Here is a 57,671-nt window from a genome sequence, read left to right on the forward strand (position 1 = left end):
ATTCAAAACCACCGGCAATGTTTACATCATAAGCTAAACCAAAGTCGACACCCTTTGATAAATCAAAGTTAAAGTTTTTCTCTAGCTGTTCATATTTACCCGGACTGAAGTCACGTGGCGTGTCTGCACCTAAAGAAGCATTAACCGTGTCATAGATGAAGTAACGTGATTCATTTAAACCCACAGTACCGCTTAAGTCATAGTAAGTATCTTTTAAGAAACCACCAGTGAATCGCCCTTTAGTACCGATAGTTAAAGAAGTATCAGTAATGTTGCCGCCAAAGTTAGGTGTAAAACCACCAGGAAGCGACTCGTTAAAGGCAAAACAATCTGGGTTGTTCGCTACACCATTTATATAAGCAGGATCATCTAATACGTTGCCATCTGTTATTGCAATAGTAGGGCAGTTAGCGCTCATATCAGGTGTTAAATCTGCAACAAGTAGTGTTTCGCCACCATCATTTGAGTAAACGCCAGAACGTGTTTGCGGGTTACGGTAGTAAAAGCCACCACGTACATCACGTTCAGAGTAATTACCAAACATGTAAAATTCAGAATCGTTTGTTAGCTCTAAACCTACGTTACCAAAAATTGTAATATCGTCGTTTACTTCTGGTGCGCCCCATACTTGTGCAAGAGAAGATACATCAGGAACACCGGCAGCTGAAAGTGCTGCGGCATCGGCACGTTGAACTGAGCGGCTTGTTGCATCAGCTGTTTTATATTGAAAGCTTAAATTAGCAAAGCCATTGTCGGTAAACGGTAAACCCACGTTACCCGACACTTGTGTTGTATCGCCGTCACCTTCATAAAATTGACCATGGCGGATTTCTAATTTGCCACCTTCAGAAGCGTCTTTTAGTTGGAAGTTCATTACACCGGCTATTGCATCAGAACCATATTGTGCAGCTGCGCCATCACGAAGTACTTCTACTTGTTTAATAGCAATGCTTGGAATAACTGAAATATCTGCGCCTTGCGCGCCATCGTTAATACCACCGCCTAAAAATGCAATTACAGAAGCACGATGACGACGTTTGCCGTTTAAAAGAACCAATGTGCTGTCTGATGGTAAACCACGTAAGTTAGCTGGGCGAACAAGAGAGGCCGCATCACTAATAGGATTTTGATGTACGTTAAAAGATGGCACGGCACCTTTTAAAAGCTCAAGCATGTCGGTATTGCCTGATCTTTCTAATTCTTCGCCGCCAATAATATCGATTGGAACTGGTGAGTCACCGATTGAACGTGGAGCTGAGCGCGTACCTACTACGGCAATTTTCTCTACGTTTTTATTTACTTTAGTTTGCTGTTGCTCGTCTGCTGCAATAGCAGAACCCGAAAAAAACAACCCTGCAGTGGTTGTAGCTAAAGCAAATTTGATTGCTTGGTTTAGCGCATTATTTTTTAATTTCATTCTAATTTTCCCCAGTTAGAATAATTCTTATTTTTGATGCTAATTTCACATCATTTATTTTTAACTTAATTTTTTGTTTCACATAGGTTTGAGGGTTTAGCTCAAAAGCCTAATCAATTAAGCTTACTTTTTGTGAAGTCCTATTTACAGACTATAGGTAAAAAACGGGAAGGGCAATTACTAATTAACCATTTGATAACAAAAAGATTCAATTTAAGAAAAAATGCAACAATGGTGCAAAGTAAAGCTAAAATGAACTAAATAAGTGCAAATAGGGTTGTTGAGAGGAAAATTAATGCGTTATCAGTATTTAAATGTTATTTATTTGTTTCTTTTTGGTGGTGTTTTCAATGTTTTGTGCGCATCGCCAAGTTGCTAATTTTTCTTTATATTCATCCCACACGCAGGGGCAGCAACTGCCACCACCACAACATTCATCAGATTTTGGTTTTTCGGGTTTTTGCGGTAGTTGGTTTGTCATATTCAGTGTTGTTGTATGTATTTAATACTAATTTGGTGCAAAGGATAAGTTAAAGGATGTTGTAAGTAAATTATTCTTTGTGAACCCGTGCTGCTGTGTGAAAATAAAAGTTATGCGATTATATAAAGTTATTCACCGTGCACCTTGGCGGGTAGTTAAAATTAGTAAAAAACGCCAACAGCTGCGTTTTCGCCGTGCTATGGTGGCGCTCAAAATTGCACTTGCGCAAGAAAAACAAGAAACCAAAGAAATGCTCTCTATTTATAGGCGCTACACTCAAGGCCAAACAAGTAAAGAGGAGTTAAAACGCGCTAATGAACAGTTTGTTGATATTTTAAAAGGGTTAGGGCTCGGTGTGTTTGCAGTATTACCTTTTGCCCCGCTTACAATTCCTTTAGTTGTTAAATTAGGGAGTTTGGTGGGAGTTGATGTACTGCCAAGTTCGTTTAATATGAACAAATCGATTAAAGAGCTTGATGAGAAAATTAATCAAGAAAATCAAAAGCAAAAATCCAAAAATAGCTTAAAAAAGTAGCTAAAATCCCTTCAAATTAGCGATACCTTTTAGGTGCGCTTATTGATATGCTCTTAAGTACCATTTTTATATTATATGAGCTTTTTAATGAGTGCATTACTACGTCATACATCTTCTGGTATTCCTTTATCTTTTATTCTTAAAAACGAATTATCTGACTGGCAAGCACAGCAGCCTGCATTTATACAAAATTGGTTAACTAATACAGGTTTCGAAAAGCAAGGTGTTGCTTTAATCCCTGATGCTAAAACGGGCGAGTTAAGCCAGGTATTTTGTTTAATGCAAAGTAGCGATGATTTTTGGGCTGCGGGTAATTTAGCAAATACACTTCCTACTGGTACTTATCAAATTCAAGGCGAGAGCGCTTTTGTAGAGCAAGTTGCTTTAGGGTTTGTGCTTGGTGGTTACGAATTTAGTGAATATAAAGAAAAACCAACAGCAAAAGCGCAATTAGCCATTAGCGATAAAGCGTTGTTTGAGCGTATTAGCCAACAAGCTGATGCCATTACACTTGCACGTGATTTAGTTAATACGCCAGCGGTAGACATGATGCCGCAACATTTATCGCAAGTAATGGAAGATTTAGCTGCAACTTACAATGGCGAATTTTCACAGTGGATTGGCGATGAGTTACTAGAGCAAAACTACCCGACTATTCACATGGTGGGTCGTGCAAGCGAAAATAAACCGCGTTTACTTGATTTAAAATGGGGTGCGACAGATGCTCCATTAATTACACTAGTAGGTAAGGGCGTATGTTTTGACTCAGGCGGACTTGATTTAAAACCAAGTTCTGGCATGCGTAACATGAAAAAAGACATGGGCGGCGCGGCGCACGTAATTGCACTAGCACAGCTTATTATGGCAGCTAACTTACCAATTAGATTACGAGTGCTTGTACCTGCTGTTGAAAATGCAGTATCGCGCAATGCATTTCGCCCTGGCGATGTTGTTAAAACTCGCAAAGGCATTATGGTCGAAATTGATAATACAGACGCAGAAGGGCGCTTAGTATTGTGTGATGCATTAAGCGAAGCACAAAACGATAATCCTGAGCTAATTATTGATTTTGCTACCCTTACGGGTGCATGTCGTGTTGCTTTAGGCACGGAGCTTCCGGGCTTTTTCTCAACAGAGCGCGATGTAGCAAACGGTATTATTGATGCAGGTTTAAGTGTCCATGACCCTGTTTGGCAACTTCCGTTGTTTGAGCAATACAAAAGCTTACTAAAAAGTGATGTAGCCGATATGGCAAACTGCGCAAGTACACCGTTTGGTGGTGCTATTACTGCAGCGCTTTACTTAAAAGAATTTGTTGAACCAACAACACCGTGGGTACATTTTGATGTAATGGCGTGGAACTTACGTGCATTACCAGGTCGTCCAACGGGTGGTGAAGCATTAGGTATTCGTGCTGTATTTAACTACTTACAAAATCGTTTTAATAAATAAGTTTTTGATTCAATAGTAAGAACTTGAGCTTATGAGTTTTAAACCTCATAAAGCTCAAGTGGCAAGTTATCTGGATCGGCAAAAAAGGTAAACTTTTTGCCGGTTATTTCATCCACTCTAATATCCTCAACGTTTACTTCGCACGACTCTAAATACGTTTTTGCAATCTGTACATCCGCTACCTTAAAAGCTAAATGTCTTAAGCCTTGTGCTTCGGGATAGCTTGGTCTTGCGGGCGATCCATCAAACGAAAATAGCTCTATTTGGCTACCATCGGGCATGGCTAAATCTAATTTATATGAATTACGATCAGCTCTAAAGTGCTCATTAATAACGTTAAGTTTAAGTACATTGCTATAAAAGTGTTTAGAACGCGCATAGTCACTACAAATAATCGCAGCGTGGTGAATACCTAAAAGTTTCAAATTTAATTCCTTAAAAAGCAAAAACGCACTTAATGAAGTGCGTTTTATATGTTGCTTACTACATGTTGTGTTAGCTTGGCTGCGCTTCTTTACATGCTTTAACGGCCGGTGCTACAAGTTCTAAACCGGTTTTATCACATGGCGGTAAAGCGGCATCGCTTACACTAATAGGCGTTACGCGTTCGCCCCATTTTATGTAACTTGCAGCCCACGTAAGGCCTGCACCAAATGCAGCAGACATAATATTTGAATGCGGTTTAATTAACCCTTGCTCAACGGCTTCACATAACGCAATAGCAATCGTAGCAGCAGAGGTATTACCATACTCACCAATGTTAACCATTACTTTTTCGTCAGGTACTTTTAAACGATGCTGAATAGCTTGAATAATACGTAAGTTAGCTTGGTGTGGAACGAGTACATTAATGTCATCAAGGCTCAAATCGGCTTGTTTAAGTACATCGTCGCACGCTTCGCTCATGCCTTTAACAGCACGTTTGAAAATTTCACGACCTTCAAATAATAAATCAGATGGTCCAATTGGCTCATATTTATTTAAATCACTACCAAAGTTAGTGATGTGTAAAATATCGCGGTCTTCACTGTCACAACCAGTTTTGGTTGCTAGTAAACCAGCTGGCGTATCTGCCGCTTCAAGTACTACTGCACCTGCGCCATCGCCAAATAAAACAGCGCTATCGCGACGTGCCCAGTTTACGTACCAGGTCATACGCTCAGCGGCAATGACCACTGCTTTTTTGATCATACCCGCTTGAATTTGTGCTGTAGCAGCTTGCAATGCATATAAAAAGCCCGAACATGCCGCGTTTGTATCCATTGCGGCAGCGCCTGTTGCACCAATGTTTTTTTGCACTTGTGAGGCGGTATTTGCCACAACAGTAGAAGGTGTACAGGTTGCTAATATTACTAAATCAATATCTTTAGGATCAACGCCTGCGCACGCAATAGCATGCTTAGCAGCAACGGTTGCCAGCTCGGCGGTACTTACATGGCTCACTCGGCGAGATTTAATACCTGTACGCGAGGTTATCCACTCGTCGGTGGTATCAACTATTTCACTAATTTCATCGTTGCTAATGCTTGCTGGTGGAATGCATTTACCCCAACCAGTGATATGTGCGTAAGGCATAGTATGTTCTCTTAAGGTGGTCTGACATGTATTACTAATGGGTGAGTTATACCAAAAAACGGCTTTCAAGACTAGTTTATAGCATGCTTTGTGTCGTAAATATTCGCAATTACAGGTTATTTAAGGTAATGCTAGTATAAAAAAGGAGCAAGTATGAAAACAACACTAATAACAACATTCACTGCAATAACGCTGGCATTAATAGCAAATGGGGCTTTTGCTCAACAGCATAAAATTATTTATGCGGGCAGTTTACTTGCATCCGAGGATCAAAAAGTAAAAAAAGAGCAAACGTTAGTCATAACAGATAATACAATAACAGCCATTAAAAACGGCTACCTCACAAAAGCAGAACTTAACCTACCTGATGCCGATATTATAAATCTTAAAAATCAATTTGTAATGCCTGGTCTTATTGATATGCATGTTCACGTTACGTTTGAGCGAGATGCTAAAGCAAACCCTCACCGCTGGGCAACAGAATATGATGCCGATTATGCTTTGCGCTCAATTAAATATTTACAACGTACGCTCGATGCGGGTTTTACATCAGTGCGAGATTTAGGTAGCGATCACAAAGTTATATTTCCGCTAAAACGTGCTATTGAGCGAAATGATATTAACGGCCCTCGCATTTTTGCAGCGGGTAATACAATATCGCCTACCGGTGGGCACGCAGATATGCACGGTTATCGAAAAGATATTACAGATGCAGTTACAGGCGGGATTGGTATATGTAATGGCGCTGATGATTGTAGCCGTGCGGTACGTGAGGTAATAAAAAGCGGTGCTGATGTAATTAAAATTACTGCCACGGGTGGAGTACTAAGTAATACCGCAGCAGGTGTTAACCAACAACTTACAGATGCAGAGCTGATTGCAATTGTTGATACGGCTCACCACTTAGGGCGTAAAGTTACAGCGCATGCACACGGTACACAAGGTATAAAAGCGGCCTTAAAAGCCGGTGTAGATTCTATTGAGCATGGCTCTTATTTAGATAAAGAGGCAATAAAGTTATTTAAAAAAACGGGAGCTTATTTAGTTCCGACGCTTTTAGCGGGTGCAACGGTAAGTGAAGAGGTGCTAACAAATCCAAATATGCCACCGGCAATAGCTGATAAAGTGCGAGAGGTAACACCAGAAATGCAGGCTTCGTTCAAACTTGCACTGAAAAATGAGGTTAATATAGCTTTTGGAACAGACTCTGGGGTGTCGCGTCATGGGCTCAATGCTAACGAATTTAGTTTAATGGTAAACAATGGAATGAGCGAAGCCCAAGCTATTAAATCAGCAACTATACATGCAGCTAAACTGCTGGGGCAAAGCGCACTCATTGGCGACTTGAGTGTTGGTAAACAAGCAGATATTATCAGTGTGAATGGCTCACCGCTTAAAAATATCGACGTACTTAAAACGTGCAATTTGTTATGAAAGCCGGGCAAGTTTATAAACAATAGGGAAGGTTATGAGCAGCAAAATAAAAGTGTCGTTGTTTAATCATTTGATTGACGCTGAGCGCCAGTTACTAGACCCAGAAGTTCGCCAATCTGAGCGCGCATTAGATGCTTTACTCGATGATGAATTTATCGAAATTGCTGCCAACGGCACTACATTTAATAAATACCAAGTACTTACCCGCTTACCTACCGAGGTTGTGCCACAGTTTTATAATCAGCATTTTAAGGGCCGAATGCTGAGCGATGATGTAGTGCAACTTAGTTATCAAGCTGCTTATAGGCGCTCTGCTCGGGCGGAGTTTAATTACTCGTTACGTATGTCGCTTTGGCGTAAACAAGGCGAGCAATGGCAAATGGTGTTTCACCAAGGAACGCCTTGTGCACCGTTTTCAATTTCGATGGATGATGATTAAAAACCATATACCCGTTAAAATAACCTTATTAAACATTTGATTAGGCAATTACCTTTTGTTAATGCGTACCGACCCCACTATTAGTCGACTATTAATGCTGCGAAGCGGCGCAATTGCCGTGCAATTAATTGCTGTGCTTAGCGTTTATTTTTTACTAGAATATCAAATTGCATTACTGCCTTTACTGATTGTTATTGCCGTTGAGGCTGTTTTTCAGCTTATTAGCCTGTTTGCTTATCGTAATGTAAGCCGCGCTAAACCTTTGGGTATGTTGATGCAGCTAACTGCAGATGTATTATTTTTAACGGTTTTGCTTTCGCTAAGCGGCGGTGCAACCAATGCATTTGTATCACTGTTATTGCTCCCAATAATGATAGCTGCTGTTACGCTGCGAGAAAAAGGATTGGCTTATATTGCAGTATTAGCCATTGCCGCATACAGTTTGCTACTGATTAAGATGCCCGATCACAGTATGCATCAAATGAATATGAGTGGTCACTTTATTGGCATGTGGGTTAATTTTGTTTTAAGTGCTAGTGTAATTGCACTTGTTATTGGCGCAATGAACAGGGCACTTAAAGAGCGAGAGCGTATTATTGCAAACGTGCGTGAAAAACAATTACGTAACGAACAGCTTGTTACCCTTGATGGCGCTGCTGCGCAAATAACCCATCAACTTGCGACCCCTATAGCAAATTTACAGCTATTGTTTGAAGAGTTATTAGAAGATCAACCAAACAACCCTATTGTTAAGCACATGCAAGCGCCGCTTACTCAGTGCAGTACACAGCTTAACGACTTTAGAAAACTCTCAAGGCAATTACGCCTTAAAAATTCGCAAGAACATGTAACAGTAAAGCAACTGCAAACACAAATTACAGACACACTTTTACTGCAATACCCTGATCAGCACATTAAATGGATTACGCCACCTATTGCGGCAACGCTATTGAGTGATGCGATGTTATTGCCTGCTATTTTAAATTTATTGCAAAACGCCGCGCTCGCTAATCAAAAACAAGGTCAAACTCAATTAGAGCTGAGTTGGCAGCAAGATAACTTACATAGTGAATGCGTTTACTTGTTAATTCGCGATTTTGGCCCTGGCTTTTCATCATCGCAATTAGCAGAGCTGGGTGGTCAGCTTATGCCAAGCGATCAAGGAATGGGGCTTGCTGTGCTTTTATCAAACGTTACTTTTGAGCGTTTAAATGGCTCACTTACCTTGTTTAACCATGCAGATGGCGGCGCTGTCGCCAAAGTTAAACTCGCTATTGTAAACACTGAGAATAACGCCTCATGAAGTTACTTATAATTGAAGACGACATTAATTTAGCCAGCACACTGGCAAGGCGCTTAACTAAACAAGGCTTTACCTGCGAGGTGGCGCATAACCAAAGCGATGCGTTACTTGTTGCGCGCAAACTATTGCCCGACTTTGTTTTATTAGACATGAAACTAGGCGACGATAACGGACTTGCACTCATAAAGCCGCTGCGTAGTTTACTTGCACAAGCACATATTGTTTTACTAACTGGGTTCGCAAGTATAGCAACCGCAGTAGAGGCAATGCGTTTAGGCGCAACCGACTACCTTACAAAGCCGGTTGATATGGCAACATTATTAAAAGCGCTTAACACCGAGCCTGTGGCATCGGTATCGAATGTTATTGATGATGCAGTTATGTCGCCGGAGCGCTTAGAGTGGGAGCATATTCAACAAGTATTACATAGTAATAATGGCAATGTGTCGGTTACCGCGCGGCAACTTAATATGCACAGGCGCACGTTACAGCGTAAATTACAAAAAAAGCCGGTGCAACAGTAAAGTACTTAATTTAAGGAAAGTGTTATGAGCGATGATGCAGCTAAATTAATGCTTAATCAAAAAATTATATTATTCGACGCGCAATGTAAGCTATGCAGCGCGTGGTGTAATTTTATTATTACTCACGATACAAATACCATTTTTAAATTATGCAGTGTGCAATCTCCAAAAGGGGAATTGTTGTTAACACACTTTGGTTTTTCAACAACTGAATATGCCTCAATGGTGTTTGTTGAAGATGGCAAAGCATTTACACAAAGTCATGCTTTTTTTAACGTTGTTAAGCAACTAGGTTACCCATACAAGCTAGCAAACGTATTTAGTGTTTTGCCAAATAGGTTTAATAATTGGTTATACGATAGGGTTGCTTTAAACCGCTATACCTTATTTGGAAAATATCAGTACTGCAGAATTCCCAACCCTGATGATGCTAAACATTATTTATAAATTAGGCGTTAATACACTGCTGTATAAGTAGATGCTAGGTTTATGAGGTTGTGTTAAAATCGCCGCGTTTAATTTTAGCTAACGGTATAAAAGGCTTTTTTCATGGCAAACACAGCACATGCACTTCACATTTTGGTTAAGCACAAAGAGATTGCAGAAGATATTATTAAGCAATTAGGTAAAGGTGCAAAGTTTCAAACCTTAGCTAAAAAGTATTCGTCATGCCCATCGGGCAAAAAAGGCGGAGACTTAGGTGAATTTGGACGCGGCCAAATGGTTCCACAGTTTGACAAAATTGCATTTAAAGGCGCAATTTTAGAGCCCCACCTAGTTAAAACAAAATTCGGCTGGCATGTAATTAAAGTACTTTATCGTACTTAAGCAGTTTGGCAATTGACGCTGTATTGGGGAGCGTCCATCTCATCACCTATCCTAAATTTTATATTTTGAAGAACTAAGAATTAGGATGGGTGTCATCTTAATTTTAATCTGGGAGTGTCCATCTCATCACCTATCCTAAATTTTATATTTTGACGAACTAAGAATTAGGATGGGTGTCATCTTAATTTCCTTTCATCTTAATTTCGCTTAGTTAAAACTAAATTTGGCTGGCATGTAATTAAAGTACTTTATCGTACTTAATTTGCTAAAGCAGTTTGGCAATTGACGCGTCTTAGCAAGCGTCAATCTCATCATCTATCCTAAACTTTACACTTTGACGAACTAATAATTAGGATGGGTGTCATCTTAATTTTGTTGCTAAAAGTGCTACAAATATTTTAATGCGATTGCCCTGGCCAACTTATGCGATGTCGATTTTCAATCAAAAAAGCAGGCTGGCAGGAAATCGATTACTTAAATTGACTACTACCCTTTAAATTTATTTCGATACAATCATTTTTGCACGATGTACTAAATCTTCCTTTAATGTTTGAGCCGAAGCACCTGTCCTTCCTCTAAATACGTACCCTTGACGCATGTCAAACATGAGTCGTGCTCTTTCTTTTGATGGGAAGTTTTCTGGTAACCTGCCTTTTTCTTTTTCAGCATCAAAACGAGCAGCAAGTCTAGAGTCAGTTTCATTAATTGCATTGACCATACGTTCTTTTACACCTTCAACTTCTCCAACACTAGTTGATACACATGAAGCTAAAAAACAACCGTTAGTACCTTCACTCTGAATTGTAGCGTAATCAATAACGGCTTCTAAAAAGCCTATCACTGCCTTCTCTATATCAGGCTCTGCTTCAAAAGAAATAATAGGTGCACATCCATCAACATTCGAATAGAGGTCAATAGTTTTTAAATACAGTTCTCGCTTATCACCAAATGCCGCATACATGCTAGGGCCACTGATTCCCATCGCCAGAGTAAGATCTTTTAGTGATGCTCCATCGTAGCCCTTCTTCCAGAAAACATTCATAGCAGCCAATAAAGCTTCATCAGTATTAAATGTTCGAGGTCGGCCAATTCTTTTTGTATCGTTCAATATATATCTCTTGACTTATAGTTTAAGATCTTACTATTATTATATATCGTTCGATACATAATTAATAGAGGCAAACAAATGACCGTATCAGTACTTCAAGCTGGGCAAGTATTTCCAAACATTAGCATCAGTAAATATGGTGGTGGAACTTTAAATATAGCGACGCCAGTAGATGGATTTGATTGGAAAATGATTATTGTATATCGGGGTAAACATTGCCCTTTATGTACTAGATACCTGCAAGAACTTAAACAAGCCTTGCCTGAATTTAATTTACTTGGTGTTGACGTTATTGCGATTTCTGCTGATTCGGCTGAGCGGACGGCCATTCAAATGTCAGAAGTGAATCCAAACTTTGAGGTTGGTTACGATTTAACTATTGAGCAAATGAAACAGCTTGGCCTTTATATTTCTGGACCTCGTAATGGTATGAATGTCGAACGAGCTTTTGCAGAACCCGGACTTTTTGTAATCAACGAAGAAGGTTGTTTACAAATGGTCGATGTGTCAAATGTACCGTTCGCTCGTCCACCCATTGCTTCTATGCTAATGGGGCTAAAATATTATCGTAACATGACTGATAAATTCCCAATTAACGGCTCGTATAATTAATTTATTACTTTTAGGAAAGACTAATGACAACTAAAAATCCTTATAAAGTGGCAGTTAAAGAAGCTATCGATAGCCTAATTAAAAGCGCAAGTAATCATGATATTGATGCACTTAATTTGATTTACCACGATAACATGCAAGTGGTTATGATTGATCCGAGTGGCCAAGTTCATAAAGCAGATAAAGTCGCATTTAAAGCGATGATTGAAGCAAATAAAAATAACGGAGCACCGATGAACACATGGGCAAAATTTCATCATGTTGAAGCTAACCCTGAAACAGGTTTAGTCGTGTTATCGCGTAAAAATAATTTAGCGGGAAAGGATATGATGCTAGATTTAAGTATAGATTTTGTATATGAAAATGGACGTTGGCAAGTTATCCGAGAAGTTATTTTTCTTCACCCCGACCAAGCCCTATAACCTTTTACCATAATAAAGAGAATTCTTATGTCTGTACTTTTCGAACCGACTCAAATAGGTCGCTATACCGTTAAAAATCGTATTTTCATGGCACCAATGAGCCGTTACAGGGCTGATCATGAAGGTATTAACCCAGAAATTACTGCTGAATATTATCGTCAGCGCGCAAGTGCTGGGTTGATTATTGCCGAATCAACTCGCATTAATAATTGGTCAGGTGGTATTAATTGCCCAGGTATTTATACTGCGGATCAAGTGGCTTCATGGAAAAAAACAACTGACGCGGTTCATGCTGAGGGTGGTGTTATTTTTTTACAGCTTTGGCATTCAGGCCGAGCTTCTCATGAATCTTTAATGCCAGAAGGACGTGATGTTGTTGCCCCTTCAGCTGTTCCAAGTAATCAAGAAACTATGGTTGTCAATGGTATGGCAATGCCAACACCACCAAGAGAAATAACGTTAGAAGAGATTGCAGAGTTACGACAAGACTTTGCTCAAGCAAGTAAATATGCACTTGAAGCAGGGTTTGATGGTGTTGAAATACATGCTGCTGGTGGCTTTATTATTGATACATTCCTTCAAGAAAGTACAAATCAACGCAATGATCAATACGGAGGAACATTAGAAAACCGTTACCGTTTTCTTAAAGAGATTGCTCAAGATGCTATCGATATTTGGGGAGCAGATAGAGTGGGTGTTAAATTATCTCCAGTGAGTAATTATAACAATGTAGGTGAAGGTGATATTGCAGGTACTTTTAAATATGTTGTATCACAGCTTAATCAGCATGGCCTTGCATTTTTAGAAATAAATGAAGAAATGCCTTTTACTCAACTGAGTGAGGATAAAAGAGCCATTTTAGATGAAATACGTACATTTTGGACTGGGCCTTATATTGCTAATGGAAATTATACAGCAGAATCCGGAGCTGAACGTATATTATCAAATAAAGCAACAGCCATTACCTATGGGCGCTTATTTATTGCTAACCCTGATTTACCGCAACGATTTAAGTTAAATGTTGAGTTTAATGAGTTAGATATGAGTACTTTTTATGGTGGTGATCATAAAGGGTATACAGACTACCCAGTTTTATAAATAAATACAGTAACTTAATCTCACTGTATTGATGAAAAATTAACGTGACATATATGGACGCTCCCCTGAAGTCAAGACGAGCTAATGTATAAACATCAAAATTGATGCCTTTATTTTATTATCATGTATCTCATATCACAGTAATGATGCGTCACAAGCTTGTTAAAAAGCAAAGTTGCTGACATATATTCGAGCTATGGTGCCATGGTTATCATGCGTCATGCTCCTAATAACGGAATTAACGTGACACCCATCTTAATTGGGATAGCTTTACTTGTTCAATTAAGGTGCCTGTCTTTATTTTGCTAAATAAATTAGCTGTTTATGTTTGTCGACACTCAAATAAGTTACTGTGTCGGATGGCGCTTTGCTTATCCGACCTACGTTTTAAATATATTTGAAGAGTGGCGAACTAAGAATTAGGATGGGTGTCATCTTAATTTTGTTAACCGATACAAAAGCTTGGCAAAGTTTAAGTGGGGAAGGTTCTACAGCAACATATAGAAAAATTGATGCCCCAGATGCCACGGTTGGGAAAATTGCAGATTCGGTAAAAGGTGGACAGGAATATAGTCTAGTTCCAGAAAAGGAAGGCGGAGTTAATAGCAACTCAGGAGCAGGTGCAGTAGCTAATAAAGCTGATGGTGGCTTTTCATTTGTAAATAATGGCACTATGCAACCAGGCAGCACAGTATCTGAAAGAGTTGAGTTTAAGGATGATAAGTAAAATGAAAACTAAATCACTATCTTTTGTAATTGCTTCTTTGTTATTAGCTTATCCATTTTATTTATGGTTTACGTATATAGATGAATCGGTAACAGTTGGCTCGGCCTATGGTTTTCAAATTGGAGATAAAAAAAAGGATGTTTACGAATCACTTCCACTTAAGCTCAATAACCTGAAAGAAGCTGATGAATCAATTTTTATTCAAATCAAAGTAACTGATGAAATAGCAACAACACTAGCGACGAGAACTGATTTTGATGTCATGATTGAACCACTTTTTCATGATGTTGGCTACACAGTTTTTTCTTCTCAAAATACTTGGTATTTCTATATTAACGGATCGTTTTTTAACTCTTTGAAGTTAGAGTTTTGTGAAGAAAAGCTATGTAAAATATATAGACATCGAAAATATTTTGAGCTTCCATAATATTAATATATCTTGAACTCAAAGCCCCGTAAGGGGCTTTATTTTTGGCTGCTTTTGAAGCCAAAGGGATTGAGCATTAGCCTCGCACTCTGCTTATCCGAGCTTTGCAGGAGTGGTTTTTTTTATTTTTTTTCAAAGTCTTGATAGAAAAGCTAGCTTGTATTATTGCTGTTAAATGCAATATTATTAACGCTCTATTGTTAACCATTATATAAAACTTTAAATTAGGAAAAAGGATGACAGTAAACAAGGCCGTTAGAAAGAAAAATATCAAACGCAAAAAGGGTAAAATAATTGGTGGTTGGACTTTAGTAAAAAAATTAGGGCAAGGTGGTAATGGAGATGTATGGGAGATATCACAAGAAGGGGTTGATAACCATGCTATGAAGTTCTTACTTAGTCCTGATGAAGTAAGTTATCAAAGATTCAAAGCTGAAATTCACATTTTATCTTCTATTTCAATTGATGGTGTCATTCCTTTAATTGATTCTAATATTCCTGAGACTTCTGAAGAAAGCACTCCTTGGTTCACCATGCCCAAAGCCTATGAATGCACTGATTTATTGCAAAAGAAGAGCACTTTAGATATTGCGGAAAGCTTTATTGCTTTAATTGAAACTTTAGAGCTTTTGCATGATAAAAAAATTGCTCATAGAGATATTAAACCCGCTAATATTTTATTTTATGAGGGAAGGCTTTGTTTTTCTGATTTTGGTCTAGTTAAATATCCTAAGAAAGAAAATATTACTCCTAAACAAAGAGATGTTGGAGCTAAGTTTACTATGGCACCAGAGATGAGGCGACATGCTAGTGAGGCCGATGGAATGCCAGCGGATATTTACTCTTTGGCCAAGACGCTCTGGATTTTCATGACTGGACAAGAGAAAGGGTTTGACGGGCAATATAACCCTAATTCGATTCTTTCTATTAAAAAATATTGCTCAGATGTTAGAACTACAAAACTTGATAACTTGCTGGTTGAATGTACAGATAACAACCCTTTAATGAGGCCAACATCAGAACAATTTAAAACGAGATTTAAGGAATGGGTTGAAATCAGTAAAGACTTCCATTCTAGAAACTTAATTGAATGGCTAGAATTGCAGGAGCTTAATTTTCCTGCGGGAGTACCAGCTCAAGCCTCATGGACAGATATAGATTCAATCTGTGCAATTTTAGCTGAAACCTCAAAAATAAAGAGCTTAAATCACATGTTTTTCCCCACAGGTGGAGGGCAAACTTTAACTGGTGCATCAATCGCAAGTGAAAGAGATATGTTAGCTCTTCATACTTCAGATAATAGTGCCGAGCTGTTAAAACCCAAAAAACTTACGTATGAATCATTTGGGTTAGACTCACAATGGAATTATTTTCGTCTTGAAGCTGAGAATATAGAACCTACAGGAGTTGAAAATGCGGTTTGGAATAAGGAAATTAACGTGACACCCATCTTAATTGCCCACCTTAATTAGGATAGTTTTGCTTGTTCAATTAAGATGTCTGTCTTTATTTTGCTAAATAAATTAGCTGTTTATGTGCGTCGACACTCAAATAAGTTACTGTGTCGGATGGCGCTTTGCTTATCCGACCTACGTTTTAAATATATTTGAAGAGGATAAATTAACGTGATACCCATCTTAATTGGGATAGCTTTGCTTGTTCAATTAAGGTGCCTGTCTTGCTTTTTCTTGCTATATAAATTAGCTGTTTATGTGCGTCGAAACTCAAATAAGTTACTGTGTCGGATGGCGCTTTGCTTATCCGACCACCGTTTTCAAATATATTTGAAGGGTGGTGGTTACCTTCTCCCCTCTCTGCCAGGTTAGTTGTCTAATATTGAATATTCGTTGGGTTTCGCTACGCTCTACCCAACCTACGTGTTTAACTTAAATTTTTACGCAGACGAAAATAGCGTTGCCTGAGCGTTCTGCCCTTCAGCTGAAATTAGTTGAGAACTACAGATACCCATCCTAATTTTTATAAAGTGAAGTTCATTTACGAGAATCTTAGAGGCTGTGTTAGAGATAAGTCGCTTGTGATGTTACGAATAATCACACGCATTCAGTGCTGTATGTTGTCGATAAAATATCAAATAAGTTTATAGTAAGTTGATTATTGTTCGCTTGCCTATACGCAATAGAAAAGGCTGCAATGTGCAGCCTTTTGAAGTGTTAAACAACAATTTTACTCGCAAGCGTCTTTCTTGGCTTCTTCTTCACTAATTTGTTTTAGTGCTTGAATGAATGAGTCGCTTGGTTGTCCGCCAGTAAGCGCATATTTATCGTTTATGATAAACGTAGGTACTGAAGTGATACCCATCTGTTTAAAGTTGTCCTGCTCTTGGCGTACGTCTTGTACGTATTTGTCTGAATGTAGGATACCGCGTGCAGTTTCTTTATCAAGACCCACTTTTTCAACAACGTCGAGCAACGCTTCTTCTTGATTTAAGTATTTTAAATCTGTGAAGTGCGCTTCAAAAAAGGCGAGTTTTAACTCGGTTTGCTTACCTTCTTCACGTGCCCACATTAATAAACGATGCAAATCAAAGCTGTTGATCATGATGCGTTTGCCATCAAAATTAAAGGTAAACCCAGCACGCTGACCGGCTTCGAACATGTTTTTACGATTTTCGTCGCCTTGTTCTTCACTTAGGTTGTACTTTTGCATTAAGTGTTCGTTTAAGTCTTGACCTTCAATTGGCATATCTGGATTTAGTTCAAAAGGATGCCACGTAATATCTGCGCTCATTTCGTCTTTGAGTTGCTCTAGTGCAGTTTCTAGGTTTTTATAACCCACTACACACCAAGGGCACATTACGTCTGAAACGATATCAATTTTAAAGTTTTTCATATTTATCCTTTTGAGGATTGCTTATAACTAAGTATAAAAAAGGATATTGGGATTAATTTAGCTTTATCAATACCAAACTAAAAAGAGCAGCTATACAGCTGCTCTTTTAGAAGGTACTAATCTTTAGGCGTTAAGCCCAAATGGGTCGTCAATGCTATAACTTGGTTGTGTAAACCAATGAGGGCCGTTGTCGGTCATGTAAAAATGATCTTCTAAACGTACGCCAAATTCATCCGGTATAACTAACATTGGCTCGTTACTAAAGCACATGCCTGGGGCAAGTGGGGTTTTATCACCGCCAACTAAGTATGGCCATTCGTGAATGTCTAGCCCAATGCCGTGGCCAGTTCGATGCGGGCAACCCGGTGTTTGGTACTGCGGACCTAGGCCTTGCGCCGCTAAATAGTTACGGGCGCCCGCATCTACGTCTTCGCAGGTGGCACCGATTTTAGCTGCATTAAACGCAGCCATTTGCGCTGCTTTTTCATGATCCCAAAACATCCGTTGGCGCATTGTTGGTTCGCCAAATACATAGGTACGGGTTATATCTGATAGGTAGTCGTGTACTTTACAGCCGGTATCTATTAATACCATATCGCCTTTTTTAAGCACTTGCGCGTCTTTAACACCGTGCGGAAAAGACGTTGCAACACCAAACAACACAATACAAAAATAGTTACCTGGCGCGCCTACCTTTTGGTGGGCTTGTTTAATAAAGGCTTCTACTTCGGTGGTGGTTATTCCCTCATAAAGCATGCTTGCTGTGGCTTGATGCACGGCTAATGTCATATCCATCGCGCGCTGCATTAAGCTAAGCTCATGAACTGATTTATGCATACGGCAATGCGCCGTTACAGGTTGTGCGTTTATGAGTGTTAAACCCGTTTGCGCTTTATTAATGCCGTCGAATATAAAAAATTGTGCGCTTTCATCAATGCCAATGGTTGCGTTTTCATTAATATTTAACTTTTTTAGTACTTCGACAAAAAGTGCATAAGGATTTTCGTGTTCTTGCCACCCATGAATAGGCCCCTCTATTACTTTAAACCCGTTTAGTGAACCAATTTCGAAATAAGGCGCAATGTATTGTACTTCACCAAGGGCCGGTAATATTGCGCCAACCATGCGCTCGCTCGCGTACCATTTCATACCTGTAAAGTAGGTTAGGTTGGTGCCAGCGTTTAAATAAATTGCATCTATGTTGTTTGCAAGCATATAAGCTTGCGCTTTGGCTATGCGCTCTAAATGTTCGTCAGCTGCAATAGGGGTTAGCGTTTGCGTCATATTACTTAGGCTTGCCAACGCTTGCTCGCTTGATTGTGTACCAATACCGATGGTAGTCATATTTTTCTCCTTGGATTTTTAGCTAGTGTGATTAATACCAAGGTAAAATTCAATGTTATGCGATAAGAGGCTAATAGTTTATAGCCTCTTAAATGGTCATATTATTTTTTAGCGTAAGGTAAACGCGTGAGTTTATTGCTTGTGTGGTAGCTATCAAGCCCGGTTACTGCGACTGTTTCTATTGCTTGTAAATCTAGGAAACCATCGCTTTGCAGCGCGGCTTTATCAACAAAAACATCCATAATTTCGCCAATAACGAGCTCAGTCCCATTGATGGCTAAATGTTGGTTTTCTATAAATTTTACCGAGTACTTTAAGCGGCTTTCTTTTACAAAAGGCGCTGCAAAGTCGTTTAAGTATTCAGGTGTTAAGCCTGTAGCATCAAACTCAGACTCGTCTTTATCGTAACGAGCTGAAGTTTGATGAGCTTGTTTGTAAATTGACTTATTCACTTGATTAATGGTGTAAGTGCCCGTTTGTAAAATGTTTTCAAACGTATGACGCGGCACACTATGAGGGCGCATAATCATGGCGACCAAAGGTGGGTTAGCCCCAAGGTGAATAACCGAGCTTACAATCGACAAGTTGGTATTGCCGAGTAAGTCTTGCGTGCCAATTAAATTAGCGCTTTTAAAACCCGAAAGAGAATTAATTAAATGTGTACGGGTATGTTTTTCAAGTGCGTCTATACGCGCTTTAGTAAAATGCATTAAAAGTCCTTACCACGGTATTGTAGAGCCTTGCCAGTCTAAATAAGCAGGCTCACCGTTTAGTTTTAAATCAGGGTTATTGTTTGTTAATTCAAATAGTTGCTTGGCTACAAATTCAGGGGTAAATAATTTACCTTCAGGTACATTCTTTTGAAAGGGCTTTGAAAGTGCTGTATCGGTAGTGCCAGGGTGAAACAGAATGAGTTTGGTATTTTTAGCACGACGAGCAAGCTCTATAGCAGCGGTTTTAAATAGCATGTTAAGCGCCGCTTTAGATGCGCGGTAAGTATACCAACCACCTAATTTATTGTCGTTTATGCTGCCTACGCGCGCACTTAATGCAGTAATAGTACACTGCGTTTTGTGGGTTAACAGCGGCAAAATACTCTGCAAGCAAAGTAGGGGAGTTAGGGTGTTTGAATTTAGAAGTTGGCTAAAATACTCAGCGTCTAAATCCTCCATCTTTTTTTCAGGCATATGGGTTTCGTTGTGCAGTGTACCATTGAATATAATAACTTGTTGTATATCGGCATTTTGCTCTTTTAGGTAATTAGTAACGCGCGCTAAACTTTGTTTTGTGTAGTCAGTATGCAGGTGGACAACACTTGAGCCAGATTCAATACTTTTTGAACTAATACAAACGATCTGATGAGTAGGCGTGTTTATTTGTAGATGTTCTATATATGCATTTGCTATGGCACTGCTTGCGCCGAATAAAACAATAGTTTTCATTTATCACCTTTTGCTTTTAGTCCACATTGGCCGTTACTGCACTGAGTATTTGGCATTAAAAAGCGACTGATGGGGTGCCGATACTTAGCAAATAATAGGTATCCGCAGTCAGCGAAAAAGCGAATTATTGGCAAGCGAAAAATTTTCAACCAGCTGTGTTTACCCACTATTTTCCATGCTTCGTAAGTTACATCAAGTCCATAAATCATTTCACCTGATTGCTTTTGAGCTTGCAGGTAGTTCATTGCTTTGTCTTTATCAATATACGGGTAGCGCTCACTGAAGTCGCTCGCGTTAAGATCTTCAAGCGTAATTAAGTTTTTGTTATCAGCGTGTTTTAGTTGCTGCATTTCGGTGCTACAAAGAGGGCAGTTACCATCGTAAAAAATGATCATGTGAATGCTTTGTGATTATTTTATATATACTTTTTTACGACAAGACATTGCAAATGGATCTATTAAATATCTCTTCATGATGATATTAATAGTGTCCTACGAAAAAATGGAGACTGATAAATGAGTGAACAATACGCCGCCTTGCGAGGTAATGTAAATTTACTAGGGCAACTACTAGGACAAACAATCAAAGATGCCCAAGGTCAAGCGATTTTAGATAAAGTGGAAGAAATTCGTGCTTTATCAAAATCATCTCGCAGTGGTAACGAAGACGACAGACAAGCGCTAATAGATGTTTTACATGCGCTTAGTGATGAAGAGCTTTTACCGGTTGCCCGTTCATTTAATCATTTTTTAAACCTTGCTAATGTAGCAGAGCAATTTCATACCGTTTCGCGTTTTAATGACGTTGGCCTTGGCCAACAAAACCCTCTCACTCAAACATTAAAAACGTTAGCTACAAAAGCAGAACAAGGCCAGTTAGACAGTAATCATTTGGCCGAAACACTCTCAAAACTCCACATAAACTTAGTATTGACTGCTCACCCAACCGAGGTTACGCGCCGTACTATTATTAACAAACACGTTGAACTAAGTGATTGCTTAGCGTCATTAGAGCGAAAAGATAACTTAGTGCAAGAGCGGGACAATATTTTAAATCGTATTGAACAACTGATTAGCCAAGCTTGGCATACCGACGATATTCGTCGCTCTCGCCCAACGCCAGTTGATGAAGCCAAATGGGGCTATGCAGTAATAGAAAATAGCCTGTGGCATGCGGTTCCGCGCTTTTTACGTGAATTTTCAGCGAATGTTAAAGACCAGTTGAGCTTAGAGTTACCAATAGATTACAGCCCAATTGAGTTTACATCGTGGATGGGTGGAGACCGTGATGGTAATCCATTTGTAACATCGCAGGTAACAAAAGAAGTGCTTGATCATGGTCGTTGGATGGCACTTAACTTATACATTCAAGATTTAAAAACGTTGTGCGCTGAACTCTCTATGTCAGATGCCAGTGATGAGCTTGTTGAGCTTGCAGGGCAAGAGTTTGAACCATATAGAGCAGTAATCAAAAAGCTTAAAAATCAGGTTGCGGAAACAGTGGCGCACTTAGGTGCTAAAATTAAAAATAAGCGCAGCGATTCACAAGATTTAATTACTAATATTAATCAGCTTAAGCACCCAGTTGAAGTGTGCTATCGCTCGTTATTAAAGTGTAATATGAAAGTAGTTGCGGATGGCTTATTACTTGATTTACTGCACCGTATAAATAGCTTTGGTTTGCGTTTAGCCAAACTTGATGTGCGCCAAGATTCATCTCGCCACGGCGATGTGTTTTCAGAACTGACTCGTTATTTAGGTTTAGGCGACTACAACCAATGGCAAGAGCAAGACAAACAAGCATTTTTACTTGCAGAGCTTAACTCGCGCAGACCGCTTATTCCAAAACATTGGCAACCAAGCCCAGATGTACAAGAAGTACTTGATACCTTTGATGTAATTGCCAAGCAAGACGAAGCAACATTTGGTTTGTATATTATTTCGATGGCACGAACAGCGTCAGACATTTTAGCAGTACAACTATTGCTAAAAGAAAGCGGCTGTAGCTTTGATTTACCAGTAGCACCGTTATTTGAAACACTCGACGATTTAAACGCAGGCAGTGATGTAATTACCACATTGCTTGATAATGTTTGGTATCGCGGGCACATTAAAAACACCCAAAACGTAATGATTGGTTATTCTGATTCAGCTAAAGATGCCGGCATGATGGCAGCAGGTTGGGCGCAGTACGAAGCAATGGATAAACTAGTACAGCTTGCTGATGCACGCGGTATTGAGCTTGTTTTATTCCATGGACGCGGTGGTACAGTAGGACGTGGTGGTGCACCCGCTGCACAAGCGCTGCATTCACAACCACCAGGTTCATTAAAAGGTGGCTTGCGTGTAACCGAGCAAGGCGAGATGATTCGCTTTAAATTTGGTTTACCCGATGTAGCACTGCAAAGCTTAAATATTTACGCAGGCGCAGTTCTGCAAAGTAACTTATTACCGCCACCGGAGCCAAAACCGCAGTGGCGCGAAGTAATGAAGCTAATAAGTGAGGAGTCATGTGAGCATTACCGTAATGTAGTTCGTCATGATGAAAACTTTGTACCTTACTTTAGAATGGCAACACCTGAGCTTGAACTGTCTAAGTTACCGCTTGGCTCTCGCCCTGCAAAACGTAACCCTAATGGCGGCGTTGAAAGCCTGCGTGCTATTCCATGGATTTTTGCGTGGAGCCAAAACCGTTTAATGCTTCCTGCATGGCTAGGTGCGTTAACAGGCTTAAAAGCTGCGCTTAATAAGTACGGCGCAGAAACCCTAAACGAAATGAGCTTACAGTGGCCGTTCTTTAGATCGCGCCTAGAAATGCTAGAAATGGTATTTAGTAAAGCCGATTGTTGGTTGAGTGAGCATTACGACAATGCGCTGGTGGAAGATATGTACAAACCACTGGGTGTAACACTTCGTAAAGAGCTTCAAGAAGCCATTAGCTTAGTGCAATCACTTAGCCCGCAAAAAAGCCTATTAGCCGAACAACCTTGGATTAAGGAGTCGATTAGTTTACGTAACCCGTACACCGATCCACTTAACTTACTACAGGTTGAGCTTTTACGCCGTGCTCGCTCAGAGGAAAAACGCAACGAAGGTGACATTGATAATGCATTAATGATCACGATGACAGGTATTGCAGCAGGTATGCGTAATACCGGCTAACATGTTATTTTGTTAGGTATACCTATTGGTATTAAAAGGGAGCACGCGATGTGCTCCCTTTTTTTGCGTTAAATAGGCTGGTATTTAACACCTTAACCTTTTAAACTACTTAGCCATTGAATAATTAAAAAATGTTATGGCTTCAGCAACTTTTACTGTACAGCAAGATACAGCACTTACAAATTCGCACATCACATTAAACGTAGCGCAAACAGCGTCATTACGTAGTCAATTAAAATCACAACGTGGCATATTAAATTCTAATAATATTAAGCAGTTATGCGCACAACTCAATGTGTCTGATGATGCATTATTACAAGGTTTAGTACCTTTGGCTTCTGAGTATGCTGTTGCGCCAGTGTCAGATTTTCATGTAGGCGCAATTGTTAAAGCACTTGATGAAAAGGGTGAGGTAAACTTTTACTTTGGTGCGAATGTAGAGTTTGATCATCAAGCATTGAGTTTAGTGGTTCATGCAGAGCAATCAGCAATAAATAACGCATGGTTAAACGGCGCCAAAAAAATAGTTAAAATAGCGATTAGCGATGCACCGTGTGGATACTGCCGCCAGTTTATGAACGAACTCGCAGATGCGAAAGAGTTTGATATTTTATTGCCAGAGCAACACTTTAAATTGGCAGAATTACTGCCGCACTCGTTTGGGCCGACTGATTTAGGTAACGCGTTTAGCTTGTTTAATCCAGAGCCTCACCAGCAAGTATTTTCAAATGCTCAACTAGATGAAAAACTAGCAAGTACAGCATTAAACGCATACGTACCCTATAGTAAAAACTTTAGTGCAGTAAAAATTAGTACATTTGAAAATGGCGATTTTTACGGAAGTTACGCAGAAAACGCAGCGTACAGCCCAAGCTTGTCGCCACTGCAAAGTGCACTTAGCCAATTATTTATTGCAGGGCTTAGCTTTGATGAGCAGACGGTAAAAGGTATTACACTTTTAGAAACCGCAGGCCATGAAAACCAAGCGGGTGTAGCACGTGCTGTACTTGCAAGTTTTAAAAATCTACCGGCAATAGAAGTAATTAGCGCTCAGCTAAAATAACCTTTCAAAAACAATAAAGCACAGCCAGAGCTGTGCTTTATTGTTTTATTAATTAATAGAACCTATATTAATCAAGTAATACTTTAGCCGCTTCTAATACTACCGCTACAGATTTACGCTCAATTTCACCATGGTCAACATTTGGTATTTCTTGGCGAGTACGATTAACAAGTACGCCTGCTACACATGCTGCTTGTAAACCAAGGGCTGCACACATAGTAAATAATGTTGCTGATTCCATTTCGTAGTTCATCACGCCCAGTTTTTGCCACTCTTCGCAGCTACCTTGTAGTGATTTAGGAACGTAACCAGAATGCGTATCGTAACGCTCTTGTCCTGGATAAAATGTATCGCTTGATGCAGTAATACCAATATGAAAATCGATATTTAAGTTTTTACATGCTTGTACCATAGCTTGTGTTGCATAAAAGTCAGACACAGCAGGGTAGCTAAGAGGAGCAAAATGCTGGCTTGCACCGTCTAAACGTACAGACGCTTGGCTAATTAAAATTTCGCCTTCGTTGATATGTGGCTGAATCGCACCTGTTGTACCAATACGTAAAAATTTACGCACGCCAAGTTGTGCTAATTCTTCTACTGCAATCGACGTAGATGGACCACCAATACCCGTAGAACAAACAACCACCGAATGGCCGTTTAGTTGACCTAAGTAAACATGAAACTCACGAGTTTGAGCAAGGCAGGTTGGGTTGTCTAGGAATTGTGAAATGCGTGCAGCACGATCTGGATCGCCCGGTACAATCGCAAGTTTTGCACCTTTAAGATCGTCAATACATAGTCCTAAGTGAAATACCTTTTCCATAGCTAAGCCTTTTTATAATAAATTGTGTCAATCTAGCATCATTGCTAGAAACGTTTATCAAGTACAGGACGATTGTCCGTTTTATCTTAACTCCTCCAATTAAGTCTTAATAATTTTAAGAACTAATTTGATTTATTCATCAACTATGAATATTCAATCAAGTGCTTATACAAGTAGCCTTGTTGTGCTGTTGACATGTTCAAGCAGACATAATAAGTATCAACCAAGCGCGTAACTACAATTAAATAGTTTATGGCAAATATTCATTAATATTAAATTAATTCAATGGCTTAAATTTGTATTAAGCACGTAAAAGATAACGTGTTTATTTATATTAGGCACAGACTTATTTAGCAAAGTGGAATTTATTTGAAGTTTAGGCACTTTTGGTGATTTTGGTGATTTTGCATAACTAATCAAAAGTAATTAGCTACGTACAGAATAAAAATCGAAGGAGTTTATTATGAGCACACAATTTGAAGCATTTAAAAACAAAGTTGAGCACTGTTTGTGCGCACCGGGTGATGGCGTATACACAGTAAATACTGCAAAAGAGCGCAAAGCCGCACTGCGTAATAAACTTTATGGACAAACTGAAAACGTTGATAATTTGTGGCGCGAGTCTTTAAATGAATTACCAAATTCTCCACATAAAGCCGTTATGTTAGGTATTAGCTCAGACTGTGGCGGTGGTATTTTACGCGGTGCAAACTGGGGGCCACTGTTTGTGCGCTCAGCTTTAATTGATCAGCAACCGCAGTGTCACTCGTTTGATTTAGGCGATGTACGTGTAATCCCACATTTACTTCATGATAAATACCTAAATGATGCAACCATTTCTAATTGCCAAAAAGCCCTATACGGTAATGAAGATAACGACTACTACGTAAGCCCATTATCAATCACAGAGGATGTATGCGACAGCTTTTACGCGACATTTAAAGATAAAGGGATATTTGGTATTGGTGGCGATCACTCAATTAGTTACCCACTTACCAAAGCGTACTTAAAAGCAAAACGTGAGCAAGGTAAGCGTACTGCTATTATTCACTTTGACGCGCATACAGATTTACTTGTTGAGCGCCTAGGCATAGATTTATGTTTTGGCTCTTGGTGTACACATATTTTAGAGTTTTTACCAGCGCCACATCATTTAATACAATTTGGTATACGCTCAAGTGGCAAGCCTAAAGCGCACTGGGAAAGTACCTTTGGCGTTAAGCAACATTGGGCACATGAAATCATTGAGCGCGGCGCAGCAGCGGTTGCTGCCGACGCTATTGCACAATTAAAAGCTGATAACGTTGATGAAGTATACGTAAGCTTTGATATTGATGCGCTTGATGCAGAGTTTGCATCTGCCACAGGTACGCCAGAACATAATGGTTTAACACCACAGCATGCGCTTGATATTTTATCAGCCATTGCGGATGAGTTTCCGATTACGGGTGCTGATATGATGGAAATAGCGCCATTTACCGACAGCTCTTTAGTGGGTCAATCAAGCTCTGAAACGACACTTAGAGAAGGCGCTAAAATTTCAGCCTTTTTAATTAGTGCGATGAACAAGTAAGCTGTAGGAGCTATAAATACTAGCACTATCAGCGTATAAGTGTGCATTACATGACTAAAAACTAGCAGTTCATAAAGCCTCAGCTATATTTATTAAATACTTATAATGAGTTAGTTGAGGCCTTGCTAAATGAAATTATTGATCTTTTTATTGTTCATTAGCTGTATTAAAGTTGATGCAACTGAAATCACAATAGTAACGGAAGTATTTCCGGACTTTCAGTATCTCAATGAAGATAATAAACTCGTTGGCCGTTCTGTCGATAAAGTTCATAAAGCGCTAGAAGGCACTGGTATAAAATACACTATGTTGGCGCATAGTTGGGCCATATCTTACAATGTAGCGCTACGTGATAAAAATACCTGTATATTTTCAATTGTTCGATTACCTAATAGAGAAAGTAAGTTTAACTGGGTAGGTGAACTGGAAAGCTTTGATTCAGCCATTTATGGTCTAAAATCTAGAGGTATAAAGTTAAATACTCTCAATGATGCTAAAAAATATAAAATAGCAGTACTGCGTGATAACTTTAGTCATCACTATTTGCTTGAGAGGGGCTTTAGTGAGAACAAGCATTTATTACTCATCGATAGCCTCGATAAAATAGATAAACTCATAAGCACTCGTCACAATATCCTTGATTTTGTTGTTCTTAGCAAAAAGCAATTTAGCTATCGAATAAAAACTGAACCTAGGCTTGAGCTACTCGAGCCATTACTAAATCTAAATACAGCCCAATCTCCATTATTTTTTGCTTGTAATATAAATATGGATCCGGCCTTAGTTGTTCAATTAAAAGTCGCCTTTAAAGGCAATTAAACAGTTTAAAAAAACAGTTTAATCAATGTAACCTCATGAAATTAAATCACTTTAATATATTTTATAAATATAAATTGCCGCATTTTAAAAACCGATTATAATCCAGCTGCTTTTTGTTTAAAAAAGCACTAACTTTTTGGAGCGTTAAATGGGTGATTTAATCGGGATTAGCTTATTGATCTTGATCAGTGCGTTGTTTGCTATGTCAGAAATAGCAATTGCAGCGTCGCGTAAAATAAAACTGCGAGTAATGGCAGATGAAGGGAATATAAAGGCAGCAGCGGTACTAAAGCTACAAGAAAATCCAGGGGCTTTTTTTGCCATGATCCAAATAGCACTCAACGCGATAGCGATATTGGGTGGTATTGTGGGCGAGCAGGCCTTATCGCCTTATGTTGAAAGTGTGTTGGTATTGTTTTATCAAGGTGCACATTTAGAAAAAATTAGCTTTTTATTCTCGTTTTTTACTATTACATCCTTGTTTATATTGTTCGCCGATTTAATGCCAAAGCGTTTAGCGATGATCATGCCTGAAGCGGTCGCTGTTAGAGTGGTTACAATAATGCGCTGGGTTACCTTTGCATTAACCCCGCTGGTGATGTTTTTTAATGGTGTCACTAACTTTGTGTTGCGCTTATTTAAAGTGCCCGCTGAGCGAGAAGACAATGTGACAACTGAGGACATTGTTGCCATGATGGAAGCAGGTGCTGCATACGGTAGTTTGCAAAAGCAAGAGTATGAATTAATTGGCAATGTGTTTGACCTAGAAGCGCGATTTTTATCAAGCGTAATGACGCCACGCGACCAAATTGTATATTTTGATTTAAACGAATCTAGCCATGATATTGCGACTAAAATTATTGACCATCCTCATAACCACTTTTTAGTGGTGTCAGGAAATTTAGATAAGTTGCATGGCTCTGTTGAATCTAAAGATATTTTACGACAAGTACTAAAGGGCGAAGCTGCCAATATAAACGATGATCTCATTGATAAAGATGTTTTTTACTTACCGGAAACATTAAGCCTATCAGAAGCTTTAAATGCGTTTAAAAGCGCAGCAAAACCATTTGCTGTTGTCGTAAACGAATATGCGCTTTCGGTGGGCATTGTAACGGTAAAAGATTTAATGAAAGGGTTTATGGGTGATTTAATTACTCATCAAGGCGACGAATTAATCATAGAACGCGATAAAAATTCATGGCTTGTAGATGGCTTAACCCCAATTACCGATTTAGCAAAAGTACTTGATATAGAAGAATTTCCTGATCAGATGCACTATGAAACGGTCGCTGGCTTTTTAATTTACAATATGAAGCGAATACCTAAACGCGCGGAGCATTTAACTTTTTCAGGCTTTAAGTTTGAAGTTGTTGATGTAGAAGGAATTAGGGTAGAGCAGTTGTTAGTTTCAAGGGTTATTAACCCGCAGAGTGCTAATATCCTTTAAAATGAGGTGTGCGCTTTAGTTTTTATATAAATAGCCAAGCTGTATTTGCTTGGCTTTTTTGTGTCTGTTAAAAACTTCGTTTCTAAAATGAGATATTATTTCAATATGTTAAGTTGTTTTATTTTCATACAGTCTTGATTCTATTTTCATCTAATTAATATTAAATGCAACCTAAGACGTATATTGTACTGAGGAGTGTAAGTTTGTGTAAATTTCTTCTAATTAAGATTCATTATCAGCGCGTTTTAATTTAGAATGATCGTTCACTCTAAACTAAAAGGTATTTAACATGCAGCGTTCCCGCATCGCTTTATTTGTATTGTCAGCCCTCGTCGGTTCTGTTGCTTTAACTGGTTGCGATCAGGCTGCTGAGCAGTCACAAGCTTCAGCTCCTAAAGCTGTACCAGTGGGTGTACTTACATTAAAAAGCCAAGCGCTTACTCTCAAAAAAGAACTTCCTGGTCGTATCAGTGCATTTCAAATTGCTGAAATTCGCCCACAAGTAAGTGGTATTGTGCAATCTCGTTTATTTGTTGAAGGTAAAGAGGTTAAACAAGGCCAGGCTCTGTATCAAATAGACCCTGCGACATTTGAAGCAGACTTAGCAGCAAGTGAAGCAAGTGTTGCACGTGCTCAGGCGAGTATTTCAAGTAGTAAAGCTAAAGCATCTCGTTTTAGCGAGCTTTTAAAAATAAAAGCGGTAAGTCAGCAAGACTTTGATGAAGCAGATGCTGCATACAAGCAAGCAAAAGCAGAATTATTAACGGCTAAAGCGCAGTTGAAATCGGCGCAAATTAACCTTGATTACAGCCATGTGTCATCACCAATTAGTGGTCAAATTAGTAAATCAAGCGTAACAGTAGGTGCATTAGTAAGTGCCAATCAAAGTACTGCACTTGCTACAGTGACTCAGTTAGATCCAATTTATATCGATTTAACACAATCAAGTAATGAGCTTACCAAACTTAAAAAAGCAATATCATCAGGTGCTCTAAGTGTTGATTCGACGAGCCAAACTGACGTTGAACTTATTATGGAAGATGGTTCTGTTTATCCTCATAAAGGCACATTGCAGTTTTCTGAAGTGACAGTTGATCCAAGTACTGGCTCAGTAATACTACGTGCTAAATTTTCAAATCCAGAAAAATTATTACTGCCAGGCATGTATGCTCGAGCTTCTATTGTGGAAGGTGTTAAGGCGGGTGCTATTTTAGCTCCGCAACGTGGTGTTAGCCGTAATTCAAAAGGCGAACCAACAGCAATGGTTGTCAGCAAAGACAACACAGTAGAAAGCCGCGTATTAAAAGTAGATAGAACGATTGGTTCTGATTGGCTTGTTACTGATGGCTTAATGGATGGCGATAAGTTAATAGTTGAAGGTTTACAAAAAATCCGCCCTGGTGCACCAGTGAATCCATCTGAAATTCAATCGTCTGCTAAAGCCGATCAAGCGCAATAACGGAGAGTTTTAATGTCACGATTTTTTATCGATAGACCGATATTTGCTTGGGTACTCGCTATTGTAGTGATGCTTGCAGGTATTTTGGCGATTAGGAGTTTACCTATTTCGCAGTATCCTTCAATTGCACCACCTGCAGTGAGTATTACTGCAACGTACCCTGGTGCATCTGCACGTACACTTGAAGATACGGTAACGCAAGTTATTGAGCAAAAAATGAAAGGACTTGATGGCCTGCTTTATATGTCATCTACGTCTGAGTCGAGTGGTTCTGCTACGCTTACACTTTCATTTAGCGCTGAAACTGACCCTGATATTGCACAAGTTCAAGTGCAAAATAAACTAGCGACAGCGACTCCACTATTACCAGAAGCCGTTCAAAGGCAAGGTGTTGTAGTTGCAAAGTCAGCGCGTAACTTTTTGATGGTTTATGCTTTTGTGTCTAAAGATGGCAGCATGACCAATATTGATATTGGTGATTATGTTTCATCAAACGTGCAAGATATTGTCTCGCGTGTTGAAGGCGTAGGTGAAGTGCAGCTGTTTGGTTCTCAGTACGCGATGCGTATTTGGTTAGACCCTTCAAAGTTACAAAATTATAAGCTTACACCTGCTGATATTAGTGCATCAATTAGTGCGCAAAATGCACAAGTATCTGCCGGTCAACTTGGCGGTATGCCTGCCGTTGATGGTCAGCAACTTAATGCAACAGTAACGGCTCAAAGTCGATTACAAACGCCAGAGCAATTTGAACAAATATTGGTTAAAACCAATCCAGATGGCTCTTTTGTACGTCTAGAGGACGTTGCTAGAGTAGAGCTTGGCGGTGAAAGCTACCGCGTTGTTGCTCGTTACGATGGGCAACCTGCATCAGGATTAGGTATTAAATTAGCCAGTGGTGCTAACGCACTTGATACTGCCGCTGGAGTTAAAAAAGCAATTGAAGAGCTAAAACCGTTTTTCCCTGAAGGGTTAGATGCTGTTATACCTTACGACACAACGCCGTTTGTATCGTTATCTATTGAAAAAGTTATTCACACCTTAATTGAAGCTGTTGTACTTGTTTTTGTAGTTATGTATTTGTTCCTACAAAACTTTAGGGCAACACTTATACCAACAATAGCAGTGCCAGTGGTTTTACTAGGTACGTTTGGTATTTTGTACACCTTTGGTTATTCAATAAATACGCTAACGATGTTTGCGATGGTACTTGCCATAGGCTTATTGGTAGATGACGCAATCGTTGTGGTAGAAAACGTTGAGCGCTTAATGACCGAGGAAAAACTCTCGGCACTTGAAGCTACGCGTAAATCGATGGATGAAATTAAAGGCGCGCTGGTAGGTATTGCCATGGTGCTTTCTGCGGTATTCATCCCAATGGCATTCTTTAGTGGCTCTACCGGTATTATTTATCGTCAGTTTTCTATAACACTGGTATCGGCGATGGGGTTATCTGTTTTAGTTGCTCTTATTTTAACGCCTGCATTGTGTGCAACGCTTTTAAAACCAAGCCATGTACATAACAATGAGACGTTATTTGGCCGATTTTTTACAGGCTTTAACCGTGGTTTTGATAAAACAAATTCAGGTGCACAAAGCTTTGTAGGCCGTATGCTTACGCACTCTAAACGCTACTTACTTATTTATGGCGTGATTGTGGGCGGTATGGTTTATGTATTCTCAAGCTTGCCAACGGCATTTTTACCTGACGAAGACCAAGGTATTTTGTTTAACCAAGTATCATTACCGGCAGGCTCTACAACACAGCAAACGCTTGAGGTTGTTAAAAAGGTAGAAAATCACTTTTTAAACGATCAATCTGAAGCCGTAAACGGTATTTTTACCGTTACTGGTTTTAGTTTTGCAGGCTCTGGCCAAAACTCAGCAATTGCCTTTGTTAACCTTAAACATTGGGATGAACGTCAACGCGATGACTTATCGGTACAAGGTGTTGCAGGTAAAGCGATGGGTTACTTTTCGACTATAAAAGAAGCGTTTGTGTTTGCATTCCCGCCACCTGCAATTGTTGAACTGGGAACTGCTAATGGCTTCAATATTTTCTTACAAGACCGTGTAGGCCTAGGGCATGACGCACTTTTGGCTGCACGAAATCAGTTATTAGGTTTAGCAAGCCAAAGTCCAATTTTAGCGGGCGTACGTCCAAATGGACAAGAAGATATGCCAGAACTACAACTTGATACAGATTTGGCAAAAGCCGAAGCGCTTGGTGTGTCGCAAAACGATATTAACAGTACACTTTCGACAGCATGGGGTAGTAGTTATGTGAATGACTTTATTGACCGTGGTCGAGTTAAAAAAGTGTATATGCAAGGTGATGCACAATCGCGCATGGTGCCTGAGGATCTAAATAAATGGTATGTGCGCAATGACAATGGCGATATGGTGCCGTTTTCAGCGTTTGCTAGTGCCTACTGGACGTATGGTTCGCCACGTTTAGAGCGTTACAATGGTTTTTCAGCAATGGAAATTCAAGGTAGTGCAGCGCCGGGTTACAGTACAGGCCAAGCAATGGATGAAATGGAGCGTTTAGTTAAACAATTACCTAATGGTATTTCGTCTGAGTGGACCGGTATTTCATTCCAAGAGCGCTCAAGTAGTGGTCAAGCACCTTTACTATATGGCTTATCGCTATTGTTTGTATTTTTATGTTTAGCTGCACTTTATGAAAGTTGGTCGGTGCCGTTTGCGGTAATGATGATTGTGCCACTGGGTATATTTGGTGCAATTATGGCGGCGCTTGGCGGTGGCTTATCTAACGATATTTACTTGCAGGTAGGTTTGTTGACCACCATTGGTTTAGCCTCTAAAAATGCAATATTAATTGTTGAATTTGCTATTCATAAAATGGATGAAGGACTAGGGCTAGTTGATGCGGCTATTGCAGCTGTACGCTTACGATTACGTCCAATACTCATGACTTCGATGGCCTTTATTTGTGGTGTTTTACCACTTGCAATAGCCTCAAGTGCGGGTTCTGGTGCGCAAAATGCGTTAGGTATTTCAATTATTGGTGGCACACTCGCATCATCAATATTAGTAGTTGTATTTGTACCGTTGTTCTTTGTGTTAGTTCGCCGTGTATTTCCTGGTAAAACTAATGAGACAACAAAGGAGAGCGCAGAATGAGCATTAAAACATTCAGCCTAAGTGCCATTGCTTTATTGGTACTAAGTGGTTGCCAACTTGCACCAGAGCAAAAAGATCTTGCTCTACCAGTATCTGATGCTTATGCATCAGGTACTGAGCAAAGCTCTGCACAGCAATTAAATTGGCAACAGTTTTTTAATGATGAAAAACTACAAACATTAATTACGCAAAGCCTTGAGCATAATAAAGACATGCAAATTGCTGTGCTTAACGTGCAGCGTGTTCGTGGTTTGTATCAAATTGAAGATTCTGCTTTGTATCCGTCGCTTGATTTAAACGCATCTGGTACGCGCCAGCGTTTACCTGCTGATTTATCGGGTACTGGCGATGCAGCTATTAGCTCGCAATACAGTGCAACAGTGGGCATTACCTCTTACGAGTTAGATATTTGGGGTAAAGTGCGCAATCAATCGGCGCAAGCATTGCAAAATTTATACTCTACAGAGCTTAGCCAATACAGTACGCAAGTGTCTTTAATTTCCGAGCTTGCAAATGCATGGCTTAATTACGCAACAGACTTACAACTGCTAGAGCTTGCAAAAGAAACGTTAACCTCTCAGCAAGAGTCATTATCGCTTACACAAAAAAGCTTTGATTTAGGTGCAACGTCTTCAATTACGCTTGAGCAGCTTAGAAGTACAGTTGCTACAGCAAAAGTAGACATAGCAACTTACAAACGTTTGTTAAAGCGTGATAAAAGCGCGCTTGATTTATTAGTGGGCAAATCTGTTTCGGCTGATTTACTGCCTAATAAAGACCTTACTAATTTGATTAGCATGCCAGAAGTACCGGTTGGCTTACCGTCTGATTTGCTTTCGCAGCGCCCAGATATTAAAGCTGCTGAGCATTTACTGCTTGCCGCTAATGCCAATATTGGTATTGCACGAGCGGCGTTTTACCCAAGTATTAGCTTAACGGCTAATGCAGGGTCTGCTTCAAGTGATTTAAGTGGCTTGTTTGATTCGGGCTCAGGTACATGGAGTTTTGTACCGTCAATTAGCTTACCTATTTTTAATATGGGACGTAACCAAGCTAATCTTGATGTAGCAAAAGCAGATCAAGAAATTGCAGTGGCAACGTATCAGCAAAAAATTCAAAATGCGTTTCGCGAAGTGGCTGATGCACTTGCTGATAGAGAAGGTTACCAAGAGCAATTAAGTGCCCTTGATATGCTTATAAGTAGCCGACAAATCACATTTGATTTATCAAAAATGCGTTACGAAAAAGGCGCAGATAGCTACTTGCAAGTACTTGATGCTCAGCGTACATGGTACGGCGCGCAGCAACAGTTAATTTCGGGTCAGCAAGCGTATCTTGCAAGCCAAATTAACTTGTACAAAGCGCTTGGTGGCGGATGGAACGTAACCAGTGAAACAGCTCAGGAAGAGAAATAATATTTGCGGCTTTTAAAGCCGCATTACATATTTATATAGCGAGACTATTTATAGCTCTTGCTTTACTGAGTTTATGACTTGGTAGTGGAGTTGAACATGAAGCCTAAAGCAAAAAGGCAAACAGATCCCGCGATAGCACTGGCTAGGCGCGAACAAATACTAACAGCTGCTGCAGAGTGTTTTCGCCGAAAAGGTTACCACGGTGCAGGCATGGCTGAAATATCTAAAACGGCAGGGATGAGTGCGGGCCATATTTATAATTACTTTGAAAGTAAAGAAGCCATTATAGAAAGCATTATTGAAAAAGACATGGAAGAAATGTTTTCTATCTTCCAACAGTTTGAAGATCACCCAGGTGATGTTTTAGCAGCTCTTTTAGATGGCTTAAACATTGGTGTGCAAAGGCACATGGACACAGGGGCATGTGTAGTTGATTTAGATATGATGGCTGAAGCAGGTCGAAATGTTAAAGTAGCTTCATTGCTACGTGATATGGATACTCAAGCACGCGGGCGCATGAGACAGCTTTTAACAAGCGAGCGAAGTGCGCTCAAAGACATTGATGAGCTTGAACTTGAAAGTCGAATTAATGTTATTTTTTCGATGATGGCAGGGTTATTACTTAGAAAGTTACTCTACCCAGAGTTAACCGAAGAAACAGTGTTAATAGCGCTTCGCCCTGCGATGAAAACATTACTGATGCCATTTGATGAAGCGCAGTAACGCTCAAAATAAATAACTAAAAGTAAGCTAGCCAATACTTTGGCTAGCTTTTTTATTTTAGTCTATTTAAAAGCGCTCGATTGACCACTGAAGTGCAATGATTGCGATAGCAACGGAGCCCATTGGCATTAACCACTTTTTATACCAAGTGTAGTGTCGTACATAAATGAGTATTGGTAAGGCTACTAGCAAGATACTAAGTTGGCCGATTTCGACGCCTAAATTAAACGCCAATATACTAAGCAGTTGATAGTCGCTCGACAAGCCAAGTTCGCCAAGTACGCTCGCAAATCCCATCCCATGCAGTAAACCAAAAGCAAAAGTAAGCCAACCTAAACGAAGTACCAACGGCCACACATTATTTAATGCTGCAAATAAAACCGATATAGCAATTCCAAGCTCTACCCAGCGGCTATTTGGTGATACAAAGTTCATAGCTGTTGCGGTAAGCGTAATAGAGTGCGCAAGCGTAAACGCGGTTACTATCCATGCTGTGTGTTTAATAATTTGTTTTTTAGAGCTAATACCTTGCCATGCTTTATCGCTGCGTTTTAAAACACAGGTAAGTAACAGGGCGATTAAAAATAAAATATGATCAATACCAATCCAAATATGTAAAACACCCTGATACACGTATTGATTAAACGTACTTAAATAACTTGTTTGCTCAAAGCTGAACGTTTGTTGTGCCTCGTTGATATTAAATACACGAGATACACCGTTTATATTTACGATGGATTTATGATTGGCATCGGTATTAAAAAAAGCAGAATAGGAAAGGGAGATTGCTTCATTGTCATCACAACTAAACAGCAGCGGAATAACCAAATAAGGCTGATTAAAATGGTTATCTAGCTGATAGATACCTTCACTTTTTAAAGGGCATGATTGCGCGTTTTGCGTGATATTTAAATTTTCTTCAATGAAGTTATTAATTGAGCTGCGTTTTGCTTTTATTTCTGTCCACGAAATTTGCCCGTTTTTATCTAAATCCAGAGGAACTGCGTGCTCTAAGTCGGCTATATTAATTTGCCAGGTACCCGTGTATTGGTTTTTGTTGGTGTCGTTATTGTTCTCGCTATTTAAGGTTATATAACTTGTACTTAGTTGATGGGCAAAGCTGTAAGTTGAAAAAATGCACAGCATTAAAGTGAGTATAAATAGATAAGGCGTTTTCATAGTGTGTCTCGTTGCATCGCTTTTGCTTGAATAAGTAATTGCTCATCGGTGCTCATTTTAGCCTGTTGCCAATTAATATGAGCCCAGTAAAGTGCTTTTTCGCGATTTGGTTGTACATCAAGGTAATATTTAGCTAAGTCACTTGCATGAAAAGAATCTTTACGAAGCTCTCGTAGTGTAACTCTTTGCGCCATTGTATTTTGCCATTTTTTATCGCGTTTATTTAGTTTTTTTTCTGCGATTGAAAGTCTTAACAAAATAGCATCCTCTAAATTACTTTTATCAGGAAGCAGTACGCTTAATGTATTTAATACTTGTTGCGGTTGATTTAGAGCAATTTGAATATCGGCCCATAAAACAATAAGGCTCACAGGGGCTTGAACTAAATCTACACTTTGTAAGTGAGACAACGCTTGTTTGTAGTTGTTTAAACGGTAGCTCATTTCACTTAAAACATGGTTTGTAGCTAGGCTAGTTTGATTATTATTTATAATTTTTACTAATGCTTGGTAGCTGTCTAAAACGCTTTCATGTTGGCTTTGTACATCGAGTACACAGGTGCTAGCAGTAATAGTGCTTACTTGCCCAATTAAGGCTACGCAGTGTTTTTTTGCTTGTGCGAACTTACCTTGAGTCATAAATATATTGGCTAGCAATAAATGGCTATTATTATGTTTTGGCTTGGCAATCAAAACGTTGTTAGCGATGTTAATTGCTTCGTCAAAAAGGTGCTCTTTTTGTAAAACACGAGCATATAGGTAACCAATTTGAGGTGTGGGTGTTTGTTTATATAGCTGGGCTAAACGGGTTTTAAGTAGCCCCTGTAAGCGCTCTGTTTGGCCTGCATATTGGCTATTAGTCACTAATGTATTTATTTCCTCAACAGACAGAGAAGCACTAAGTGTTGAATTACTTGAGGCAATAACTGCGTCATCTTTTGGTGTAAAAGGAGCCGCACTCACCGCGAAAGAGGTTAAGCAAATAGCAATAATAGTGAAGGGTTTAAATACTGATAAATGCATTATAAATATCCTTTGAAAAAAGCCATCCATGGCCTGTCAGCTTAATTACTTGTTTAGTTGCTAATTTAGTTACCGTTTGTTGAAATTAATCCATCAACATCGGTATCGGAGTTTGTAAACACGCGACCATTGACTGATAGCGGCTCTGCATTCGGGCTTTGATTAAATGCATCGGCTGCAAATTGAGCAAAGTCAACTTGCAGCGCCTCAATCGTAATAATTATTGTGGCAGTAACTTGCGAATTAACACCATCACTTACACCAAACATAAAGCTATCTGAACCTGTCGCTTCTTTATTTGGTGTATAGGTAAAATTACCGTCGCTATTAACGGTAACAGTACCGAGTGTTGGCTCACTTGTTAACGAGTAAGTAAGTGAATCGCCATCGTTATCGCTCGCGCTAAGCATATCGGTAATGCTTACTTCAGTTTGTGTTGTCAGCATTGCATCGATTGCTGTAGGTGCGGTGTTTACAACCGGTGTAGGTTGTTTTTTATCGTCATCGCTACTACATGCACCCAATGTTAATGCACTGAGGAGAACACAAATATGGGTAGTTTTTAAATTACGCATTAGTTAACTCCTTATTTAGATCCTGCAATAGGTGTTGCAAGGTATGGGAATGTTGAGTCCATCATTGTTGCATCAACAGGTGCGCCATCAGTAAATGGAACTGTACCCGTATTAGCATCCTCTGGTGTACAAAGGCCTAAGTCAGTGTCTTCGCCATTTACAGGAATAGGATGACATAAACGACCCATCACAACGCGCAGTGCAATATCAACCACATCATCACCTGGGCGACGACCATTTGGGAAACCAGCTAAGTCATTACCAGCTACACCAAATGCAGATTGATCAGCTTGCGCTGTTGCTACTATGGCTGTGTTTAAACGCAGCATTTCTGAAGGTGTTACCGTTGCTTGCTGATTAACGTCTGCAAAACCCGTTAAAAATGCAGTGATTAAATCAGTACGCGGGAAGTTAGTGGGTGCCAGCGTTTCAAAGTTAGTATCTAGTGTTGTATTAACAGCATCTTTAAATAAAATATTTAATAACTCTGGTAGTGCAGGGTGAGATACATAATCTAAAAATTGTGCATCATCTTTCGGGTGCGCTGTTGAGAATGTGTCTTTATCTTTAATGCCAATTACAAGCTCATTTACAAGTGGGTTACCTAGGCGTGAAACCTGAGTTAATGCACCACCGTTTACAGCATTATTTGCAAATTTAGCATTTGGGTTTAATACACGTGCTTGAGGTAAGCTTGCTGTTGTCCACGAGCCAATTACACCGTTACCTTCACCAACAATACAACTCTTTGGTATTTCGATAGCGATTGATGTGACGTTCTTATCTGCAAGATCGTCGTTATCAGCCGATTGCGTTATACCACCTGGAAAACCACCGCCGTCACCAGCACCAGGGGCGCTGTCACCCTCTACAGGTACATAGTTAACTAAATCAAATGTTTTACCTAGGTTAACTACAAACGGGTCTTTACGCTGTCCTACAAAAACTTGTGCCATGCTTTCACAGTTAGGAATTGAAACCTGATACACAAATTGGTCAGCGTAAGTTTGGTAATCGCTCATTGAACCAAATGTTTTATTGCCCACATAATCAAGTGGTTTAGAAAATGTACTTGAGTTTGATGCTGTGTTGTTTAGTAGCGTTGTTTCGCCAGTACGCTGTGCGCCACTAATCATGCTCATTGTGTATGATTCGCTAAAATTTGCAGCGCTGTCATCACCGGCAGATACACCGCCTACATTTTTAAGTGGTACAGACACGGTGCGTTGATTACCTTCAGGTCCAACAGTTAATTGCACACCTTGGTTATCATTAGGAAGCATGCTTTTAAAGTTAAACGCAAATGTAATATCTTCAACAGCATCGCCGTCGTTATCTATATGAATGCTGTAGGTAGCATCTGGGTCCATTGCAAAGTAATTAGGACCGCCGTATGCATCTTGCAGCGGGATATAGTTAGCAATTAATGTTACAAAATCATCACGACCTTGCTCGTAACTATTAAATACATAAAAATCGGTTGAATCTAAAGTCGGGAAACGGCTTATATTTGGCGCTTCTCTGTGGCTTGATGCTTCACTTGGTGCACTTACAAACGTACTACATATTACTACTGCGAGTATTGATGGAGTTAAAGCTTTCATGACTTTGTCCTTTAGTTTTGATTGAAGTCATAGCTAATAACGGGGCAGGATTTAAATTGGATGCAAAAAAGTTAAATTATTTTTATTTTTTGTTAATAAAGTTTTGAAGAAGGTTGGCTGCTTTATGTAAGCAGCCAACTTTGGTCATAATAGTAGGGTTATAAAAGTACTAGCTCTGTGGTGTAAAGCACTTCAGTAGGAGAACCATTTGGTGAGCCGCCAATAGGTTCTAAGCTTACGGCTAGCAATGCAATATCACTTGCGTTAAAACGGTTATCTTTTAATAATATTTTACTGCCTTGCTTGGGAAGTAAACCCAGTGAAATAGGTGCATCTTGCCCTTTTAAAATCATCCACAACTCATAATCTTTATTAGTTTGGGCAACCAATTGGCTACTGGCTTTAATTGAGAGCCCTTGCTCGCTTACATCAATAAACCATAATGATTGTTTATCTTGATTTTGAACCAAAGCAATTTGTTGAGTGTGCATAACATTGGTACTAGGTTGAATAACCAAAAAGGCTAAAACAATACACGCAGCAGTTGCCACAAAAGACCATGTACGCCAAATTGAAGGCTTGGTATGTATGACTGTTTTACTTGTTTGTGGCCTGTTTTCAATACGCTGTAGTATATTTACCCATACATCGTCACGTGGCGTTTGCGGTGTAATAGCACTCGCTAAGTTGTTTAGGTTTTGCTCCCATAGACTTGTTGCTTCACGTGCTTGATTTGAGTTAAGTAACAGACGCTGAAAACGCTTACGGGCAAGCCCTCTAAGTGTGCCAAGCACGTACTGCCCAGCAAGCGCGTCTAATAGTTCGGGTTTATTATAATTCATAATGTTAAACACCTTTGTAGCTGCATAAGCCCACGCCTGATCCAGCTTTTAACTGTACCTAACGGCGTTTCTATATGATCCACTAACTCGCTATGACTCAGCCCCTTATAATAAGCTAAGTGAATAGCTTGTTTTTGTTGCGGCTCAAGCTGTTCGATACAATTAACCAGTTTTGTTTCTTCATCGTAATTAACGTCAACACTTTCATTTTCATATTCGTCATCGCCTAACGACTGCTCTTTTCGTACTTTGTGATAGCGCAGTGAGTCAAGACTTCTATACCTAACTATACTTATCATCCAACTAATAACGGTGCCTTTAGAGGCGTTATATTCAGATGCGTTATGCCAAATTTTTATAAAAGCGTCTTGTAGTGCCTCTTCCGCATAAGCTCTGTTAGTGAGCATATTTAAACTAATAGCAAAAAGTTTGCCGCTAGTTTGTTGATATAAACTTGAGAAAGCATTTTTGTCTCCTTGTGCTGTTGCGCACAAAAGAGGGAGTAAATCATCGTTATCCATAGGGGTCCTGTTTTTCTTATTATCATTGAGTAAACGGTTGAGAGTGTGATTTGGATGCAAAAAATTTAATTGATTTTTAGATTAGCTGCTTTATACGTTAGTACAAGCAATAACCGATCAGTGTTTGAAATTTAGACGTGTAAGTATAATTTATTCACATGTTTGTAAAAAATGCACAAAGAGCAGATTGCACTTAAATTTATTTTATTATTAACATTATATATCAATAGCTTATAATTTTAATTTGAATTTAAAATGCCATTTATATGGCGTGATATTTGCTAAAGAGTACATAAAGCCGTTTAAATTAAAATTAGAAAATCGGAATTATTTACACAAAGGAGAAACTATGTGGGCTGCAATTGGTTATTCACTTTTAGCATTACTACTTATTTTTATTGGTTGGGAAGTAAACTCTGTTTACTTTGCTATTGTTTTTTATTGGACTGCACTGTCACTTTTATTAGTGAGTACCGCATATATTTTTAATACAGCAAAAATATTTAGAAAACGTGAAAATGGGGTGATCCCATTTTATATACGTTGGGCGTTTGTGCCATTTTTATTTGGTGTGCAAATTTATAATGCCTGGTCACGTAAGCGCGATAAAGTGCCGCCAATTCAAAAAATAAACGAAAACCTATTTTTAGCTTGCCGATTATTTCCCTCAGACATAGACACATTAAAAGATAACGGAATTACTGCAATTTTAGACGTTACGTGTGAATTTGACGGACTCGAGTGGAGTTCAACACAAGAGAATATAAATTACTTAAACATTCCGGTGCTCGATCATAGTATTCCTACCCATTCTCAGTTAAATCAGGCTATTAATTGGATACATCATCATATTAAAGAAAACCGTCGCGTAGTTGTACATTGTGCTTTAGGCCGTGGGCGCTCTGTTTTTGTAATGGCGGCTTATTTATTGAGTCAAAACAAAAATGCAGATGTACATGAAGTACTTGCACAAATAAAGGAAACCCGCGAAACCGCAAACTTAAATAAGCATCAACTTCGTCATTTAGCTAAGCGTCATAAAAAAGGCGAGCTGCTGATTAAAAACAAAGCAGTTTTAATTGCAAATCCAGTATCTGGTACACGATTATGGCAAGAAAAAGAGCACTTAATTGTTGCGCGGTTATCGGCCTATTACGATTTAAAAGTACTTACTACTTCACATGACGTTAACGGTATTGAGCTTGCTAAACAAGCGATTACGCAAAAACCAGACATGATAATAGCGTGTGGAGGCGATGGTACAGTGGCCGAAGTTGCAAGCGTACTTGTAAATACACAATGTAAGCTAGGTATTATACCAATGGGGACTGCAAATGCACTTGCGCATGTATTGATGGGGATTAGCTCTAAATTTATTCCTGTTGAACAAGCCTGTGATTTAATAATTGATGGTCAAACAAGCACAATAGATACCGCTTATTGTAATAACGAATTAGTACTTTTATTAGCGGGCATTGGTTTTGAGCAATCAATGATTGAAAAAGCAGATAGAGAGTCGAAAAATAAATCGGGGCAACTTGCCTACTTAAATGGTTTTTTTGAAGCCTTTGGTGAGCAAAAATCACAGCTACTTAGTGTAAAACTCGATGATAATGAGCCGAAAGAAATATGTACAAATAGCTTTATTGTGGCTAATGCTGCGCCTTTTACAACGTTATTGGCTCAAGGTGGTGGGCAGCCAGATCATAGTGACGGGCTTCTTGATGTAAATTGGCTAACACCAAATAATGAAAATTCTACGACAATATTGAGTATTGCAGAACTGATGTTTAGCAGTTTAACGCAAACACATTTAGCTATAAATTCGCATCATACAAATGCAAAAAGAGTCGAGGTGACAGGTGAAGGAGAGCTTAAGTACGTACTTGACGGTGAAGTTAAAACTGCTCACAAACTCGTTATTACTATTGAGCCGGCCTCATTAAATGTGATTTGCAAAGAGCAATAAATCGCGCTAATTACAATCAAAAAAGGAGCTAAATTAGCTCCTTTTTTACATCATTTTTTAATTGATGGCCAAACAAACCCTGTTGTATCCGGGGCTTGAGAAGATGTTTCTCTCGGCGCACTTTTTGGTCTACGAATAGGTTTGTTATTTATAGTGTGAATATAAAGTGCTTCCACTTTATCGCGAGCCCAAGGCGTTTTACGCAAAAACTTTAAACTCGATTTAATGCTCGGTTGATCAGTAAAGCATTTGATTTTTACTTGCTCGCCAAGTGTTCTCCAGCCAAGTCGCTGTTCTAACTCAACAAGTATTTGTTCTAACGTTACCCCATGTAAAGGGTTTTTAGGTTGATTATCCATAGCCATACTACTTATTTAAACTGCGTGCATTGTAGCTCAAATCAGCTTTTAGCGCTAATTCACAGTGATTTTTTTAGGAGCTGTTGGGTAAATAGCATTACCCTGTTTATCTATTTTCAGCCAGATTAACTCGCTGTTACTGTGTTGAGGGTTTTTAGCTCCACACAAAAGTGTAAATGAGTGGATTTGTATTAATGCACCCTCGCTATAGCGTTTGTTGTCGAACCAACAACTAGACCCTTCGTTTACAAACTGGCTTGCGTCAACAATTGAATGGGTTTTGAGCGTTGTTGCTTCACTAATTATTGAATACGATAAACTGCTAAAACAAAAGCATAGAATTAAAAAGTTGCGCATTAGAGACCTTCAAATAGAGAGTGGTTAAAAATAATACATTAAGCTAAAAAACGTGCTAGTGTAAAGTACATAATGTTATTTTAATTATAAACTTAGTTATACGCAGAACAATAAAAAGGTGCGCGCACATGCAATTTAATCAAACAATGATCGAAGAATTCACACTATTAGCAAAGTTTCCTCGCGACAGTAAAATGCAGGGTATCAAATTACATTCAGACGCAGAGCCAAGCTTACTTAGTGCAGCGCAACGCTTATTCGAAAAAGGGATCATAAATAGCCCAGATGGCGGATATTTAACTGATCTGGGCTTAGATTTAATTGACCACATTACGGTTATTCATAGTGCGCTACAAAGTTAGCTAACCTGAACTCTGGTTAGTTACTAAACTAGCTTAATTTGCATCGGGTTGATTTTGCGGTGCAGCATCATTAAATGCAGCTAATTTATTACAGTGTTCGTAAATGGCTGCAATTTTTGGATAAGCGCTCATATCTACGTTAAAACGAATTGCATTAAATACTTGCGGCACTAAACAAATGTCAGCAAGTGTTGGTTGATTACCAAAACAGTAGTCATCATTTTCGTTTAGCATCAGTTCTATTTTTTCAAAACCAACTTCTATCCAATGTCGATACCACTTATTTTTAGTCTCGTCATCAACACCTAATTCGTTCGACAAATACTTCAGCACGCGTAAATTATTAACAGGATGAATATCGCAGGCAATGGCAAAGCTTAAATTTCTTATTTGTGCTTTTTGCCACGCAGTCCCCGTAATTAATGGCGATTGCGGATAAGTTTCATCAAGCCACTCCAGAATTGCAAGTGACTGTGCTAATACACCGTCATCGGTTTCAAGTGCAGGTAGTAACCCTTGCGGATTCGTAGCTAAGTATTCTTCCCCAAGCTGCTCCGATTTTAAAAGGTTAACAATAGCAAGTTCATGATCAATTGCTTTTAAGTTAAGCGCTATACGCACCCTATAGGCCGCTGATGAGCGAAAGTAGCTGTATAATTTCATAATTAATCCTGTGAACCTGTAAATTGTTTTTTAATAGTACGCCAGCAATCGGTGTAGTTTGGTTGGCGTTCTTTACCTTCTAATGCATATTTTGTCGGTGAAATTATATAGCGCGACTCAAACATAAAGGCCAATGTGTTTTCGTATTTTTGTGGTGTAAGCTCAGTATTTGAGGCTTTTTCAAATACGTCGGCTTCAGGTCCATGTGGCGACATACAATTGTGTAAACTTGCACCACCAGGTACAAAACCATGCTCTTTTGCATCATACACACCCTCAATCAAGCCCATAAATTCACTCATAATATTACGGTGATAATACGGCGGGCGGAATGTATTTTCGGCTACCATCCAACGTGGTGGAAATATCACAAAATCGACATTTGCCATACCCTCAGTAGCAGAAGGAGAGGTTAGCACAGTGAATATAGACGGGTCGGGATGATCAAAACTTACTGTATTCATTACATTAAAACGCGATAAGTCGTATTTATAGGGTGAGCTATTTCCTGTCCATGCAACTACATCAAAAGGAGAGTGCTTTATTTCACAGCTAAATAAATTACCGTTGAATTTAGAAACAAGTTCAAAGTCACCCTCTTTATCTTCAAAGGCAGCTACAGGGTATTGAAAGTCTCTGTCGTTGGCATAACCGTTGGCACCAACAGGTCCTCGCTCTGCAAGCTCTAACGCATGGCCATAATTTTCACAAATATAACCACGCGCGGTATCGTCAATTAAATCAACAGAGAACTTAATTCCTCTGGGAATTACAGCAATTTCACCTGGTTTAATGCTTAACTTACCGCACTCGGTGTGAATTAATAACTCACCTTGCTGAGGAACAAACAACATTTCGCCATCGGCATTGCAAAAGTAACGCTCTTGCATTGACTGATTAGCGACATATACATGGATACCAATACCAGATTGCCCATTAGCACTGCCATTAGCAGCCATCGTTACCAAGCCATCAATAAAATCAGTAGGCTGTGAAGGCATATCAATAGGATTCCAACGTAGCATTGTTGGTGGTGTTACTGCTTCAGTGATTGGGGCTGTTCTTATTAGGCCGTTATCAATTGCTTGGTAATCACCTTGCACTACCGAAGGACGAAGGCGGTAAAACCAAGTGCGGCGATTTGAAGCGCGAGGAGCCGTAAATGCAGTCGAACTAAATTGCTCGGTGTATAAATCGTATTTAACCTTTTGTGGACTAAATTGTCCTATTGGCAGTGCACCGGGTAGCGCTTGTGTTTCAAATTCATTACCAAAACCTGTCATATAACTTAATAGTGTCGCCATTACTGACTCCTGTGAGAGGGGGGTTGGTTTAATATTATTTTTATTTCAGTTAAGATACTCTCAAGTGAGACTAATATCAAATGTGCAACTATGCACCTGTGTAAATATTAATGAACACCAAAGTAAGCCTTATAAAGCTGGGATAACCAAAAATGAAAATTGATTTAGCAACGTTCTTACCTTATCAATTAACGAATGTAGCAACACGTGTAAGTAACGACTTTGCCGAGGTTTATCAAACTAAATACGGTTTAAATATTCCCCAGTGGCGAATACTTGCTAATTTAGCGCAGTATGGCCAAAGCAACGCAAAGGATTTATGCACGCAAGCAAATATGGATAAATCAACAGTATCAAGGGCTATAAAAGTACTAATAGATAAAGGTTTGATGAGGAGTGAATTAAATGAGCAAGATAAACGCGTGGCCTTACTTGCATTGAGCCAAGCAGGGCAAAGCTTATATGAACAAATTGCACCCGATGCACTTAATTGGGAAAAGCAATTACTAAGCACTTTGACTAATGATGAACACGAAGTGTTAGTGAGTATTTTTGAAAAGTTAAATAACACATTAAAAGCATAAAAAAGCCCACCGAAGTGGGCTTTCAAAAGATGTTTTAGGTTACAGTTCTAAATTAGAAATCGTATTTGATACCTACTCGCATTTCCCAAAGAGAAGGGTTAACTTCTATACTTGTTCCTGCTGGATTGTTAAAGCTATTGTAAACATATTTACCATCAACAATATCAGCTGTTACGGCACTTTGAAGAGATGAACCGCTTTCTAACACACCCCAGTCATCATTTAACATATTACCAATATTGGCAATAGTAAAGTATGCAGCGCCTTTGTGGCCTTCTTTAAACCCTGCAAACTCTTGTTCTACTTTTAAGTCAAAAGTAACCCACCAATCACCATCAATACTATTTCGCTCTAGTATTTCACCGCGGCTCAGACCTTCACTACTAATCCAATCATTAAATGCTGTTAAATCAAAATCAGGTCCATAGCTAACAGTGCTATCGTCAACCGTTGGTACATATAATAATTGACGAGCATTATCATTATATCCAAAAGTGAAATTATTTTCATTTTCGAATGAGTAAGAATACGGCGATGTTTTCGATGCTTGGCCAAATAAGTTAAATTTAGTGTCATAACCGTCAAATAGCTCATAGCTATAAGCTAATGACATCGTGAAGCGATGTGGAATCTCATAATTTGATGTAGCAACACCTGGGTTTTCTGAGTCAGAAACAGCAATCCCATGGTAATTAGAGAATGCCACAGAGCTTGTCATTGGATGTACGTCTTTAGACTCTGTATAAGCATATGAAAGAGATAGATCAATTCCATTATCAAACGATTTACTCATACCAAATGATAATATATGGGAGTATGCATCGTCACCATCAACGTTTGTTAACAGGAAGTCTGAACCACCATTATAAATAGGGCGTCCATCAGGGGCCGTTCCAGTTTGTTCATATGCTAAATTTTGAACAATCGCTGAGTTTCTCTTATCAGTGTATAAATAATCTACGTTAAATACATAGTTATCTTCAGTGATATAGGTACCACCTAGTGAAAACTTCCACTCTGATGGAATTTCAAAATCAGGGTCAGTAACATTTACATCAGCATCTGCACCACCTAGCCCTACAGTATCATATAAACTTTGAGGAATATCGTAGCCAGGTTGACCATTGCCATTAAATGCTATCGTGTCAGCACCTAAGATTTGTAAATCGTCACCGCGAACTTGGACATTACGCACACCATCGTTCGAATAACTGTTAGAAATCCACACATTTGGATTACCACCTGAGTATAAGCCAATACCACCACGTAACTCTAATTGGTCATTATAAATCCAGTTAACACCTAAACGAGGTTGCAATAAATCAACACCATCAAGATTTTGACTATTTGAATAACCATAGCGGTCTTCAAAATTTTGGTTGAATGTTGGAGTATCATCACTCGTATACCAGTCATAACGAAGACCAACAGTAAACGTTACATCGTAGTCAACTAAATCAAATTTATCTTGAGCATATAAAGTATTTAAAGCATATTTAAACTCACCAGCAGCATCATCTGGATTTTGACTTGCCGCATTACCGTAATATATACGATCAGCTAAACCACTTTCAAAATCTGTTATAGAGTTGAAACGGTACTCACCTTGACTATGCTGTACAAATAAATTGAAAACATCTAGTTCCTCTCGTTCGTAGCCAAACGAGATTTCATGCTCTTCTAAGTAATAAGTACCGGCAAGTTTAAGCGATAAGTTATCGTAATTAAGTTTGTTTGATTGACGTGAATCATCCGGACCAAGGTAAACAGTTACATCACCTGTGTTGATTTGGAATTCACCAAAGCCTGATGCTGCATCTATAGAGTTTTGACGATTATCAAGCTTTGAGTATCCTACACGGATTTCAGTAGAAAAATTATCAGTCCAATCAGAGTAGAATGAAGTTACATAAGATTCTAACTTTGCACCACGTTCATAGAAATGGTTAGACAGAGCTAAACGCTCTGAACCAGTGTCTGATTGTGAAATTGCAAAGCCATCATTGTAATTGTATAAAAAGCTTGCTCGATGGGAATCATTAATATTCCAATCTAACTTCACTAAGATTTTTTCATCTTCAACAGGCATACTTGGGATTAAAGAACCTGGATCGTATGCATAGTTATCAATCGCTATTTGTGTTACTCGATCAATAGTCGCTTGATCTATACGACCATTTACAAAAGGTGAGTACTCAAAAATTTCTGCGCCTTCTAATTTTTCGTATGATGTAAATAGGAATAACTTATCTTCTATAAGAGGAAGACCTACATTAAAGCCATAACGTTTTTCTGAGTAATCGCCTAGATCCTGCTTATTACCTTTAATTGAATCTCCAGACAGTGAGTCATTAGTGTAATCATAGAAGAAACCACCAGTAAGTTCATTTGTACCAGATTTAGTTACTGCATTGATGTTACATGATGTAAAGCCACCGTACTGAACATCAAATGGAGCAAGCTCTACTGCAACTTGAGCGATAGAATCAAAAGAAAAAGGGATTCTTTCTGTAGGGTAACCACTTGAATTTAAACCAAAGTTATCGTTCATGCGAACGCCATCAAGGGTTAGGCTGTTAAAGCGAGGGTTACCACCACCACAATTAATCGCGCCAGCATTTGTTTCGTCAATGTAAATTCGAGGGTCTGCTCGGATTATATCTTTTAAATCGCGATTGATGGCTGGTTTGTTTTCTAAATCACTTAATGAAAATGTTGACGCAGGGCCTGTACCACCAGATTGAGAACTAATAGGTGCACCTGTTACAACAATTTGCTCCATTTGTTCTGAACTCAAAGCAACAGTAACTGGATAGGTTTGACCTAGTGTTAAATAAATATTTTCAAGCTCAGTATCTTGAAATTTATCTGAGTCTACAATTATTTTGTATGGACCACCAACACGTAACCCTTTAGATGAAAAGCTACCAGCTTCATTCACTGTTGTCGTTTTAGTTGAACCTGATGGGACGTGTATAACTGTAATTTTAGTACCGACCGCAGGACTACCATTTGGCCCTGTAATTTGACCTTTTACAGATGATGACGTTTCGTTAGCCATTGCAGCGCCACTCACACCAACACATGCTGCTATAGCAAGTGAAAGAGCTGTTTTGCGTAATTGAGTTTTCATTTAATTTTCCCGTGTAGTTATTAATTAAATTTTTATATTTTTATTTTAAATTTTTCAAAATAAACAGTTGAAGTTCATTTATTCAAAATCCGTTATTAGTGTACCTCATTTATTCGTTACAAATAAAATACAACTGCAATATATTTTTAATAAATAGCACTAATTTTGTCTATTTTAGTGTTTTTTTGAGCAATAGCTCTATATCGGGGTATATATTACGTGGGCTTTATGACAAACATGTGAAATCGAAAGTGGGATATAAAAAAACCCATTACAAATTTGCAATGGGTTTAATGTAACTCACAAATAACTTAACAAGCTATTGATGTAGTTTTTAATGCTTAAAATTTGTAGCTTATACCAATTTTAGCCTGCCAAGCGGATGACGATGAACTGATTTGCGAATAATTTCGCACATCAGCGCCATCATATGCTGTATCGATAATATAGCGTCCTTCATCATCTAAACCACCAAAGTCATAAATAGTTTGGTTTGCATAGCTTAAACGCTTTTCGATTCCCCAGTCACTGTTAAGTAAATTGGCAAAGTTATCAATCATGAAGTAAATTTCACCACTGTGGCCTTGTGCAAAACCAGGAATTTCTTGCTTGATACTTACATCCATGGTTGTTACCCAAGGCTGAGTCGCTGTGTTTTTACCAAGTATTTGGCCTCGTTCAGATATACCTGCTTTATTTAACAGCTGCTCTAACTGATTCCAATTCATTCCTGATTCACTCCAGTTTACGAGAGAATCATCAGCTCCTGTTGGAATGTAAGGTAAGTATGCGCCGTTAGTGTATAACGTACTTGTATCGCCTAAATCACTATCTTGGTACATATTCATCGTGTAGCTAAATGGACGACCTGAGCGACGTTCAAAGTAAACATTAAATTTGGTTGCGTAGCCTGAGAAAAATTCAGTATTGTAACCTAAATTAATTTTAAAACTGTGTTCCACTTCGTAAGAGCCTCGTGCAGCAAGGTCCTCGTTACGGTTAACAGTAACATTATGTTTGTAGTTACCTTCAGCTTGCGATGCTGAACCAATAGAAGATTCAGTTACGTCTTGATGTGCATAACTAAAAGAGGTAAATAAACCGTTGTCCCATTCTTTAGCAAGGCCTGTTGAGATAATAATTGAACGACCATCTTCAGATGAGTTAGTCATTACGATATCAGCATTATCAAAATTGTTGTAAATAGTTTGGTTTATAACACGCTCACCATCGGCTGCTAATCCAACTGGTTGAATTGAAGCATTGTGCCATACCGCTTCATTTTCTTTTTTATGGTAAGCGATTTCTGCTTGCCACTTAAAACCATTACCTAATAGTTCAGAGTCGAATTCATATTCAAAACCAATTTGAGTACGAATACTTGAAGGCAATTTAAAATTAGGGTCTATAAAAGCAACGCTGCCGCTGCCTTTTTCTAATGAGTTTTTAATTTCATTAGGTACCTGCGTAATATCAGCTTGGTTATTCGCGAAGTATTCGTTGATCACGCTAGAAGGAGCGGTTACCTCTGTAATACCGTCAGCTTGGAATGAGTTGTTATACCATACGTTTGGTATCCCACCTTGGAAGCGACCAATACCACCACTTATTGTAAGTGCTTCTGTAGCATAATATTTGAAGCCAATACGCGGTAAAATAATATCTAGTCCGTCAAGGTTCTCTTGATTAGTAAAGCCATAGGTATTAGCAAAGTTTTCATTAAGCGTTGGTTTGTCATCTGATGATAAGCGCTCGTAACGAATGCCAGCAGTCATTTCTAAGTCATCGCCAATGTAAAACTTATCTTCAATATAAAGCGCAAGTTGGTTACGCGTTACATCATAAGCTTTATCAGATGAATTATTAGTATAGGCATTTTTGTACTCAAAAGCGTATGGGTAGTTACCATTTTCATCTTTTTTCGAATCTTTAGCTTCAAAACTTACCATGCGGTTTTCAAAATCATCTAAGCTTTTAAACTGCCACGACCCTAATGAATCTTCGGCAAATAGGTTATAAAGTTTTAATGACTCGTACTGCGCACCAAAGTTAATTTCATGCTCATCCATTAAATAGGTTGCATCAAACGTAAGCGTTAGGTTTTTAGTTTCAGATACGTTAGCGTGGCGGGTGCTGTCTGTACCAAAAGCAAATTGAGCGCCTGTACCACGACCATTTATTTCTTCTTCATAGACACTAACACTGCCTATATTTGAACGTGTATTGCTGTTTGAAGTTACGTCTTTATATGCAATGCCGACCTCAGTAGAGAAGTTGTCACTCCAATCTGAGTATAATTTAGTTGAAAAATTATTAAACTTAGTAACATAAGCGTAAGTGTTAGATCGCATAACAACAGAGTTACCACCGCTACTGCTATTGCGCTCGTCTTGATCGTCTTGCCACTGATACGTGAAATCTAGGCGATGTTCATCGCTAGCATTCCAGCTTAGTTTTACTAATAAGCTTTCGTTGGTATCTTCAGGCGCGCCGGCTAATGAATCGGTCAAGCCGTATTCATTATTTAAAATAGAAATAAAACGGTTATAGTTAGCTTTAGTAGTATTAAATTCGTTAGCCGCACCAGAGCCGTCAAAGCCGTAATCTAGGTCTTGTTCGCTTGACCATTTAGAATAGTTTACAAAATAAAACAGCTCATCTTCAAGGATAGCGCCACCTACGTTAAAACCATATCGTTTTTCTGACTGGATAGGCTCGACATCATAAAAAGAATAAGTTTTATGACCTGTTAATGGATCTAATTCATCTTCTTCACGAATACTTTTTACGTCACCAGCTATCTCAGGAGTAGATATTTCATAAAAGCCAGAGAACTTAAACTCATTTGTACCAGATTTTGTTACTGCGTTAATAGTACCGCCACCAAAGTTACCTTTAGAAGCCGAAAATGGAGATACATCAACAGAAACTTGCTCAATAGCATCAAGTGCTACAGGAGGCTGAGAAGTAGGGTAGCCACCGAAGTTCAAGCCAAAGTCGTCATTTTGACCGATGCCATCAACAGTTAAACCATTCGAGCGAGGGTTACTACCTGCAAAAGTTAGCTCGCCATTACCGTTAATACTGGCAAGTGGGTTTAAACGCGCAATATCTTTAATATCACGATTAAAGCTTGGCATATTTTCAATCGTGTCAGAGCCAAATGTACTGCTAGAGCCACCTGATTGTTGAACGATTTTATAACCAGATACTTCAATCTTTTCGATATTTCGCGGAGCAAGCTGCGAGCTTAAACGGTAAGTTTCACCAAGGTTCAAGTAGATATTTTCAACAGTGGTATCGTTAAACGTATCAGAATCGATGATAACCATGTAAGGACCACCTACACGTAAGCCATTAGCGATAAACGTACCACTTTCGTTTGTAGTTAGTTCGCTAATAGTTCCCGTTGGTTGGTGAACTACTTTGATTTTAACGTTTGCAGCACTGCCACCTGAAGGCGTTGTAATTTTACCACGCATTGCAGATGAAGTATCAGCAGCCATTGCGCTTGTAGAAACACCTAGAGCTAAAATTACCGCTCTAGTTAATTTCGAAAGGCGAAGCTTAGTCATAATGTTGATTTCCCGTGTGTAGGTTATATAAATTTAATACAGTTTATTTATCAGTCGTCATTTTCAGTGCCGTTTCTAACTCTTTTGCAGAAGGGTCAAATAAGGCATTTAGTAATCCAGCTAATCGAATACCCGCTTGTTGTAAGCGCGTTTTTATAATTGGAGTATTGTTATATATGTAGCTATATCCAACTTCGTCGTTGGTGTACTTATAAATTTTTGTTGCTAAGTTGTGCGATTCTTCAACCCAAGTTTTAGGTGAGCTTTGTAAGTACTGTGCAATCAGTTCGCTGTTATTAGTATCGATAAATTGCGCGTATTCAGTGAACGACAAGTTTTCGTTTTCAACTAGCTTTGTATCCCAAAGGCTATGAAGATTTGTTTCTTCATTAAAAAATGAAACCTTTATACGATTACCACCTCTGTCTTCACCTCTGCCTGCATGAAATGGCTGATGGCTATCACCTACTAAATGCACTAAAAAACGTAAACTGAATTGCTTAGCGTCTAACGTGCTGTTGGTATCTGTAAGTGTCTGCATTGAGTAGTGAATACCTTCAAGGATATTACTTACAGATTCTTTGTTTTTAGTATGTTCGTGGTTGAAGCTGAAAGACTTACCCGGTGCTGCATTTATATAATGCCAACGAGATGATTTCTTTTGCCAAAATTCACCAGGAGCAGATCGCATTTCATCAGGCCACGTTGATATTTGAGCTAGTGACTCGCCATCTAAATAAGGCTTAATTGCTGCTTTAGTTGTTTCGCTTATATGAGATTGTGCAATCTGCCCTACAATACGATGGCCATTTTGACCCCAAGCATGTGAGTCGGTGCTTGTGAATATCGCACTAACCAAAAGTGCAGAGGATATCGAGTACTTTATACTGTTATGCATTAGAACTTCCTAAATGAATGTTTCATGGCGTTGCTATAGGCTAATGCGGTCAATTGTCCTCACTTTTCGCGTTGATAGGAAGGACTCATTAAAATTCATAGTTTCTTATTCACATTACTTTTAAATCAATAGGTTATGCTTAACAGGTAAAATTACTTGTTGTAATAAGTAAGTAAAATTGTTCAAATACACTCTATCGTCTATTTTTGAGTGGCATTGCTTTGAATTTTAAGAATATCGTGTTACACAAAATGTTAATTGTTACATTTTTGTTTCTATTATTGGTCGTTACGTGGGTTTGCGGTCAAGTTAGTGTATACAACGATGATTTACATTTTCCAGTTATGATTGAAACCTCAACAGAGTGTCAAACAACTGCAACAAGTAACAAAGGGCAATTAATTGTTTTTACACAATCAAAAAAAATAGCCAAGTTATTAACAAAAAAGTTATGCTTTGACAACGTAGTGACTAAGCAATATGGCTCTGTAAAAGGGTATTGGGGATATAGAACGGCAGACAGCTTTGAGTTTGTTGGTAAAGGAATTGCTGACTTAATTTTGGCTAAAAATAATATTATGGCAGCCTTTAAAGCAGAGTCTACATATAACTACCAGCCCGTTGTTGGTTTTTCTGACTACACGGCTTTTTTTATATCTTCTAAAGAAAAACCACGGATCACCAAACAATACTTTTTAGATAAGCGCATAGGTTTACTTGATTATCCGACCAGCCGATCAGGGCATATTTTACCAAAGCAAACGTTTAAAGAGTTGGATATTAATTTAGCCAATTTAAAAATCACTTATGCTAGCTCTCATAACGAATTACGTGATTTACTCGCCGACGGAAAAGTAGATATTATTGCCTCTTTTTGGAAAGAGAGCGACGAAAAACGTTTTTCAAAAAACTATATTACGCCATTGAGTAATAATATTTCTGGAACAAGATGGTATTTAAAAATGCGGCAAAACAATACTGATTTGTTGTGTGCAGTTCAGGAAAACTTACTTGATATGTCTAAAGATCAAAGTTTGCATTACTATCAAAACGTCCAGCCATTTTGGCGCTGTGGCGCCAGCTTAGTAGGCTTAAAAGAGGAGGTTGGTGATGAGTAAGTATAAGCAATTACTTGTTATTATAAGTTTGTTTTTTATTTTATCGTCTGTCTTTTATGTTTCTGTAACTCAAAAAAGCCAGCAAGTAGCTAAACAAAAAATTACGCAGATAGAAAGGCAAATAGCACTAGATTTACCCTTACTTGATTTATCAAATGAGCTGCTTAAACACTCAGGTAATAAAGACGCGGTTAACAGCTACATTAAAACCTTAAATAGCCACATTAATACGAATGATCTTAGGGTTGTTACTATTGCACCCAAGAGCGAAATGGTAACACCTCTAAAGCCCAGCCAAATAATACGTAGTTTGAGTACAAACAGCGGGTTTGTACTAGTTGTATTTAGCGTTAAGCACACCCACTTTTCATTGAGCCATTTTATTTACTATTTTATATTTTTAGTATTAAGTGTGTTGATTAGTTTTTGGGTGAAATTTGCGTTTATTAAACAAAGCAATAAGCAGTTTAATAATGCACAGCATCAATCAATTGCAGAGCCTACGCCGCTGATACTTATTGTTAACCTTAACGATAAAACATTATCAAGTAGTTGTAATACAGAACAAAAAATGTGTTTAGCCAATAAACCATTGTGCTTTTATTTAGCACTTGTAGAGTATTGTACAAATAACGATGATGTAGCGCTTAGTCATAATAAAGATGTTCCAGGGGAACTGCTAGAACTTGCTAACAAGTATTTTTATAGGTTGATCGAACTCGGCCATACGGTTAGAAAAAGGCCTAACTTTAATAATAGCCTAGAAAAAACCCTGAGCGAAATACGTGCGGCATTAGATGAAGTACTCAGCGAGTATCCTGAAGAAAAAGAGTTATATTACCCACCTAAAGCATACGGGGAGGGTTCTCGCTCTCGTCTGCATAGTTATGGGCTGGCAAATATTAAAAAGGGCAGTATTGAAATAATAGGAAAGTAACAAGGTTACTTTCCTATTATTAGAGGCTATTTAGGAGTAAATTCAGCCGTTTTAAGAGGGCTGTTTTTTGATATAAAGTCTTGAAGTGCTTGAGCATCTGTTTCGTCTGTACTAACAAAGCCTTTTTTATTTGTAAGCGTAGGATAGCCATCGCCGCCTGATGCGTTATAGCTATTTAGACTCATACGGTACGTTTTATTTTTATTCAAAGGTTGCCCATTAATAACCACATTAACTAGCTGGCCATTTTTACGTTCAAACGATAGTTTATGATACTGCAAATAAGCACCTGCATCCGGTGGGAAGCTCGTTACTGTATTTAAATAGTCCCATAAATCACTCCCTTGCCAATCCATATAAGTAATACGATTTTTGAAAGGATGTACTTTTAAAATATCTTTATAGCTTACTTTACCTGCCTCTATTGAGCTGCGAATACCACCGCCACTTATTAATCCAAAGTCTGCATTTACTACATCCATTTGAGCTTGAATAATTACACGTGCAAGGTTTGTTTGTTGGTAACGAACTTTGTTTCTGTCACCTTCTAAGCGAGCATCTACTTCACCAATGGTACCTTCAATTTGTTTAGCGCCTTTAGCTTGGTATACCGCTAAATAAGATTCAAGTTTAGAGTCTGGTTTAATGTACTCGTTTGCTAATACTTCTTTAGTAGAGCCATCAGCTTGTACTTTATCTACATACAAATTAACAGGCATAAGTTTGTAGTCTAGTAACGTCAATTTTCCGTCTTCAAGCTTAAACTCAGCTTTACCAACATACTTACCCCATTCATGGGCTTGCATAATGTAAGTACCGTTTTGCTGGTCTGGTTTACAGGCAAGGCCAGGTTTAAAGTTATCATCATTTACATTTGTATCACTCATACACACAGGTTCTTGTGAATGACCGCCAATGATCATATCAAGCGTGTTTGCAGGAAGTGAGCGAGCAAGTGTTACATCACCGGGTGCGTTAATACCAAAGCTAGCATCAACATAATGACCCATATGAGTCA

Annotated in this window: 52 protein-coding genes and 1 pseudogene (2 of these 53 cut by a window edge); 28 read left to right on the top strand and 25 right to left on the bottom strand. The window is 38.9% G+C overall.

The window, feature by feature from the left end; all coding sequences use genetic code 11:
- Both GQR54_RS08305 and GQR54_RS08310 read right to left on the bottom strand, forming a co-directional pair.
- A protein-coding gene (locus GQR54_RS08305) for a TonB-dependent receptor (protein WP_166377130.1) crosses the window boundary here: on the bottom strand, nt 1–1,417 show its 5' portion. 1,166 nt of this gene lie to the left of the window's left edge; the window shows 1,417 of its 2,583 coding nt (coding positions 1–1,417); the start codon lies at nt 1,415–1,417; its stop codon lies off the left edge, out of view.
- 310 nt (nt 1,418–1,727) lie between these two features.
- Nucleotides 1,728–1,898, bottom strand: coding sequence for an oxidoreductase-like domain-containing protein (locus GQR54_RS08310; RefSeq protein ID WP_101164269.1), 171 nt, complete (start codon nt 1,896–1,898; stop codon nt 1,728–1,730).
- A 112-nt stretch (nt 1,899–2,010) separates the two neighbouring features.
- Here GQR54_RS08310 and GQR54_RS08315 point away from each other — a divergent pair, with 112 nt between their 5' ends.
- Together GQR54_RS08315 and GQR54_RS08320 are read left to right on the top strand one after the other, a co-directional pair.
- Nucleotides 2,011–2,433 carry a hypothetical protein gene (locus GQR54_RS08315; protein ID WP_166377131.1) on the top strand — a complete coding sequence of 141 codons (423 nt, stop codon included), beginning with the start codon at nt 2,011–2,013 and terminating at the stop codon, nt 2,431–2,433.
- A gap of 87 nt (nt 2,434–2,520) precedes the next feature.
- Entirely contained in the window at nt 2,521–3,885 is a 1,365-nt protein-coding gene (locus GQR54_RS08320) for a leucyl aminopeptidase family protein (RefSeq protein WP_010553989.1), read from the top strand.
- A gap of 38 nt (nt 3,886–3,923) precedes the next feature.
- Here GQR54_RS08320 and GQR54_RS08325 read toward each other — a convergent pair whose 3' ends face one another.
- Nucleotides 3,924–4,310, bottom strand: a complete 387-nt coding sequence (locus tag GQR54_RS08325; RefSeq protein ID WP_121953611.1) for a VOC family protein — start codon at nt 4,308–4,310, stop codon at nt 3,924–3,926.
- Between the two features lie 70 nt (nt 4,311–4,380).
- A complete protein-coding gene (locus GQR54_RS08330; RefSeq protein WP_010553987.1) occupies nt 4,381–5,460 on the bottom strand; it encodes a ketoacyl-ACP synthase III in 1,080 nt (359 codons plus the stop codon).
- Between the two features lie 153 nt (nt 5,461–5,613).
- Between GQR54_RS08330 and GQR54_RS08335 the strand changes: the two are divergent.
- The 6 genes and pseudogenes from GQR54_RS08335 (at nt 5,614) to GQR54_RS08360 (ending at nt 9,988) form a co-directional block, all read left to right on the top strand.
- Nucleotides 5,614–6,920, top strand: a pseudogene (locus GQR54_RS08335) (amidohydrolase family protein).
- A gap of 8 nt (nt 6,921–6,928) precedes the next feature.
- A complete protein-coding gene (locus GQR54_RS08340) occupies nt 6,929–7,333 on the top strand; it encodes a DUF4440 domain-containing protein (RefSeq protein ID WP_149593101.1) in 405 nt (134 codons plus the stop codon).
- A gap of 61 nt (nt 7,334–7,394) precedes the next feature.
- Nucleotides 7,395–8,636, top strand: a complete 1,242-nt coding sequence (locus GQR54_RS08345) for a HAMP domain-containing histidine kinase (RefSeq protein WP_206017652.1) — start codon at nt 7,395–7,397, stop codon at nt 8,634–8,636.
- On the top strand, nt 8,633–9,160 hold the full coding sequence (locus GQR54_RS08350; protein WP_166377133.1) for a response regulator: 528 nt from the start codon (nt 8,633–8,635) through the stop codon (nt 9,158–9,160). Before GQR54_RS08345 ends, GQR54_RS08350 begins: the two co-directional genes overlap by 4 nt.
- Before the next feature lie 24 nt (nt 9,161–9,184).
- Complete coding sequence (locus GQR54_RS08355) at nt 9,185–9,607, top strand: DCC1-like thiol-disulfide oxidoreductase family protein (protein WP_166377134.1); 423 nt, start codon at nt 9,185–9,187, stop codon at nt 9,605–9,607.
- Between the two features lie 102 nt (nt 9,608–9,709).
- A complete protein-coding gene (locus tag GQR54_RS08360; RefSeq protein ID WP_008171402.1) occupies nt 9,710–9,988 on the top strand; it encodes a peptidylprolyl isomerase in 279 nt (92 codons plus the stop codon).
- A gap of 499 nt (nt 9,989–10,487) precedes the next feature.
- On the opposite strand, the gene GQR54_RS08365 is transcribed toward GQR54_RS08360, so the two are convergent.
- A complete protein-coding gene (locus GQR54_RS08365; protein ID WP_231609358.1) occupies nt 10,488–11,096 on the bottom strand; it encodes a TetR/AcrR family transcriptional regulator in 609 nt (202 codons plus the stop codon).
- Nucleotides 11,097–11,174: 78 nt separating this feature from the next.
- Here GQR54_RS08365 and GQR54_RS08370 point away from each other — a divergent pair, with 78 nt between their 5' ends.
- The 6 genes from GQR54_RS08370 to GQR54_RS08395 all read left to right on the top strand — a co-directional run bounded on the left by GQR54_RS08370 (nt 11,175) and on the right by GQR54_RS08395 (nt 15,854).
- Entirely contained in the window at nt 11,175–11,708 is a 534-nt protein-coding gene (locus GQR54_RS08370; protein WP_166377135.1) for a peroxiredoxin-like family protein, read from the top strand.
- Nucleotides 11,709–11,731: 23 nt separating this feature from the next.
- Nucleotides 11,732–12,130 carry a nuclear transport factor 2 family protein gene (locus GQR54_RS08375; protein ID WP_166377136.1) on the top strand — a complete coding sequence of 133 codons (399 nt, stop codon included), beginning with the start codon at nt 11,732–11,734 and terminating at the stop codon, nt 12,128–12,130.
- A gap of 27 nt (nt 12,131–12,157) precedes the next feature.
- Nucleotides 12,158–13,228 carry an alkene reductase gene (locus GQR54_RS08380; RefSeq protein ID WP_166377137.1) on the top strand — a complete coding sequence of 357 codons (1,071 nt, stop codon included), beginning with the start codon at nt 12,158–12,160 and terminating at the stop codon, nt 13,226–13,228.
- Between the two features lie 424 nt (nt 13,229–13,652).
- On the top strand, nt 13,653–13,955 hold the full coding sequence (locus GQR54_RS08385; protein WP_166377138.1) for a hypothetical protein: 303 nt from the start codon (nt 13,653–13,655) through the stop codon (nt 13,953–13,955).
- A gap of 1 nt (nt 13,956) precedes the next feature.
- On the top strand, nt 13,957–14,382 hold the full coding sequence (locus GQR54_RS08390; RefSeq protein ID WP_166377139.1) for a hypothetical protein: 426 nt from the start codon (nt 13,957–13,959) through the stop codon (nt 14,380–14,382).
- A gap of 236 nt (nt 14,383–14,618) precedes the next feature.
- On the top strand, nt 14,619–15,854 hold the full coding sequence (locus GQR54_RS08395; RefSeq protein WP_166377140.1) for a protein kinase: 1,236 nt from the start codon (nt 14,619–14,621) through the stop codon (nt 15,852–15,854).
- Between the two features lie 712 nt (nt 15,855–16,566).
- On the opposite strand, the gene GQR54_RS08400 is transcribed toward GQR54_RS08395, so the two are convergent.
- From GQR54_RS08400 to GQR54_RS08420, 5 genes are all read right to left on the bottom strand, one after another.
- Nucleotides 16,567–17,232 carry a DsbA family oxidoreductase gene (locus tag GQR54_RS08400; protein WP_166377141.1) on the bottom strand — a complete coding sequence of 222 codons (666 nt, stop codon included), beginning with the start codon at nt 17,230–17,232 and terminating at the stop codon, nt 16,567–16,569.
- A 123-nt stretch (nt 17,233–17,355) separates the two neighbouring features.
- The gene (locus GQR54_RS08405) at nt 17,356–18,576 is read right to left on the bottom strand and encodes a Xaa-Pro peptidase family protein (RefSeq protein ID WP_166377142.1); all 1,221 of its coding nucleotides are present in this window, start codon (nt 18,574–18,576) and stop codon (nt 17,356–17,358) included.
- Nucleotides 18,577–18,677: 101 nt separating this feature from the next.
- A complete protein-coding gene (locus GQR54_RS08410; RefSeq protein ID WP_010553976.1) occupies nt 18,678–19,286 on the bottom strand; it encodes a flavin reductase in 609 nt (202 codons plus the stop codon).
- A 9-nt stretch (nt 19,287–19,295) separates the two neighbouring features.
- Nucleotides 19,296–20,018 (bottom strand): SDR family NAD(P)-dependent oxidoreductase, encoded by a 723-nt coding sequence (locus GQR54_RS08415; protein ID WP_101163585.1) that lies wholly within the window; start codon nt 20,016–20,018, stop codon nt 19,296–19,298.
- Complete coding sequence (locus GQR54_RS08420; RefSeq protein WP_010553974.1) at nt 20,015–20,413, bottom strand: DUF393 domain-containing protein; 399 nt, start codon at nt 20,411–20,413, stop codon at nt 20,015–20,017. Before GQR54_RS08420 ends, GQR54_RS08415 begins: the two co-directional genes overlap by 4 nt.
- Nucleotides 20,414–20,533: 120 nt before the next feature.
- Between GQR54_RS08420 and ppc the strand changes: the two genes are divergently transcribed.
- Together ppc and cdd are read left to right on the top strand one after the other, a co-directional pair.
- Entirely contained in the window at nt 20,534–23,179 is a 2,646-nt protein-coding gene (ppc, locus tag GQR54_RS08425) for a phosphoenolpyruvate carboxylase (RefSeq protein ID WP_007582382.1), read from the top strand.
- A gap of 136 nt (nt 23,180–23,315) precedes the next feature.
- Nucleotides 23,316–24,242, top strand: coding sequence for a cytidine deaminase (cdd, locus tag GQR54_RS08430; protein ID WP_166377143.1), 927 nt, complete (start codon nt 23,316–23,318; stop codon nt 24,240–24,242).
- A gap of 67 nt (nt 24,243–24,309) precedes the next feature.
- Here cdd and udp read toward each other — a convergent pair whose 3' ends face one another.
- Entirely contained in the window at nt 24,310–25,065 is a 756-nt protein-coding gene (gene udp, locus GQR54_RS08435) for a uridine phosphorylase (RefSeq protein WP_007582384.1), read from the bottom strand.
- Between the two features lie 463 nt (nt 25,066–25,528).
- On the opposite strand from udp, the gene GQR54_RS08440 reads away from it, so the two are divergent.
- The 7 genes from GQR54_RS08440 (at nt 25,529) to GQR54_RS08470 (ending at nt 35,651) form a co-directional block, all read left to right on the top strand.
- Nucleotides 25,529–26,638, top strand: coding sequence for an arginase family protein (locus GQR54_RS08440; protein ID WP_007582386.1), 1,110 nt, complete (start codon nt 25,529–25,531; stop codon nt 26,636–26,638).
- Nucleotides 26,639–26,767: 129 nt separating this feature from the next.
- Entirely contained in the window at nt 26,768–27,457 is a 690-nt protein-coding gene (locus GQR54_RS08445) for an amino acid ABC transporter substrate-binding protein (protein WP_166377144.1), read from the top strand.
- 148 nt (nt 27,458–27,605) lie between these two features.
- Entirely contained in the window at nt 27,606–28,907 is a 1,302-nt protein-coding gene (locus GQR54_RS08450) for a hemolysin family protein (RefSeq protein ID WP_007582388.1), read from the top strand.
- A gap of 289 nt (nt 28,908–29,196) precedes the next feature.
- The gene (locus tag GQR54_RS08455) at nt 29,197–30,366 is read left to right on the top strand and encodes an efflux RND transporter periplasmic adaptor subunit (RefSeq protein ID WP_007582389.1); all 1,170 of its coding nucleotides are present in this window, start codon (nt 29,197–29,199) and stop codon (nt 30,364–30,366) included.
- A gap of 12 nt (nt 30,367–30,378) precedes the next feature.
- Nucleotides 30,379–33,513 (top strand): efflux RND transporter permease subunit, encoded by a 3,135-nt coding sequence (locus GQR54_RS08460; RefSeq protein ID WP_166377145.1) that lies wholly within the window; start codon nt 30,379–30,381, stop codon nt 33,511–33,513.
- Nucleotides 33,510–34,928, top strand: a complete 1,419-nt coding sequence (locus tag GQR54_RS08465; RefSeq protein WP_166377146.1) for an efflux transporter outer membrane subunit — start codon at nt 33,510–33,512, stop codon at nt 34,926–34,928. The genes GQR54_RS08460 and GQR54_RS08465 overlap by 4 nt, the downstream gene beginning before the upstream one ends.
- A gap of 96 nt (nt 34,929–35,024) precedes the next feature.
- The gene (locus GQR54_RS08470; RefSeq protein WP_024591828.1) at nt 35,025–35,651 is read left to right on the top strand and encodes a TetR/AcrR family transcriptional regulator; all 627 of its coding nucleotides are present in this window, start codon (nt 35,025–35,027) and stop codon (nt 35,649–35,651) included.
- A gap of 66 nt (nt 35,652–35,717) precedes the next feature.
- Here the strand turns inward: GQR54_RS08470 and GQR54_RS08475 are convergent, their stop codons facing one another.
- From GQR54_RS08475 to GQR54_RS08500, 6 genes are all read right to left on the bottom strand, one after another.
- On the bottom strand, nt 35,718–36,830 hold the full coding sequence (locus tag GQR54_RS08475; protein WP_166377147.1) for a HupE/UreJ family protein: 1,113 nt from the start codon (nt 36,828–36,830) through the stop codon (nt 35,718–35,720).
- Entirely contained in the window at nt 36,827–37,852 is a 1,026-nt protein-coding gene (locus GQR54_RS08480; RefSeq protein ID WP_166377148.1) for a hypothetical protein, read from the bottom strand. Before GQR54_RS08480 ends, GQR54_RS08475 begins: the two co-directional genes overlap by 4 nt.
- Nucleotides 37,853–37,917: 65 nt before the next feature.
- Nucleotides 37,918–38,427 carry an Ig-like domain-containing protein gene (locus GQR54_RS08485; RefSeq protein ID WP_166377150.1) on the bottom strand — a complete coding sequence of 170 codons (510 nt, stop codon included), beginning with the start codon at nt 38,425–38,427 and terminating at the stop codon, nt 37,918–37,920.
- Nucleotides 38,428–38,438: 11 nt separating this feature from the next.
- Nucleotides 38,439–40,031: a DUF4331 domain-containing protein gene (locus GQR54_RS08490; RefSeq protein ID WP_166377152.1), complete on the bottom strand. Its 1,593-nt coding sequence runs from the start codon at nt 40,029–40,031 to the stop codon at nt 38,439–38,441.
- 158 nt (nt 40,032–40,189) lie between these two features.
- Nucleotides 40,190–40,873 carry an anti-sigma factor gene (locus GQR54_RS08495; protein WP_166377155.1) on the bottom strand — a complete coding sequence of 228 codons (684 nt, stop codon included), beginning with the start codon at nt 40,871–40,873 and terminating at the stop codon, nt 40,190–40,192.
- Nucleotides 40,870–41,394: a sigma-70 family RNA polymerase sigma factor gene (locus GQR54_RS08500; protein ID WP_007582398.1), complete on the bottom strand. Its 525-nt coding sequence runs from the start codon at nt 41,392–41,394 to the stop codon at nt 40,870–40,872. Before GQR54_RS08500 ends, GQR54_RS08495 begins: the two co-directional genes overlap by 4 nt.
- Nucleotides 41,395–41,743: 349 nt before the next feature.
- Here GQR54_RS08500 and GQR54_RS08505 point away from each other — a divergent pair, with 349 nt between their 5' ends.
- A complete protein-coding gene (locus tag GQR54_RS08505) occupies nt 41,744–43,363 on the top strand; it encodes a diacylglycerol kinase family protein (RefSeq protein WP_166377157.1) in 1,620 nt (539 codons plus the stop codon).
- Between the two features lie 50 nt (nt 43,364–43,413).
- Here GQR54_RS08505 and GQR54_RS08510 read toward each other — a convergent pair whose 3' ends face one another.
- Entirely contained in the window at nt 43,414–43,722 is a 309-nt protein-coding gene (locus tag GQR54_RS08510) for a VF530 family protein (RefSeq protein ID WP_010553962.1), read from the bottom strand.
- Between the two features lie 54 nt (nt 43,723–43,776).
- Nucleotides 43,777–44,079: a DUF1496 domain-containing protein gene (locus tag GQR54_RS08515; RefSeq protein ID WP_166377159.1), complete on the bottom strand. Its 303-nt coding sequence runs from the start codon at nt 44,077–44,079 to the stop codon at nt 43,777–43,779.
- A 128-nt stretch (nt 44,080–44,207) separates the two neighbouring features.
- Between GQR54_RS08515 and GQR54_RS08520 the strand changes: the two genes are divergently transcribed.
- Nucleotides 44,208–44,441 carry a TIGR02647 family protein gene (locus tag GQR54_RS08520; RefSeq protein ID WP_166377161.1) on the top strand — a complete coding sequence of 78 codons (234 nt, stop codon included), beginning with the start codon at nt 44,208–44,210 and terminating at the stop codon, nt 44,439–44,441.
- A gap of 33 nt (nt 44,442–44,474) precedes the next feature.
- On the opposite strand, the gene maiA is transcribed toward GQR54_RS08520, so the two are convergent.
- A complete protein-coding gene (gene maiA / locus GQR54_RS08525; RefSeq protein ID WP_166377163.1) occupies nt 44,475–45,104 on the bottom strand; it encodes a maleylacetoacetate isomerase in 630 nt (209 codons plus the stop codon).
- A gap of 2 nt (nt 45,105–45,106) precedes the next feature.
- Nucleotides 45,107–46,408 (bottom strand): homogentisate 1,2-dioxygenase, encoded by a 1,302-nt coding sequence (hmgA, locus tag GQR54_RS08530; RefSeq protein ID WP_166377165.1) that lies wholly within the window; start codon nt 46,406–46,408, stop codon nt 45,107–45,109.
- Between the two features lie 152 nt (nt 46,409–46,560).
- Here hmgA and GQR54_RS08535 point away from each other — a divergent pair, with 152 nt between their 5' ends.
- Nucleotides 46,561–46,992, top strand: coding sequence for a MarR family transcriptional regulator (locus GQR54_RS08535; RefSeq protein WP_166377167.1), 432 nt, complete (start codon nt 46,561–46,563; stop codon nt 46,990–46,992).
- A gap of 52 nt (nt 46,993–47,044) precedes the next feature.
- On the opposite strand, the gene GQR54_RS08540 is transcribed toward GQR54_RS08535, so the two are convergent.
- The 3 genes from GQR54_RS08540 to GQR54_RS08550 form a co-directional block, all read right to left on the bottom strand.
- Nucleotides 47,045–50,125, bottom strand: coding sequence for a TonB-dependent receptor (locus tag GQR54_RS08540; RefSeq protein WP_166377169.1), 3,081 nt, complete (start codon nt 50,123–50,125; stop codon nt 47,045–47,047).
- Between the two features lie 341 nt (nt 50,126–50,466).
- A complete protein-coding gene (locus tag GQR54_RS08545; protein ID WP_166377171.1) occupies nt 50,467–53,700 on the bottom strand; it encodes a TonB-dependent receptor in 3,234 nt (1,077 codons plus the stop codon).
- Between the two features lie 43 nt (nt 53,701–53,743).
- Nucleotides 53,744–54,598, bottom strand: coding sequence for a S1/P1 nuclease (locus tag GQR54_RS08550; protein WP_166377173.1), 855 nt, complete (start codon nt 54,596–54,598; stop codon nt 53,744–53,746).
- Nucleotides 54,599–54,849: 251 nt separating this feature from the next.
- Between GQR54_RS08550 and GQR54_RS08555 the strand changes: the two genes are divergently transcribed.
- Entirely contained in the window at nt 54,850–55,716 is an 867-nt protein-coding gene (locus tag GQR54_RS08555; RefSeq protein ID WP_197193046.1) for a hypothetical protein, read from the top strand.
- The gene (locus GQR54_RS08560; RefSeq protein WP_166377177.1) at nt 55,709–56,653 is read left to right on the top strand and encodes a hypothetical protein; all 945 of its coding nucleotides are present in this window, start codon (nt 55,709–55,711) and stop codon (nt 56,651–56,653) included. Before GQR54_RS08555 ends, GQR54_RS08560 begins: the two co-directional genes overlap by 8 nt.
- Before the next feature lie 26 nt (nt 56,654–56,679).
- Here GQR54_RS08560 and ushA read toward each other — a convergent pair whose 3' ends face one another.
- On the bottom strand, nt 56,680–57,671 hold the 3' portion of the coding sequence (gene ushA / locus GQR54_RS08565) for a bifunctional UDP-sugar hydrolase/5'-nucleotidase UshA (RefSeq protein WP_166377179.1). Its footprint extends 643 nt past the window's final position; the window shows 992 of its 1,635 coding nt (coding positions 644–1,635); its start codon lies beyond the right edge, outside the window — the gene reads right to left on this strand; its stop codon occupies nt 56,680–56,682.

The sequence above is a fragment of the Pseudoalteromonas sp. Z9A4 genome (assembly GCF_011378845.1).
GTDB classification, from domain to species: Bacteria; Pseudomonadota; Gammaproteobacteria; order Enterobacterales; family Alteromonadaceae; genus Pseudoalteromonas; species Pseudoalteromonas arctica.

What these genes read in the sequence shown, in the direction of transcription:
- GQR54_RS08310 (WP_101164269.1), bottom strand. Translation starts at nt 1,898, where the DNA reads ATGACAAACCAACTACCGCAAAAACCCGAAAAACCAAAATCTGATGAA.
- GQR54_RS08315 (WP_166377131.1), top strand. Translation starts at nt 2,011, where the DNA reads ATGCGATTATATAAAGTTATTCACCGTGCACCTTGGCGGGTAGTTAAA.
- GQR54_RS08320 (WP_010553989.1), top strand. Translation starts at nt 2,521, where the DNA reads ATGAGTGCATTACTACGTCATACATCTTCTGGTATTCCTTTATCTTTT.
- GQR54_RS08330 (WP_010553987.1), bottom strand. Translation starts at nt 5,460, where the DNA reads ATGCCTTACGCACATATCACTGGTTGGGGTAAATGCATTCCACCAGCA.
- GQR54_RS08340 (WP_149593101.1), top strand. Translation starts at nt 6,929, where the DNA reads ATGAGCAGCAAAATAAAAGTGTCGTTGTTTAATCATTTGATTGACGCT.
- GQR54_RS08345 (WP_206017652.1), top strand. Translation starts at nt 7,395, where the DNA reads ATGCGTACCGACCCCACTATTAGTCGACTATTAATGCTGCGAAGCGGC.
- GQR54_RS08350 (WP_166377133.1), top strand. Translation starts at nt 8,633, where the DNA reads ATGAAGTTACTTATAATTGAAGACGACATTAATTTAGCCAGCACACTG.
- GQR54_RS08355 (WP_166377134.1), top strand. Translation starts at nt 9,185, where the DNA reads ATGAGCGATGATGCAGCTAAATTAATGCTTAATCAAAAAATTATATTA.
- GQR54_RS08360 (WP_008171402.1), top strand. Translation starts at nt 9,710, where the DNA reads ATGGCAAACACAGCACATGCACTTCACATTTTGGTTAAGCACAAAGAG.
- GQR54_RS08370 (WP_166377135.1), top strand. Translation starts at nt 11,175, where the DNA reads ATGACCGTATCAGTACTTCAAGCTGGGCAAGTATTTCCAAACATTAGC.
- GQR54_RS08375 (WP_166377136.1), top strand. Translation starts at nt 11,732, where the DNA reads ATGACAACTAAAAATCCTTATAAAGTGGCAGTTAAAGAAGCTATCGAT.
- GQR54_RS08380 (WP_166377137.1), top strand. Translation starts at nt 12,158, where the DNA reads ATGTCTGTACTTTTCGAACCGACTCAAATAGGTCGCTATACCGTTAAA.
- GQR54_RS08385 (WP_166377138.1), top strand. Translation starts at nt 13,653, where the DNA reads ATGGGTGTCATCTTAATTTTGTTAACCGATACAAAAGCTTGGCAAAGT.
- GQR54_RS08390 (WP_166377139.1), top strand. Translation starts at nt 13,957, where the DNA reads ATGAAAACTAAATCACTATCTTTTGTAATTGCTTCTTTGTTATTAGCT.
- GQR54_RS08395 (WP_166377140.1), top strand. Translation starts at nt 14,619, where the DNA reads ATGACAGTAAACAAGGCCGTTAGAAAGAAAAATATCAAACGCAAAAAG.
- GQR54_RS08400 (WP_166377141.1), bottom strand. Translation starts at nt 17,232, where the DNA reads ATGAAAAACTTTAAAATTGATATCGTTTCAGACGTAATGTGCCCTTGG.
- GQR54_RS08405 (WP_166377142.1), bottom strand. Translation starts at nt 18,576, where the DNA reads ATGACTACCATCGGTATTGGTACACAATCAAGCGAGCAAGCGTTGGCA.
- GQR54_RS08410 (WP_010553976.1), bottom strand. Translation starts at nt 19,286, where the DNA reads ATGCATTTTACTAAAGCGCGTATAGACGCACTTGAAAAACATACCCGT.
- GQR54_RS08415 (WP_101163585.1), bottom strand. Translation starts at nt 20,018, where the DNA reads ATGAAAACTATTGTTTTATTCGGCGCAAGCAGTGCCATAGCAAATGCA.
- GQR54_RS08420 (WP_010553974.1), bottom strand. Translation starts at nt 20,413, where the DNA reads ATGATCATTTTTTACGATGGTAACTGCCCTCTTTGTAGCACCGAAATG.
- ppc (WP_007582382.1), top strand. Translation starts at nt 20,534, where the DNA reads ATGAGTGAACAATACGCCGCCTTGCGAGGTAATGTAAATTTACTAGGG.
- cdd (WP_166377143.1), top strand. Translation starts at nt 23,316, where the DNA reads ATGGCTTCAGCAACTTTTACTGTACAGCAAGATACAGCACTTACAAAT.
- udp (WP_007582384.1), bottom strand. Translation starts at nt 25,065, where the DNA reads ATGGAAAAGGTATTTCACTTAGGACTATGTATTGACGATCTTAAAGGT.
- GQR54_RS08440 (WP_007582386.1), top strand. Translation starts at nt 25,529, where the DNA reads ATGAGCACACAATTTGAAGCATTTAAAAACAAAGTTGAGCACTGTTTG.
- GQR54_RS08445 (WP_166377144.1), top strand. Translation starts at nt 26,768, where the DNA reads ATGAAATTATTGATCTTTTTATTGTTCATTAGCTGTATTAAAGTTGAT.
- GQR54_RS08450 (WP_007582388.1), top strand. Translation starts at nt 27,606, where the DNA reads ATGGGTGATTTAATCGGGATTAGCTTATTGATCTTGATCAGTGCGTTG.
- GQR54_RS08455 (WP_007582389.1), top strand. Translation starts at nt 29,197, where the DNA reads ATGCAGCGTTCCCGCATCGCTTTATTTGTATTGTCAGCCCTCGTCGGT.
- GQR54_RS08460 (WP_166377145.1), top strand. Translation starts at nt 30,379, where the DNA reads ATGTCACGATTTTTTATCGATAGACCGATATTTGCTTGGGTACTCGCT.
- GQR54_RS08465 (WP_166377146.1), top strand. Translation starts at nt 33,510, where the DNA reads ATGAGCATTAAAACATTCAGCCTAAGTGCCATTGCTTTATTGGTACTA.
- GQR54_RS08470 (WP_024591828.1), top strand. Translation starts at nt 35,025, where the DNA reads ATGAAGCCTAAAGCAAAAAGGCAAACAGATCCCGCGATAGCACTGGCT.
- GQR54_RS08475 (WP_166377147.1), bottom strand. Translation starts at nt 36,830, where the DNA reads ATGAAAACGCCTTATCTATTTATACTCACTTTAATGCTGTGCATTTTT.
- GQR54_RS08480 (WP_166377148.1), bottom strand. Translation starts at nt 37,852, where the DNA reads ATGCATTTATCAGTATTTAAACCCTTCACTATTATTGCTATTTGCTTA.
- GQR54_RS08485 (WP_166377150.1), bottom strand. Translation starts at nt 38,427, where the DNA reads ATGCGTAATTTAAAAACTACCCATATTTGTGTTCTCCTCAGTGCATTA.
- GQR54_RS08490 (WP_166377152.1), bottom strand. Translation starts at nt 40,031, where the DNA reads ATGAAAGCTTTAACTCCATCAATACTCGCAGTAGTAATATGTAGTACG.
- GQR54_RS08495 (WP_166377155.1), bottom strand. Translation starts at nt 40,873, where the DNA reads ATGAATTATAATAAACCCGAACTATTAGACGCGCTTGCTGGGCAGTAC.
- GQR54_RS08500 (WP_007582398.1), bottom strand. Translation starts at nt 41,394, where the DNA reads ATGGATAACGATGATTTACTCCCTCTTTTGTGCGCAACAGCACAAGGA.
- GQR54_RS08505 (WP_166377157.1), top strand. Translation starts at nt 41,744, where the DNA reads ATGTGGGCTGCAATTGGTTATTCACTTTTAGCATTACTACTTATTTTT.
- GQR54_RS08510 (WP_010553962.1), bottom strand. Translation starts at nt 43,722, where the DNA reads ATGGATAATCAACCTAAAAACCCTTTACATGGGGTAACGTTAGAACAA.
- GQR54_RS08515 (WP_166377159.1), bottom strand. Translation starts at nt 44,079, where the DNA reads ATGCGCAACTTTTTAATTCTATGCTTTTGTTTTAGCAGTTTATCGTAT.
- GQR54_RS08520 (WP_166377161.1), top strand. Translation starts at nt 44,208, where the DNA reads ATGCAATTTAATCAAACAATGATCGAAGAATTCACACTATTAGCAAAG.
- maiA (WP_166377163.1), bottom strand. Translation starts at nt 45,104, where the DNA reads ATGAAATTATACAGCTACTTTCGCTCATCAGCGGCCTATAGGGTGCGT.
- hmgA (WP_166377165.1), bottom strand. Translation starts at nt 46,408, where the DNA reads ATGGCGACACTATTAAGTTATATGACAGGTTTTGGTAATGAATTTGAA.
- GQR54_RS08535 (WP_166377167.1), top strand. Translation starts at nt 46,561, where the DNA reads ATGAAAATTGATTTAGCAACGTTCTTACCTTATCAATTAACGAATGTA.
- GQR54_RS08540 (WP_166377169.1), bottom strand. Translation starts at nt 50,125, where the DNA reads ATGAAAACTCAATTACGCAAAACAGCTCTTTCACTTGCTATAGCAGCA.
- GQR54_RS08545 (WP_166377171.1), bottom strand. Translation starts at nt 53,700, where the DNA reads ATGACTAAGCTTCGCCTTTCGAAATTAACTAGAGCGGTAATTTTAGCT.
- GQR54_RS08550 (WP_166377173.1), bottom strand. Translation starts at nt 54,598, where the DNA reads ATGCATAACAGTATAAAGTACTCGATATCCTCTGCACTTTTGGTTAGT.
- GQR54_RS08555 (WP_197193046.1), top strand. Translation starts at nt 54,850, where the DNA reads ATGTTAATTGTTACATTTTTGTTTCTATTATTGGTCGTTACGTGGGTT.
- GQR54_RS08560 (WP_166377177.1), top strand. Translation starts at nt 55,709, where the DNA reads ATGAGTAAGTATAAGCAATTACTTGTTATTATAAGTTTGTTTTTTATT.